This window comes from Streptomyces sp. NPDC031497, assembly GCF_055580905.1.
Map to the genome: position 1 here is coordinate 226,258 of NZ_JBVIKO010000006.1, position 55,355 is coordinate 281,612.

Annotated in this window: 54 protein-coding genes (2 of these 54 only partly in view); 27 read left to right on the forward strand and 27 right to left on the reverse strand. The window is 71.1% G+C overall.

Going from position 1 to position 55,355, the window contains the following annotated elements; genetic code table 11:
- Positions 1-305, reverse strand: the 5' portion of a protein-coding gene (locus ACZ5K7_RS14855) for a gamma-glutamylcyclotransferase family protein (protein WP_351693053.1). Its footprint begins 136 nt before the window's first position; 305 of the gene's 441 nt are visible here — the first part of the coding sequence; its start codon is at positions 303-305; its stop codon lies off the left edge, out of view.
- A 98-nt stretch (positions 306-403) separates the two neighbouring features.
- Between ACZ5K7_RS14855 and ACZ5K7_RS14860 the strand changes: the two genes are divergently transcribed.
- Together ACZ5K7_RS14860 and ACZ5K7_RS14865 are read left to right on the forward strand one after the other, a co-directional pair.
- Positions 404-1,852 (forward strand): NAD(P)H-quinone dehydrogenase, encoded by a 1,449-nt coding sequence (locus tag ACZ5K7_RS14860; protein WP_351693050.1) that lies wholly within the window; start codon positions 404-406, stop codon positions 1,850-1,852.
- A 202-nt stretch (positions 1,853-2,054) separates the two neighbouring features.
- On the forward strand, positions 2,055-2,987 hold the full coding sequence (locus tag ACZ5K7_RS14865; protein WP_382533308.1) for a DeoR/GlpR family DNA-binding transcription regulator: 933 nt from the start codon (positions 2,055-2,057) through the stop codon (positions 2,985-2,987).
- Between the two features lie 106 nt (positions 2,988-3,093).
- Here ACZ5K7_RS14865 and ACZ5K7_RS14870 read toward each other — a convergent pair whose 3' ends face one another.
- Both ACZ5K7_RS14870 and ACZ5K7_RS14875 read right to left on the reverse strand, forming a co-directional pair.
- The gene (locus tag ACZ5K7_RS14870; RefSeq protein ID WP_468913537.1) at positions 3,094-3,630 is read right to left on the reverse strand and encodes a TetR/AcrR family transcriptional regulator; all 537 of its coding nucleotides are present in this window, start codon (positions 3,628-3,630) and stop codon (positions 3,094-3,096) included.
- A 74-nt stretch (positions 3,631-3,704) separates the two neighbouring features.
- Positions 3,705-5,477 (reverse strand): acetyl/propionyl/methylcrotonyl-CoA carboxylase subunit alpha, encoded by a 1,773-nt coding sequence (locus ACZ5K7_RS14875; RefSeq protein ID WP_351693041.1) that lies wholly within the window; start codon positions 5,475-5,477, stop codon positions 3,705-3,707.
- A gap of 375 nt (positions 5,478-5,852) precedes the next feature.
- Here ACZ5K7_RS14875 and ACZ5K7_RS14880 point away from each other — a divergent pair, with 375 nt between their 5' ends.
- On the forward strand, positions 5,853-6,386 hold the full coding sequence (locus tag ACZ5K7_RS14880) for a hypothetical protein (protein WP_351693038.1): 534 nt from the start codon (positions 5,853-5,855) through the stop codon (positions 6,384-6,386).
- On the opposite strand, the gene ACZ5K7_RS14885 is transcribed toward ACZ5K7_RS14880, so the two are convergent.
- From ACZ5K7_RS14885 to ACZ5K7_RS14900, 4 genes are all read right to left on the reverse strand, one after another.
- The gene (locus ACZ5K7_RS14885; protein WP_351693035.1) at positions 6,358-6,960 is read right to left on the reverse strand and encodes a Maf family protein; all 603 of its coding nucleotides are present in this window, start codon (positions 6,958-6,960) and stop codon (positions 6,358-6,360) included. The two genes, ACZ5K7_RS14880 and ACZ5K7_RS14885, sit on opposite strands and share 29 nt — an antisense overlap.
- A 34-nt stretch (positions 6,961-6,994) precedes the next feature.
- The gene (gene mmpB / locus ACZ5K7_RS14890) at positions 6,995-7,123 is read right to left on the reverse strand and encodes a morphogenic membrane protein MmpB (RefSeq protein WP_351693019.1); all 129 of its coding nucleotides are present in this window, start codon (positions 7,121-7,123) and stop codon (positions 6,995-6,997) included.
- Between the two features lie 110 nt (positions 7,124-7,233).
- On the reverse strand, positions 7,234-7,443 hold the full coding sequence (locus tag ACZ5K7_RS14895; RefSeq protein ID WP_351693016.1) for an acyl-CoA carboxylase epsilon subunit: 210 nt from the start codon (positions 7,441-7,443) through the stop codon (positions 7,234-7,236).
- A gap of 9 nt (positions 7,444-7,452) precedes the next feature.
- A complete protein-coding gene (locus ACZ5K7_RS14900; RefSeq protein ID WP_468913543.1) occupies positions 7,453-9,048 on the reverse strand; it encodes an acyl-CoA carboxylase subunit beta in 1,596 nt (531 codons plus the stop codon).
- A 110-nt stretch (positions 9,049-9,158) separates the two neighbouring features.
- Here ACZ5K7_RS14900 and ACZ5K7_RS14905 point away from each other — a divergent pair, with 110 nt between their 5' ends.
- Together ACZ5K7_RS14905 and ACZ5K7_RS14910 are read left to right on the forward strand one after the other, a co-directional pair.
- Positions 9,159-10,034: a biotin--[acetyl-CoA-carboxylase] ligase gene (locus tag ACZ5K7_RS14905; protein ID WP_351693010.1), complete on the forward strand. Its 876-nt coding sequence runs from the start codon at positions 9,159-9,161 to the stop codon at positions 10,032-10,034.
- Between the two features lie 376 nt (positions 10,035-10,410).
- Positions 10,411-11,526, forward strand: coding sequence for an adenylate/guanylate cyclase domain-containing protein (locus ACZ5K7_RS14910; RefSeq protein ID WP_351693007.1), 1,116 nt, complete (start codon positions 10,411-10,413; stop codon positions 11,524-11,526).
- Positions 11,527-11,563: 37 nt separating this feature from the next.
- Here the strand turns inward: ACZ5K7_RS14910 and ACZ5K7_RS14915 are convergent, their stop codons facing one another.
- Positions 11,564-12,277, reverse strand: coding sequence for a hypothetical protein (locus ACZ5K7_RS14915; RefSeq protein WP_468913547.1), 714 nt, complete (start codon positions 12,275-12,277; stop codon positions 11,564-11,566).
- 216 nt (positions 12,278-12,493) lie between these two features.
- On the opposite strand from ACZ5K7_RS14915, the gene ACZ5K7_RS14920 reads away from it, so the two are divergent.
- From ACZ5K7_RS14920 to hutH, 3 genes are all read left to right on the forward strand, one after another.
- Entirely contained in the window at positions 12,494-13,288 is a 795-nt protein-coding gene (locus tag ACZ5K7_RS14920; RefSeq protein ID WP_468913549.1) for an enoyl-CoA hydratase/isomerase family protein, read from the forward strand.
- 96 nt (positions 13,289-13,384) lie between these two features.
- Positions 13,385-14,527 (forward strand): GGDEF domain-containing protein, encoded by a 1,143-nt coding sequence (locus ACZ5K7_RS14925; RefSeq protein WP_351692998.1) that lies wholly within the window; start codon positions 13,385-13,387, stop codon positions 14,525-14,527.
- 101 nt (positions 14,528-14,628) lie between these two features.
- Entirely contained in the window at positions 14,629-16,167 is a 1,539-nt protein-coding gene (hutH, locus tag ACZ5K7_RS14930; protein WP_450972232.1) for a histidine ammonia-lyase, read from the forward strand.
- 172 nt (positions 16,168-16,339) lie between these two features.
- On the opposite strand, the gene ACZ5K7_RS14935 is transcribed toward hutH, so the two are convergent.
- Positions 16,340-17,122, reverse strand: a complete 783-nt coding sequence (locus ACZ5K7_RS14935; RefSeq protein WP_468913552.1) for a hypothetical protein — start codon at positions 17,120-17,122, stop codon at positions 16,340-16,342.
- Positions 17,123-17,163: 41 nt separating this feature from the next.
- Positions 17,164-17,481, reverse strand: a complete 318-nt coding sequence (locus ACZ5K7_RS14940) for a hypothetical protein (RefSeq protein ID WP_351692992.1) — start codon at positions 17,479-17,481, stop codon at positions 17,164-17,166.
- 109 nt (positions 17,482-17,590) lie between these two features.
- Between ACZ5K7_RS14940 and ACZ5K7_RS14945 the strand changes: the two genes are divergently transcribed.
- The 5 genes from ACZ5K7_RS14945 to ACZ5K7_RS14965 all read left to right on the forward strand — a co-directional run bounded on the left by ACZ5K7_RS14945 (position 17,591) and on the right by ACZ5K7_RS14965 (position 25,548).
- On the forward strand, positions 17,591-17,935 hold the full coding sequence (locus ACZ5K7_RS14945; protein WP_351692990.1) for a hypothetical protein: 345 nt from the start codon (positions 17,591-17,593) through the stop codon (positions 17,933-17,935).
- Between the two features lie 223 nt (positions 17,936-18,158).
- Positions 18,159-19,403 carry a L,D-transpeptidase gene (locus tag ACZ5K7_RS14950; protein WP_468913557.1) on the forward strand — a complete coding sequence of 415 codons (1,245 nt, stop codon included), beginning with the start codon at positions 18,159-18,161 and terminating at the stop codon, positions 19,401-19,403.
- A gap of 135 nt (positions 19,404-19,538) precedes the next feature.
- Entirely contained in the window at positions 19,539-21,014 is a 1,476-nt protein-coding gene (locus ACZ5K7_RS14955) for an ABC transporter permease (protein ID WP_468913560.1), read from the forward strand.
- 286 nt (positions 21,015-21,300) lie between these two features.
- Complete coding sequence (locus tag ACZ5K7_RS14960) at positions 21,301-21,984, forward strand: ABC transporter ATP-binding protein (protein ID WP_351692981.1); 684 nt, start codon at positions 21,301-21,303, stop codon at positions 21,982-21,984.
- A 258-nt stretch (positions 21,985-22,242) separates the two neighbouring features.
- Complete coding sequence (locus ACZ5K7_RS14965) at positions 22,243-25,548, forward strand: S8 family peptidase (protein ID WP_468913563.1); 3,306 nt, start codon at positions 22,243-22,245, stop codon at positions 25,546-25,548.
- Between the two features lie 84 nt (positions 25,549-25,632).
- Here ACZ5K7_RS14965 and ACZ5K7_RS14970 read toward each other — a convergent pair whose 3' ends face one another.
- Positions 25,633-26,526 carry a helix-turn-helix domain-containing protein gene (locus ACZ5K7_RS14970; protein WP_351692975.1) on the reverse strand — a complete coding sequence of 298 codons (894 nt, stop codon included), beginning with the start codon at positions 26,524-26,526 and terminating at the stop codon, positions 25,633-25,635.
- A gap of 169 nt (positions 26,527-26,695) precedes the next feature.
- Between ACZ5K7_RS14970 and ACZ5K7_RS14975 the strand changes: the two genes are divergently transcribed.
- A complete protein-coding gene (locus tag ACZ5K7_RS14975; RefSeq protein WP_468913566.1) occupies positions 26,696-27,739 on the forward strand; it encodes an NAD(P)-dependent alcohol dehydrogenase in 1,044 nt (347 codons plus the stop codon).
- A gap of 10 nt (positions 27,740-27,749) precedes the next feature.
- Here the strand turns inward: ACZ5K7_RS14975 and ACZ5K7_RS14980 are convergent, their stop codons facing one another.
- The 3 genes from ACZ5K7_RS14980 to ACZ5K7_RS14990 all read right to left on the reverse strand — a co-directional run bounded on the left by ACZ5K7_RS14980 (position 27,750) and on the right by ACZ5K7_RS14990 (position 31,042).
- On the reverse strand, positions 27,750-28,790 hold the full coding sequence (locus tag ACZ5K7_RS14980) for a FecCD family ABC transporter permease (RefSeq protein ID WP_468913569.1): 1,041 nt from the start codon (positions 28,788-28,790) through the stop codon (positions 27,750-27,752).
- Positions 28,791-29,005: 215 nt separating this feature from the next.
- Positions 29,006-29,998: a FecCD family ABC transporter permease gene (locus ACZ5K7_RS14985; RefSeq protein WP_351692966.1), complete on the reverse strand. Its 993-nt coding sequence runs from the start codon at positions 29,996-29,998 to the stop codon at positions 29,006-29,008.
- A complete protein-coding gene (locus ACZ5K7_RS14990; RefSeq protein ID WP_468913909.1) occupies positions 29,999-31,042 on the reverse strand; it encodes an ABC transporter substrate-binding protein in 1,044 nt (347 codons plus the stop codon).
- Positions 31,043-31,139: 97 nt separating this feature from the next.
- On the opposite strand from ACZ5K7_RS14990, the gene ACZ5K7_RS14995 reads away from it, so the two are divergent.
- On the forward strand, positions 31,140-31,523 hold the full coding sequence (locus ACZ5K7_RS14995) for a VOC family protein (RefSeq protein WP_351692960.1): 384 nt from the start codon (positions 31,140-31,142) through the stop codon (positions 31,521-31,523).
- On the opposite strand, the gene ACZ5K7_RS15000 is transcribed toward ACZ5K7_RS14995, so the two are convergent.
- On the reverse strand, positions 31,505-32,290 hold the full coding sequence (locus tag ACZ5K7_RS15000; RefSeq protein WP_468913573.1) for a type 1 glutamine amidotransferase family protein: 786 nt from the start codon (positions 32,288-32,290) through the stop codon (positions 31,505-31,507). The genes ACZ5K7_RS14995 and ACZ5K7_RS15000 overlap by 19 nt on opposite strands.
- Entirely contained in the window at positions 32,287-33,393 is a 1,107-nt protein-coding gene (locus tag ACZ5K7_RS15005) for a serine hydrolase domain-containing protein (protein WP_468913576.1), read from the reverse strand. Before ACZ5K7_RS15005 ends, ACZ5K7_RS15000 begins: the two co-directional genes overlap by 4 nt.
- A 407-nt stretch (positions 33,394-33,800) precedes the next feature.
- On the opposite strand from ACZ5K7_RS15005, the gene msrA (ACZ5K7_RS15010) reads away from it, so the two are divergent.
- The 5 genes from msrA (ACZ5K7_RS15010) (at position 33,801) to ACZ5K7_RS15030 (ending at position 37,610) form a co-directional block, all read left to right on the forward strand.
- Positions 33,801-34,313: a peptide-methionine (S)-S-oxide reductase MsrA gene (gene msrA, locus ACZ5K7_RS15010; protein ID WP_351692951.1), complete on the forward strand. Its 513-nt coding sequence runs from the start codon at positions 33,801-33,803 to the stop codon at positions 34,311-34,313.
- 481 nt (positions 34,314-34,794) lie between these two features.
- Complete coding sequence (locus ACZ5K7_RS15015; RefSeq protein WP_468913579.1) at positions 34,795-35,349, forward strand: hypothetical protein; 555 nt, start codon at positions 34,795-34,797, stop codon at positions 35,347-35,349.
- Positions 35,350-35,685: 336 nt separating this feature from the next.
- Complete coding sequence (locus tag ACZ5K7_RS15020; RefSeq protein WP_351708383.1) at positions 35,686-36,483, forward strand: hypothetical protein; 798 nt, start codon at positions 35,686-35,688, stop codon at positions 36,481-36,483.
- Between the two features lie 177 nt (positions 36,484-36,660).
- Entirely contained in the window at positions 36,661-37,320 is a 660-nt protein-coding gene (locus tag ACZ5K7_RS15025; protein WP_468913581.1) for a hypothetical protein, read from the forward strand.
- A 41-nt stretch (positions 37,321-37,361) separates the two neighbouring features.
- Positions 37,362-37,610 carry a hypothetical protein gene (locus tag ACZ5K7_RS15030; RefSeq protein ID WP_351708389.1) on the forward strand — a complete coding sequence of 83 codons (249 nt, stop codon included), beginning with the start codon at positions 37,362-37,364 and terminating at the stop codon, positions 37,608-37,610.
- A gap of 325 nt (positions 37,611-37,935) precedes the next feature.
- On the opposite strand, the gene ACZ5K7_RS15035 is transcribed toward ACZ5K7_RS15030, so the two are convergent.
- Positions 37,936-39,219, reverse strand: a complete 1,284-nt coding sequence (locus ACZ5K7_RS15035; protein ID WP_450972192.1) for an ATP-binding protein — start codon at positions 39,217-39,219, stop codon at positions 37,936-37,938.
- 624 nt (positions 39,220-39,843) lie between these two features.
- Between ACZ5K7_RS15035 and ACZ5K7_RS15040 the strand changes: the two genes are divergently transcribed.
- A complete protein-coding gene (locus tag ACZ5K7_RS15040) occupies positions 39,844-40,128 on the forward strand; it encodes a hypothetical protein (protein ID WP_450972191.1) in 285 nt (94 codons plus the stop codon).
- 161 nt (positions 40,129-40,289) lie between these two features.
- Here the strand turns inward: ACZ5K7_RS15040 and msrA (ACZ5K7_RS15045) are convergent, their stop codons facing one another.
- The 4 genes from msrA (ACZ5K7_RS15045) to ACZ5K7_RS15060 all read right to left on the reverse strand — a co-directional run bounded on the left by msrA (ACZ5K7_RS15045) (position 40,290) and on the right by ACZ5K7_RS15060 (position 45,295).
- Positions 40,290-40,958, reverse strand: a complete 669-nt coding sequence (gene msrA / locus ACZ5K7_RS15045) for a peptide-methionine (S)-S-oxide reductase MsrA (protein WP_468913584.1) — start codon at positions 40,956-40,958, stop codon at positions 40,290-40,292.
- Positions 40,959-41,116: 158 nt separating this feature from the next.
- On the reverse strand, positions 41,117-42,247 hold the full coding sequence (locus ACZ5K7_RS15050; RefSeq protein ID WP_468913586.1) for a hypothetical protein: 1,131 nt from the start codon (positions 42,245-42,247) through the stop codon (positions 41,117-41,119).
- A gap of 18 nt (positions 42,248-42,265) precedes the next feature.
- Positions 42,266-43,900 (reverse strand): M48 family metallopeptidase, encoded by a 1,635-nt coding sequence (locus ACZ5K7_RS15055; RefSeq protein WP_468913588.1) that lies wholly within the window; start codon positions 43,898-43,900, stop codon positions 42,266-42,268.
- 276 nt (positions 43,901-44,176) lie between these two features.
- A complete protein-coding gene (locus tag ACZ5K7_RS15060; RefSeq protein ID WP_468913591.1) occupies positions 44,177-45,295 on the reverse strand; it encodes a hypothetical protein in 1,119 nt (372 codons plus the stop codon).
- Between the two features lie 216 nt (positions 45,296-45,511).
- Between ACZ5K7_RS15060 and ACZ5K7_RS15065 the strand changes: the two genes are divergently transcribed.
- Positions 45,512-46,666, forward strand: coding sequence for a cystathionine gamma-synthase (locus ACZ5K7_RS15065; RefSeq protein ID WP_351708407.1), 1,155 nt, complete (start codon positions 45,512-45,514; stop codon positions 46,664-46,666).
- A 7-nt stretch (positions 46,667-46,673) separates the two neighbouring features.
- Here the strand turns inward: ACZ5K7_RS15065 and ACZ5K7_RS15070 are convergent, their stop codons facing one another.
- The 3 genes from ACZ5K7_RS15070 to ACZ5K7_RS15080 form a co-directional block, all read right to left on the reverse strand.
- Entirely contained in the window at positions 46,674-46,922 is a 249-nt protein-coding gene (locus ACZ5K7_RS15070; RefSeq protein WP_468913593.1) for a hypothetical protein, read from the reverse strand.
- Positions 46,919-47,425, reverse strand: a complete 507-nt coding sequence (locus tag ACZ5K7_RS15075; protein WP_468913596.1) for a sigma factor-like helix-turn-helix DNA-binding protein — start codon at positions 47,423-47,425, stop codon at positions 46,919-46,921. Before ACZ5K7_RS15075 ends, ACZ5K7_RS15070 begins: the two co-directional genes overlap by 4 nt.
- A 333-nt stretch (positions 47,426-47,758) precedes the next feature.
- Positions 47,759-48,253, reverse strand: coding sequence for a MarR family winged helix-turn-helix transcriptional regulator (locus ACZ5K7_RS15080; RefSeq protein WP_351708758.1), 495 nt, complete (start codon positions 48,251-48,253; stop codon positions 47,759-47,761).
- A gap of 167 nt (positions 48,254-48,420) precedes the next feature.
- On the opposite strand from ACZ5K7_RS15080, the gene ilvA reads away from it, so the two are divergent.
- From ilvA to ACZ5K7_RS15095, 3 genes are all read left to right on the forward strand, one after another.
- Positions 48,421-49,650 carry a threonine ammonia-lyase gene (gene ilvA / locus ACZ5K7_RS15085; RefSeq protein WP_468913597.1) on the forward strand — a complete coding sequence of 410 codons (1,230 nt, stop codon included), beginning with the start codon at positions 48,421-48,423 and terminating at the stop codon, positions 49,648-49,650.
- Between the two features lie 213 nt (positions 49,651-49,863).
- On the forward strand, positions 49,864-50,889 hold the full coding sequence (locus tag ACZ5K7_RS15090; RefSeq protein ID WP_351708415.1) for an ATP-binding cassette domain-containing protein: 1,026 nt from the start codon (positions 49,864-49,866) through the stop codon (positions 50,887-50,889).
- A complete protein-coding gene (locus ACZ5K7_RS15095) occupies positions 50,886-51,737 on the forward strand; it encodes an ABC transporter permease (protein ID WP_450972189.1) in 852 nt (283 codons plus the stop codon). Before ACZ5K7_RS15090 ends, ACZ5K7_RS15095 begins: the two co-directional genes overlap by 4 nt.
- An 80-nt stretch (positions 51,738-51,817) precedes the next feature.
- On the opposite strand, the gene greA is transcribed toward ACZ5K7_RS15095, so the two are convergent.
- Positions 51,818-52,318 carry a transcription elongation factor GreA gene (greA, locus tag ACZ5K7_RS15100; RefSeq protein WP_351708421.1) on the reverse strand — a complete coding sequence of 167 codons (501 nt, stop codon included), beginning with the start codon at positions 52,316-52,318 and terminating at the stop codon, positions 51,818-51,820.
- A gap of 168 nt (positions 52,319-52,486) precedes the next feature.
- Positions 52,487-52,885: a DUF4307 domain-containing protein gene (locus ACZ5K7_RS15105; RefSeq protein ID WP_351708424.1), complete on the reverse strand. Its 399-nt coding sequence runs from the start codon at positions 52,883-52,885 to the stop codon at positions 52,487-52,489.
- Between the two features lie 137 nt (positions 52,886-53,022).
- On the opposite strand from ACZ5K7_RS15105, the gene mca reads away from it, so the two are divergent.
- Together mca and ACZ5K7_RS15115 are read left to right on the forward strand one after the other, a co-directional pair.
- On the forward strand, positions 53,023-53,904 hold the full coding sequence (gene mca, locus ACZ5K7_RS15110) for a mycothiol conjugate amidase Mca (RefSeq protein WP_351708427.1): 882 nt from the start codon (positions 53,023-53,025) through the stop codon (positions 53,902-53,904).
- A complete protein-coding gene (locus ACZ5K7_RS15115; RefSeq protein ID WP_351708430.1) occupies positions 53,897-54,136 on the forward strand; it encodes a hypothetical protein in 240 nt (79 codons plus the stop codon). Before mca ends, ACZ5K7_RS15115 begins: the two co-directional genes overlap by 8 nt.
- A 6-nt stretch (positions 54,137-54,142) precedes the next feature.
- Here ACZ5K7_RS15115 and ACZ5K7_RS15120 read toward each other — a convergent pair whose 3' ends face one another.
- A protein-coding gene (locus ACZ5K7_RS15120) for a tetratricopeptide repeat protein (RefSeq protein WP_468913603.1) crosses the window boundary here: on the reverse strand, positions 54,143-55,355 show its 3' end. The gene runs 1,988 nt beyond the window's last position; only the last 1,213 of its 3,201 coding nucleotides appear in the window; its start codon lies beyond the right edge, outside the window — the gene reads right to left on this strand; the stop codon is at positions 54,143-54,145.

Below are 55,355 nucleotides of genomic sequence, written 5' to 3' on the forward strand. Positions count from 1 at the left end.
GTCTCCTCGCCCTCCAGCGTGTGCACGCGCACGCGTGCCCGGCGGTAGATGCCCATGCCGACGCCCTCCCAGCGGTCCATGGACTCCTCGTCCATCGCGGCGAGGTCGTAGAGGCCGACGAAGACCTGGGAGAGGGGGTCCTCGACGATCGTCGCCAGCGCGCCCTCCCAGCCCAACTGCTCACCGCCGAAGGTCAGCCGCCATCCGTTCAGCCAGCCGGTGGCGCGGAGGGGGGAGTGCGGGGCGCGGCGGGACATCAGCCGTGCGTCGAGATTGCCGGCGTACGCGGCGTAGAGCGACGACATGGGGAGAGGGTACGGCAGCCGTCCCAGGTACCTCTCCAGCCCCAGGAAGCACCGGGTGGCGCCCCCCCGGGCAGTAGCACCTTGAGGGGTGCGGGACAATGGAGTACGTGACTCGGATCGTGATCATCGGTGGCGGACCCGGCGGCTATGAAGCTGCGCTGGTGGCAGCGCAGCTCGGCGCGGAGGTGACCGTCGTCGACTGCGACGGTCTGGGCGGAGCGTCGGTGCTGACCGACTGCGTGCCGTCGAAGACCCTTATCGCCACGGCCGAGGTGATGACCAACTTCGACTCCTCGTACGAGGAGCTGGGGATCATCGTCGCCGACGACACCCCGCCGCTGGAGCAGGCGGCGCGGGTGGTCGGGGTCGATCTGGGCAAGGTCAACCGGCGTGTCAAGCGGCTCGCGCTCGCTCAGTCGCACGACATCACCGCCTCGGTGACGCGTGCCGGAGCCCGCGTCATGCGGGGGCGGGGGCGGCTGGAGGGCATGCAGGCCCTGGACGGGTCGCGGAAGGTCGTGGTCGCGGCCGCGGACGGGAGCGAGGAGACCCTTACGGCGGATGCGGTGCTGATCGCGACCGGCGGTCATCCCCGGGAGCTGCCCGACGCCCAGCCCGACGGCGAGCGCATCCTGAACTGGACCCAGGTCTACGACCTCGACGAGCTGCCCGAGGAGCTCATCGTGGTCGGGTCGGGTGTGACCGGTGCCGAGTTCGCCGGCGCCTACCAGGCGCTGGGGTCGAGGGTCACGCTGGTGTCGTCGCGGGACCGGGTGCTGCCGGGTGAGGATCCGGACGCGGCCGCTGTTCTGGAGGACGTCTTCCGCCGCCGTGGCATGAACGTCATGGCCCGGTCGCGGGCCGCGGCCGCCAAGCGGGTCGGGGACCGGGTCGAGGTGACGCTCGCGGACGGCCGGGTCATCAGCGGTTCGCACTGTCTGATGGCCGTCGGCGCGATTCCGAACAGCGCCGGTCTCGGGCTGGAGGGGGCGGGCGTCAAGCTGCGCGACTCCGGGCACATCTGGACCGACAAGGTGTCGCGGACCACGGCTCCGGGGGTGTACGCCGCCGGTGACGTGACGGGTGTGTTCGCGCTGGCCTCGGTGGCCGCCATGCAGGGGCGGATCGCGATGTACCACTTCCTGGGCGACGCGGTGGCTCCGCTGAACCTGAAGACGGTGTCGTCGAATGTCTTCACCGATCCTGAGATCGCGACGGTGGGGTACACGCAGGCCGATGTGGACGCCGGCAAGATCGACGCCCGGGTCGTGAAGCTGCCCCTGCTGCGCAACCCGCGCGCGAAGATGCAGGGCATCCGGGACGGCTTCGTGAAGATGTTCTGCCGGCCGGGGACGGGGATCGTGGTGGGCGGTGTGGTGGTCTCGCCGCGGGCCTCGGAGCTGATCCATCCGATCTCGATCGCCGTCGACAACAATCTGACGGTCGAACAGATCGCGAACGCGTTCACCGTGTACCCGTCTCTTTCGGGGTCGATCGCGGAGGTCGCGCGGCAGCTGCACACCCGGAAGACCGGCAGCGAACTCTGACGGCCGGAACCGACTCCCCGCTGGTCACGGGGAGTTGTCGAGCATGCGTGCGGCATAGTCGGGTGGGGTAGCTCCTATACCACTTCCGACCCTGCTGTGCGAACAACTTCTGCTATTCGGCGCAAACTGCTGAAACCAGACGGTCGTTGGGGTTACTGTCAGTTTCGTGTTCGCTGCAGAACGTCGCCAATTGATCCTCGAAATGGTGCGCGCGAACGGGGCCGTATCGCTCCGTGAGCTCGCCCGCGTCGTCCAGACCTCAGAAGTGACCGTACGGCGGGACGTGCGCGCACTGGAGGCAGAAGGACTCCTCGACCGCCGGCATGGCGGTGCGGTACTGCCGGGCGGGCTCACGCGGGAGTCCGGCTTTCCGCAGAAGTCACATCTCGCGACCGCCGAGAAGACGGCCATCGCCGATCTCGCCGCGGGTCTCGTCGAAGAGGGCGAGGCCATCGTGGTAGGGGCGGGTACCACCACCCAGGAACTCGCCCGTCGGCTGGCGCGGGTGCCCGGACTCACCGTCGTCACCAACTCGTTGCTGGTGGCGCAGGCGTTGGCCCATGCCAACCGGGTCGAGGTCGTGATGACCGGCGGCACCCTGCGCGGCTCCAACTACGCCCTGGTCGGCTCCGGAGCGGAGCAGTCCCTGCAGGGGCTGCGGGTGTCGAAGGCCTTCCTGTCGGGCAGTGGCCTGACGGCCGAGCGGGGGCTGTCCACGTCCAACATGCTGTCGGCGTCCGTCGACCGGGCGCTGGTGCAGGCCGCCGCGGAGGTGGTCGTCCTCGCCGACCACACCAAGCTCGGTACGGACACCATGTTCCAGACCGTGCCGACGGACGTCATCACCCGGCTGGTCACGGACGAGCCGCCGGCTCACGACGACCGTGCCGCCACGGAGCTCCAGGCCCTCGCCGATCAGGGGGTGCAGATCGCTGTGGCCGGAGCGTCGGGAAACCCGGGGGGTGATCAGGTCCCGGCGCGCCAGCAACAGCATCAGCAGCGTCGGGACGTATCCCTTCCGGGGCCGCGGCGGAGTCAGGTGCCCGGGTCGGGCCTGCGGTCGGCTTCGATGCTGAACGGAGAGCAGCCGACGGGGACCGAGCGGGGGCGGGTCGCCGATATGCGGCGGCGGTGAGGCTGCCTGGTCGCCGTAGGGGTGCAGGTGCCTGGGCGGGTGCGGGCCGGATGTGGTTGCCCGCGCCCCCGCGGCGGCAGCCGCATCCCGATACCGGCCCGCGCCCCTAGGTGAGTCCGCGCAACGTCAGTTCCAGCAATCTGTCCGCCAGATCCGGGTCCCCCGGTGACTCCTCCGCCGCCAGGGCGATGGCGTGGGTGAGCTGGAGCAGGTCGGTGATCTGTACGTCGGCCCGTACCGTGCCCGCTTCCTGAGCCCGGGCCAGCAGGGCCGCGCCCGCCTCCCGCATCGGAGTGCCGCAGCGGGACAGGGCCGAGGCCGATGAGGCTGACATCAAGGCTCTCGACAGGCCCCGGTACGCCGCCGCATGGCCGACCACCTCGTGGAGCCAGGTAAGCAGAGCCCGGCACGGGTCGGGGGCAGACCGCAACTCGGCGGCCCTGGCGAGGAGTTCGTTCACCGCGTCCTCGAAGACCGCGCTCATCAGGGCGTGCCGGTTCGGGAAGTGCCGGTACAGGGTGCCGATGCCCACGCCCGCCCGCCGGGCCACGTCCTCCAGCGAGGCGTCGGTGCCGTGCTCGGCGAACACGGCGCGGGCCTCGGCGAGCAGCCGGTCGTGGTTGCGGCGGGCGTCGGCGCGCATGGGCCGTTCCAGAAAGTCGGGTGCCCGGCGAACGGGCGGGTGCCGTTCGCCGGGCGACGCGGTTCGGGGTCTCGTCAGTCCTTGATCTCGCAGATCACGGCGCCGGAGGTGAGGGACGCGCCGACCTCGGCGGCGAGGCCCTTGATGGTGCCGGACTTGTGGGCGTTCAGCGGCTGCTCCATCTTCATGGCCTCCAGGACGACGATCAGATCGCCCTCCTTGACCTCCTGGCCCTCCTCGACCGCGATCTTGACGATCGTGCCCTGCATCGGTGAGGCGAGGGTGTCACCGGAGGCGACCGGGCCGGACTTCTTGGCGGCCCGGCGCTTCGGCTTGGCGCCGGCGGCGAGGCCGGTGCGGGCCAGGGTCATGCCCAGGGACGCCGGGAGGGAGACCTCCAGACGCTTGCCGCCGACCTCGACGACGACCGTCTCGCGGCCGGCGTCCTCCTCCGCCTCGGCGTCGGCCGGGGCGGCGAAGGGCTTGATCTCGTTGACGAACTCGGTCTCGATCCAGCGGGTGTGGACCGTGAACGGGTCCGCGGAGCCGGTGAGCTCGGGAGCGAACGCCGGGTCGCGGACGACGACACGGTGGAAGGGAATGGCCGTGGCCATGCCCTCGACCTGGAACTCGTCCAGGGCGCGGGCGGCCCGCTGGAGGGCCTCCGCGCGGGTCCGGCCGGTGACGATCAGCTTGGCCAGCAGGGAGTCCCACGCCGGGCCGATGACCGAGCCGGCCTCCACGCCCGCGTCCAGGCGGACACCGGGGCCCGAGGGCGCGTCGAAGGTGGTGACCGTGCCGGGGGCGGGCAGGAACCCGCGGCCCGGGTCCTCGCCGTTGATCCGGAACTCGAAGGAATGGCCGCGCAGCTCCGGGTCGTCGTAGCCGAGCTCCTCGCCGTCGGCGATCCGGAACATCTCGCGGACCAGGTCGATGCCGGCGACCTCCTCGGTCACCGGGTGCTCGACCTGGAGCCGGGTGTTGACCTCCAGGAAGGAGATCGTGCCGTCCTGGCCGACCAGGAACTCACAGGTGCCGGCGCCTTCGTAGGCGGCCTCCTTGAGGATGGCCTTGGAGGCGCGGTACAGCTCGGCGACCTGCGCGTCGGACAGGAAGGGGGCCGGGGCCTCCTCCACCAGCTTCTGGTGCCGGCGCTGGAGCGAGCAGTCACGGGTCGACACGACGACCACGTTGCCGTGCTTGTCGGCCAGGCACTGGGTCTCCACGTGCCGCGGCCGGTCCAGGTAGCGCTCCACGAAGCACTCCCCGCGGCCGAAGGCGGCCACCGCCTCACGGACGGCGGAGTCGTACAGCTCCGGGACCTCCTCGAGGGTGCGGGCGACCTTCAGGCCGCGTCCGCCACCGCCGAAGGCGGCCTTGATGGCGATCGGCAGGCCGTGTTCCTCCGCGAAGGCCACGACCTCGTCGGCGCCCGAGACCGGGTCCGGGGTGCCGGCGACCAGGGGGGCGCCGGCCCGCTGGGCGATGTGCCGGGCGGCCACCTTGTCGCCGAGGTCGCGGATGGCCTGCGGCGGCGGGCCGATCCAGGTCAGACCCGCGTCCAGGACCGCCTGGGCGAACTCCGCGTTCTCGGAGAGGAAGCCGTAGCCCGGATGGACGGCGTCGGCCCCCGCCTCGCGTGCCGCGTTCAGGACCTTGTCGATGTCCAGGTAGCTGGTGGCCGGGGTGTCACCGCCCAGGGCGAACGCCTCATCCGCGGCGCGGACATGCAGAGCGTCCCGGTCCGGGTCCGCGTAGACGGCCACGCTCGCGATCCCTGCGTCCCGGCAGGCCCGGGCCACGCGGACAGCGATTTCGCCACGGTTGGCGATGAGCACCTTGCGCACGATTGAGGCTCCCTCCTTGAAACAAGCCGAGTTTAGGGAAGGCCGACACGGCACTTCGACCCGTCCCCAATGGTGAGCTTGCCCACACGGAGCGTGATGCGAGGCTCGCCCGACCCGCGAAAGCCCTTGTCGCACCAAGGTACGCAGGACTCCTTCGGAAAACCCTAGCCCCGCGATGTGCTCAAGGTCTCTGTGAGAGCGTGCCGCGCCCCACAACGTTTCTTTGTGGAGTCCCTACGAATGGCCCAACGAATCTTTGCCGATGCCCGGCCCCTTGTCCCCGGGTTTACCCGTTAGTAGCGTTCGCGATGTCTTGAACGTACTTCAAGTAACAGCGGCTCCTGGCGGGCCGCGACCGAAAGTGGGTGGGGGCCGGTGGTGCGCAGACCGGTGGCTTGGATCGTGACGGTCGTACTCCTCGCGGAGGCACTCGGCATCGCCGCGCTCAACTGGTTCATGGGAGTGGTCGTCGACCGACAGGACATGTCCCTGGCCGGCCTCGACCCCGACAACATGTCGATGACCGCGAAGATCGGCGCCGTGGTCTTCGGCCTCTACTTCGCCCTGTGCGCCCTGGTGGCCCTGCTGGTGGCGATACGCAACCGGGCGCCCGCCGGCCTCGGCCGCATCCTGCTGATCAGCGTCGCGGTCGTACACGGTCTGCTGGGCGCCGTGGCGTGGAGCCTGATCGGCACGACCGCGTTCCTGGCCATGGTGGTCGTCCTCGCCCTCATCGTGCTGCTGTTGATGACGTACGACCGTGTGGAGAGTGCCGGCGCCGGGGCGGACGCCGACGGCGGCGCGGACGATTCCGGTCCCGGTTCGGCGGGCGGTGACCCGGAACCGGAACCCAGGAAGGACGCGCCGGTCGCCGGGCCGGTCACTCCGCCGGCGCCCACAACTCCGTGATGCCGATGCCCAGCTCCGCGAGCAGCCGGCGGACCAGGGGCAGGCTGATCCCGATCACGTTGCCGTGGTCGCCCTCGATGCCGTCGATGAACGGCGCGCTGCGGCCGTCCAGGGTGAACGCGCCCGCCACGTAGAGGGGTTCGCCGGAGGCGACGTACGCGGCGACCTCCGTGTCGGTGGGCTCGCCGAACCGGACGACGGTGGACGCGGTCGCCGACACGTGCCGGTTGCCCGCCGTGTCCCAGACGCAGTGCCCGGTCTGGAGGGTGCCGGCCCGGCCGCGCATCGACTTCCAGCGGGCGGTCGCCTCCTCGGCGTCCGCCGGCTTGCCGAGTGCCTGGCCGTCGAGGTCCAGCACCGAGTCGCAGCCGATCACGATCGCGCCCTGTACGTCGGGGCGGGCGGCGACGACGGAAGCCTTGGCCTCCGCGAGGGCGAGGGCCAGCTCGGCCGGGGTGGGGGCGGTGACGGCGTCCTCGTCGACGCCGCTGACGATCACCTCGGGGGCGAGACCCGCCTGGCGCAGGAGGTTCAGCCGGGCGGGGGACTGGGAGGCGAGGACGAGTCTGCGCATGGCGCCAGCGTATCGGTGGGCGCCGGCCGGTGGCTCATCTCACGCCGAGAACGATCATCAGCAGGATCATGACCAGGGCCAGGAGGATGCCGAGCCGCCGGAGGGCTTTCTGCACGTCTTGCAGGTCCTTCGGCGGCTCGTCGTCAGGGTCCGACCACAGCATGGCACCAGCGTGCGGCTCGGCCGGGTTGGGGCGCCTGAGTAGCCGTACTCAAATCGGCGCCGTGCGTGTCCCTTGGGTGCGCGGTTCCCCGCGCCCCTGGCCGTCTGGCCCTAGCTCGGCCAGTACGTGCGGGTCCATGCCGTCGGGCTCGGGGTGGGGACGTGGTGCTGGGCGATGCGGGACGGGTCGGACCAGGCGGCCCTTGCCGTCGGGGTGCCGGACGGGGCGGCTGCCATGGCCGCCGCTCTCGCCCTCATCACCGCCAGTGCGGCGGCCAGTTCCTCCGGGGTCGGGTTGCCCCGTATGACCTTGATCGTCACAGCGGCTCCTTACAGGGGGATGTTGCCGTGCTTCTTCGGCGGCAGGGACTCGCGCTTGGTACGGAGCTGGCGCAGGCCTCGGACGACATGCCGGCGGGTGTCCGAGGGCATGATCACCGCGTCGATGTAGCCGCGTTCGGCGGCGGTGTAGGGGTTGAGGAGGTGGTCCTCGTACTCCTGGATCAGGCGGGCGCGGACGGCCTCGACGTCCGCGCCGCCGGCCTCCGCCTCGGCGATCGTGCGGCGGTGCAGGATGTTGACGGCTCCCTGGGCGCCCATGACGGCGATCTGGGCGGTCGGCCAGGCGAGGTTGAGGTCGGCACCCAGGTGCTTGGAGCCCATGACGTCGTAGGCGCCGCCGAAGGCCTTGCGGGTGATGACGGTGATCAGGGGGACCGTCGCCTCGGCGTAGGCGTAGATCAGCTTGGCGCCGCGGCGGATGATGCCGTCGTGCTCCTGGTCGACGCCGGGCAGGAAGCCCGGGACGTCGACGAAGGTGAGGACCGGGACGTTGAAGGCGTCGCAGGTGCGGACGAAGCGGGCCGCCTTCTCGCTCGCCTTGATGTCCAGACAGCCGGCGAACTGCATCGGCTGGTTGGCGACGATGCCGACCGGGTGGCCCTCGACCCGGCCGAAGCCGGTGACGATGTTCGGCGCGAACAGGGCCTGCGTCTCGAAGAACTCGCCGTCGTCCAGGACGTGTTCGAGCACCGTGTGGATGTCGTACGGCTGGTTCGCGCTGTCCGGGACCAGGGTGTCCAGCTCGCGGTCCTCGTCGGTGACGGCCAGGTCGGCCTCCTCCGGGAAGACCGGGGCCTCGGAGAGGTTGTTGGACGGCAGGTACGACAGCAGCTGCTTGATGTACTCGATGGCGTCCTTCTCGTCGCCGGCCATGTGGTGGGCCACGCCGGAGACCGAGTTGTGGGTGCGGGCGCCGCCCAGCTCCTCGAAGCCGACGTCCTCGCCGGTGACCGTCTTGATGACGTCCGGGCCGGTGATGAACATGTGGGACGTCTGGTCGACCATGACCGTGAAGTCGGTGATGGCCGGGGAGTACACGGCGCCACCTGCGCAGGGCCCGACGACCAGGCTGATCTGCGGGATCACCCCGCTCGCGTGCGTGTTGCGGCGGAAGATCTCGCCGTAGGCGCCGAGGGAGGCGACCCCCTCCTGGATCCGCGCGCCGCCGGAGTCGTTGATGCCGATGACCGGGCAGCCGGTCTTCAGGGCGAAGTCCATCACCTTGACGATCTTCTGGCCGTAGACCTCGCCGAGAGCGCCGCCGAAGACGGTGAAGTCCTGGGAGAAGACGGCGATCGGGCGGCCGTCCACCGTGCCGTACCCGGTGACGACGCCGTCGCCGTACGGGCGGTTGTGCTCCAGGCCGAAGTCGGTGGAGCGGTGGCGGGTGAACTCGTCCAGTTCGACGAAGGAGCCCTCGTCGAGGAGCAGCTCGATCCGCTCACGGGCCGTCAACTTGCCCTTGGCGTGCTGCTTTTCGACCGCGCGCTCCGAACCGGCGTGTGTCGCTTCGTGGACACGGCGCTGGAGATCCGCGAGCTTCCCCACGGTCGTGTGAATGTCGATCTCTTCCGGCTCGGACATCGGGATGCGGCTCCCTGCCTGCTCAAAAGGGGGGACGGTTACTCATCCGTAGCGTAGTGGGGCACCTACCAAACGGCAGTGCGGCGTACACCACATCTAGGGTGGCTTGCATGACGCCGCGAGATGCAGCAGACGAGAACAACAATCGCTGGTCCGACCTGGACCGTCCACCGCTCGGGGCGGCGGGACTGCGCAGGGCGCTGGTGCGGGACGGCGGTCATGGCGGCCTCTACTGCGACATCGAGGTCGTGCAGCGCACCGGCTCCACCAATGCGGACCTGGTGGCGCGGGCCCTCGCGGGGGGCGCGGACGAGGGTGCCGTGCTCGTCGCCGAGGAGCAGACGGCCGGGCGGGGCCGCCTGGACCGCCAGTGGACGGCGCCGGCCCGCTCGGGCCTGTTCTTCTCGGTGCTGCTGAAGCCGGCCGAGGTGCCGGTGGCCCGCTGGGGCTGGCTGCCGCTGCTCACCGGGGTGGCGATGGCGACGGGGCTGGCGCGGGTGGCCGGTGTCGATACGGCACTGAAGTGGCCGAACGACCTGCTGGTCACCGTCGGTGACGAGGAGCGCAAGGCCGGCGGCATCCTGGCGGAGCGGGCCGGCGAGGACGGTGTCGTGGTCGGCGTCGGCATCAACGTCACGCTCCGTGCGGAGGAGCTGCCGGTGCCGCAGGCCGGGTCGCTGGCGCTGGCCGGCGCGGTGACCACGGACCGCGATCCGCTGCTGCGGGCGGTGCTGCGGTCCCTGGAGGACTGGTACGGGCGCTGGCGCGCTGCTGAGGGCGATCCGGCGCTCAGTGGGCTCCAGGAGGCGTATGCGGCGGGGTGCGCGACGTTGGGGCGGACGGTCCGGGCCGAACTGCCGGGAGACCGGTCGCTGGTGGGGGAGGCGGTGGCCGTGGACGGGGACGGACGACTGGTGATCGCCACGGAGGCGGGCGTGCAGGAGCCGGTGGGAGCGGGCGACATCGTGCACCTGCGACCGGCGTGAGGGCGGGTGCGGGGGCGGTGTGAGCCGGTGGGGGCGTGTCGGGGCCGGGGCGGGGTGTCGGTTACCGGCGCCGGCAGGATGCCTCCCCCATCGCCCCGGCGGCACGACGGCCCGCAGCCACGACGTGCCCCGTAAGGGGCGGGGCTCTGGTCGATTTGCGGCTACCGCCGCGTGGGCGCGATCGGCCCCCACCGGCCGCCGGGGTGGGATCCGGGCCGTCCGTCCCCTGGCGCAGGAGTCCGGGGCGCAGCCCCCGGAGAACGTCGGCCGGGGGGTACCCGACATCGGCCCACCTCACGAAGTGAGCTACCGCACAGCTGCCGTAGAGTTGAGGCCGGTCAGTATGCGACCGCGGCAGATCGGAAGGGCAGCAGGCGTGACCGTCGACGACACGGGCTCCGGCGAGGGCGCGGACGCCGCCGACTCCGGCGAGGACCCGCTCGCGCTGCGCCTCGAAGGCCTGATCCTCGGTGCCGAGCGCCGCTACACCCCGTTCCAGGCGGCCCGCAGCGCCGGCGTCTCCATGGAACTGGCGTCGAGGTTCTGGCGGGCCATGGGCTTCGCGGACATCGGGCAGGCCAAGGCGCTCACCGAGGCCGACGTGCTGGCCCTGCGCCGGCTCGCCGGTCTCGTCGAGGCGGGCCTGCTCAGCGAGGCCATGGCCGTGCAGGTGGCCCGGTCGACCGGGCAGACCACCGCCCGTCTGGCCGAATGGCAGATGGATTCCTTCCTGGAGGGCCTGACCGAGCCCCCCGAGCCGGGCATGACCCGCACCGAGGTCACGTACCCGATCGTCGAGCTGCTCCTGCCGGAACTGGAGGAGTTCCTGGTCTACGTCTGGCGCCGCCAGCTCGCCGCCTCGGCCGGCCGGGTCGTGCAGTCGGCCGACGACGAGGAGATGGTCGACCGGCGGCTGGCCGTCGGCTTCGCCGACCTCGTCGGGTTCACCCGGCTGACCCGCCGGATGGAGGAGGAGGAACTCGGCGAGCTGGTCGAGGCCTTCGAGACCACCGCCGCCGACCTGGTGGCGGCCCGCGGCGGCCGGCTCATCAAGACGCTCGGCGACGAGGTCCTGTACGCCGCCGACGACGCCGGCACGGCCGCCGACATCGCCCTGCGCCTGGTCGAGACCATGGCGCACGACGAGACGATGCCGGAGCTGCGGGTCGGCATGGCCTTCGGCACCGTGACCACCCGCATGGGCGATGTCTTCGGTACGACCGTGAACCTGGCCTCCCGGCTGACCTCCATAGCCCCCCGGGACGCCGTGCTCGTCGACTCGGCGTTCGCCGAGGAACTGATCCGCTCCGGCGAGGCCCCCGCCTCGGAGGCGGAGGCCGCCGAGGCCGCGGCCACCGCCGAGAAGGAGGGCGAGGAGCCCCCGACGTACCGCTTCGCCCTCCAGCCGATGTGGCAGCGCCCGGTACGTGGCCTGGGCGTCGTGGAGCCGTGGCTGCTCACGCGCCGGGAGGCTCCCCCGGCCGCTCCGTGACGTCCGCGTGGTCGTGCGGGTGAGGGAGGGGCGAGGGCTAGCCGACGGGCGTTCCCGGCAGGTCGACGCACAGGCCGATGAGCGGGGCGCAGAGGCCGGGGTGGGCGGGGGTGGACGGCTGGGGCGTGGCGGGGGGTGCGGTTCGGGGTGGTGGCGAGGTCGGCCGTGGGGTGGTCGAGGGGGCCGGTGTGTTGGGGGACTCGGGGATGGTGGTCGTACCCGGGGTGGCTGGTGCGGTGGACGGGGGCGTGACCGGCAGGGGTACGCGGGTGGAGACCGTCGTCGGTGTCGTGCTCACCCCACCCGCCACCGAGGTCGACGAGGGGCTCACCAGGGGAACGGTGGCGGCGGTGGCGACCGTCACGGCGGCGGGGGCCGACCGGCCCGTCCCGGTGCCCGGATCCAGCCGGGGTTCGGCCTCGGCGGCGCTGGGGCCGCCCGCGCCCGGACCGACGCTCACGCGGACGAGACTCAGGGCCCCGGCGGCCAGCGCGATACCGCCTGCGACGAGGAGCCCCCTGCGGGGGCGGGGGCGGCGGTGCCGGCCTCGGGGGTGAGGGGTGAAGCGGCGCGGGCCGGCCGGGTCGGTGTGCGCCGGGGGCCGGGCCGCCGTGGGCGCCGGTCCGGTCCGTGCCGTCGGCTGCTGCCCGGTGCGCGTGGCCGACGTCGGCTGTGGCGGCGGTGTCGGCTGTGTCGGCTCTTCGGCCGTGAGGTCGGTGTCTGGCGTCGGCTGCGTCGACGTCTCGGTCATCACGATCCCTCCCCGATGCGCTCGCGCCCCCGATGCGCCGTGGCGTGCGCACGGTATGCGCTCCCCTGGGGGGTCCGGGGGGACTTGGGCGGGATGTCACTCGAACGGGTTGCCGGGGCGTCGGTGCGGGAACCGGACGGCTGCCCTTTCCCGTTCACGACTCGACTGCGATGATCGGGTCCAGGCTGTTAACCCACGTTAACCGGAGGGCGTGTCGTGAGCGAGGAGCGGTTCGGGGAGTTCGTGCTGGTACGACGGCACGGCCAGGTCGCGGAGCTGGTACTGGACCGGCCCAAGGCCATGAACGCGGTGTCGGCGGAGATGGCGCGTTCGATCGTGGCCGCGTGCGCCGCGCTGGGCGCCGACCGGGAGGCCCGGGTGGTGGTGCTGACCTCCTCGCACGAACGGGCGTTCTGTGTCGGCGCCGACCTCAAGGAGCGCAACTCCATGAGCGACGCGGAGCTGGTCCGGGCGCGGCCGCTGTCGCGCGGGGCGTACACCGGCGTACTGGAGCTGCCGATGCCGACGATCGCCGCCGTGCACGGCTACGCGCTCGGCGGGGGCTTCGAGCTGGCGCTGTCCTGCGATGTGATCGTGGCCGACGGCACGGCCGTGGTGGGGTTGCCGGAGGTGTCGGTGGGGGTGATTCCGGGCGGCGGCGGTACGCAGCTGCTGCCCCGCCGGGTCGGGGCGGCCCGCGCGGCCGAGCTGATCTTCACCGCGCGCCGGGTGGAGGCGGCGGAGGCGCATGAGCTGGGCCTCGTCGACCAGCTGGTGGAGACGGGGCAGGACCGGGACGCGGCGCTGGCGCTGGCGGCGCGGATGGCGGGGAACTCGCCGGTGGGGCTGCGGGCGGCGAAGCGGGCGCTGCGGCTCGGACACGGGCTGGACCTGCGGGCGGGGCTGGAGGTCGAGGACGCGGCATGGCGGACGGTGGCCTTCTCGGGAGACCGTGCGGAGGGGGTCGCGGCCTTCAACGAGAAGCGGAAGCCGGAGTGGCCGGGGGAGTGAGGTGCGGGTGGCCGGCCCGCGGCGAAACAGGTCGTCACAACACCTGTTCGCCGCACTCATGTCCCGAATGCGCCCAATCCTCCCTAATCTGGAGTAATGGGTGAGGACAACCGGCTCGCCGCCGTCGTGACGCTGGCGCAGGGCATGGCCGCGGCCCACACACCGCACGAGTGCTGGCACGCCGCCGCGGTCGGCGCCTGCCGTGCCCTGGACGGCAGCTTCGGCGCGCTCTCCGTCTGGGAGCGCGACCTCGGCCGGCTGCGGGTCCTCGTGAACGTCGGGGAGCGCGCACCGGACGAGGAGGAGTTCCCGGAGGCCGAGGCCTACCCGGTGCACCAGTTCCCGGAGATCACCGAGTTCCTGCACGAACGCTGGGCGGGCGGCGGCGGCCCCAACGCCTGGGTGGAGACGGCGGAGGGTCCCGCGGCCGGCCGACCCGGCTACTCGCACCAGCGGGTCGACGCCCTGCGCCGCAGGGGCCGCGGCTGCTGTCTGGTGGCACCGATCCTGCTGCACGGCAGGGCCTGGGGCGAGCTGTATGTCGCCCGCGCCGTCCATGCCCCCGTCTTCGGCCGCGGCGACGCCGACTTCGCCACCGTCCTGGCCTCCGTCGTCGCCGCCGGGATAGCCCAGACCGAGCGGCTCGAGGAGGCCCGCCGACTGGCGTACACCGACGCGCTCACCGGGCTCGCCAACCGCCGTGCCGTCGACGTACGCCTGGACGAGGCGATCGACCTGCACCGCGCGGACGACGCCGTGGTCAGCCTCGTCGTCTGCGACCTCAACGGGCTCAAGCGGGTCAACGACAGCCAGGGGCATGCCGTCGGCGACCGTCTCCTCGAACGTTTCGGCTCGGTCCTCTCCCTGTGCGGGGCGATGCTCCCGGGCGCCCTGGCCGCGCGGCTCGGCGGGGACGAGTTCTGCCTGCTCGCGGTCGGGCCGCCGGCCGACGACGTGGTCAAGGCCGCCGAGGAACTCTGCCGCCGGGCCGGGGAGTTGGAGCTGGGGGAGGGGGTCGCGTGCGGGGTGGCCTCGACCGCGGACCCGATCGGGCCGGTGCGCTCGGCCCGCCGACTGTTCCGGCTCGCCGACGCGGCGCAGTACCGTGCCAAGGCGCTGCGCGCGGACCGGCCGGTGGTGGCCGGGCGGGAGGGGCCGGACGATCCCGTCGTACGTCTGGCCGACGCGCCCCCGCCGGAGCGGGCCGAGCGGCGCAGTTTCCGGGGCCGGCGGTCATGACCGTACGGCTGTGACGCAGAACCTACGGAGAAGTAAGGGGCAACCCGGTACCCCACTAGTGACAGCAGCCGCATTCACTGCGTACGCTCCTGAATATGGATATGCACACTGTGGTGGTGGGGACGTCCGGTGTCACCGCGTCCGACGTCCTCGCCGTGGCGCGCGGCGGCGCCCGCGTCGAACTGTCGGCGGAGGCGGTCGCGGCGCTCGCGGCGGCCCGGGAGATCGTGGACGCGCTGGCGGCCAAGCCGGAGCCGGTCTACGGCGTCAGCACCGGATTCGGCGCCCTCGCGACCCGGCACATCAGCCCGGAACTGCGGGCCCAGTTGCAGCGCAACATCGTGCGCTCGCACGCGGCCGGCATGGGGCCCCGGGTGGAGCGCGAGGTCGTACGGGCCCTGATGTTCCTGCGGCTGAAGACCGTCTGCTCCGGACACACCGGTGTGCGTCCCGAGGTCGCCCAGACCATGGCCGACGTGCTGAACGCCGGTATCACCCCGGTCGTGCACGAGTACGGCTCCCTCGGCTGCTCCGGCGACCTGGCCCCGCTCTCCCACTGTGCCCTCACGCTGATGGGCGAGGGGGACGCGGAGGGCCCGGACGGCGTCGTCCGCCCCGCCGGTGAGCTGCTCGCCGAGCACGGGATCGCGCCCGTCGAACTCCGCGAGAAGGAGGGGCTCGCGCTTCTCAACGGCACCGACGGCATGCTCGGCATGCTGGTGATGGCCCTCGCCGACCTGGACATGCTCTACAAGTCCGCCGATGTCACGGCCGCGTTGAGCCTGGAGGCGCTGCTCGGTACGGACAGGGTGCTGGCGCCCGAGCTGCACGCGATCCGCCCGCATCCCGGGCAGGGCGACAGCGCCGCCAACATGCTCGCCGTGCTCAAGGGCTCCCAGCTCACCGGGCACCACCAGGACGACGCGCCGCGCGTCCAGGACGCGTACTCGGTGCGGTGTGCTCCGCAGGTCGCCGGGGCCGGGCGGGACACGCTCGCGCACGCGCGCCTGGTCGCCGAGCGGGAGCTGGCGTCGGCCGTCGACAACCCGGTCGTCCTGCCCGACGGACGGGTGGAGTCCAACGGCAACTTCCATGGCGCGCCGGTCGCCTACGTCCTCGACTTCCTCGCCATCGCGGTCGCCGACCTCGGGTCCATCGCCGAGCGGCGGACGGACCGGCTGCTGGACAAGAACCGCAGCCACGGGCTGCCGCCGTTCCTGGCGGACGACGCGGGCGTCGACTCGGGCCTGATGATCGCCCAGTACACGCAGGCGGCGCTGGTCAGTGAGCTGAAGCGGCTCGCCGTCCCGGCGTCGGCCGACTCCATCCCGTCCTCGGCGATGCAGGAGGACCATGTGTCCATGGGGTGGTCGGCGGCGCGCAAGTTGCGGACGGCCGTGGGGAATCTGGCGCGGATCATCGCCGTCGAGCTGTACGCGGCGACCCGGGCGATCGAGCTGCGGGAGGGCCTGACGGCGGCGCCGGCCTCGCTGGCGGTGATCGAGGCGGCGCGCTCCGCGGGGGTGCGGGGGGTTGGTCCTGACCGGTACCTCGCGCCGGATCTGGCGGCCGCGGAGGAGTTCGTGCGGACCGGCGCGGTTGTGGAGGCCGCGGAGAAGGTGACCGGGGCGCTGCGGTAGGTCGTCGGGTGCGGGTGCGTGGGGGCCGGTCGCGCAGTTCCCCGCGCCCCCAAGACGCGCAGTTCCCCGCGCCCCCGGATGCGGAGTTCTCCGCGCCCCCGGATGCGGAGTTTCCCGCGCCCCCAAGACGTGCAGTTCCCCGCGCCCTCAAAGGGGCGCGGGGAACTGGGTGTTACTTCAGCTTCGTCGACTGGGCCTTGATCACCGGGGTCGGTACCGTGTACGTCTTTCCGGACATCATCGCGCCGATGTTCATCGTGTAGTACGTCGCGAGCGTGTTGCCGTGGCGTACCACCTCCGCGTGCAGCGGGCCCTTGTCGCCGTCCATCTCCGTGACCGCCGTGAACGCCACCGACTCGTCGCCGGTGCCCGAGGGCTTGGTCGCCGTGACCTGCGTGACCTTCTGTTCGTCGCCGGCCGTGCCGCCCGTGAAGCCGCTCGCGCACTCCTTGACCGCCGCCGAGAGGGCCTTCAGCGCCTGCTGTGCGCCGTTCCCGTCGTACGACGACAGGTCGAGGGACGTGACGTTCAGGTTGAGGGAGTCCTTGAGCGCGGCCTCGAACTTTCCGTCGGCCATGTCGTCGAGGGAGGTCGCGTCGTCGGTCGGGTCCTTCTTGTCCTCGCGGACCGTGCGGCCGATCTCCGCGGGCGCGTCGGCCGGTGCGAGGCCGGTGAGGACGTAGGCCAGCGGGCGGCACTTCTCGTCGCTCGTCTTGATCTTGCTCCGGACCGGTGCGGCCGCGCCGATCGCGTTGACCTTGTAGCCGTCCACCTCGCCCTGCGCGAGGATCCGCTGCTTCAACTGCGCGGTGCTCAGCGCCTTGACCGTGGAGGCGGAGTCCGCGGTGGCGGCCGTGTCCTTCGAACCCCCGTCGGAGCAGCCCGTGATGAGGGCGAGGGACAGTGCGCCGCCGGCGGCGAGGGTGCACATCCGCACGCCCGATGATCTCTTCATGAGAGGACTGTGAGTCCTCGGTCAAGGATCGGTCAAGTTGTTTAAAATTCCAGCCGTTCCCGGCGCACCGAATACACCACGAACCCCGCGCCGACGGCGAGGAAGAGGGTGCCGCCGATGACGTACGGCGTGGTGTCCGGGCTGCCGGTGTCGGCGAGTTGGCCGGCGTCCCCGGTCGCCTCGGTGGTGGCCTCGGACAGCGCCCTGGCCTGCTGGGTGACCCGCGTCGCCGTACTCTCCGACGTGCCGGTTCTCGCCGGGGTGTCCTGCGACGCGTGGGCGGACGGGACGAACCACAGCGCACACAGGAGCGTGCCTGCGGCGGTGGCGGTCAGCAGCGGGCGGCGAACGGATGACACGGAATATCGATCCCCTTGTGACGCTGGCGAATTGGCCGTGTGGGGCGATGTTAGTGAAAATCGCGGGTCACGGGAAAGTCACGGGAGGTTTCGGTCGTACGCTCCGGGCATGAGCACTCCAGAGACATCACGTTTTGTGCGGCTTCGGGTGGAGCTGGTCCTCGAAGTCGAGGACGCCGACGAGGTCACCAAGGCCGCGCTGCAGCGGATCGCCGAGGACCCCGAACTGCCCGGCGAGGAGCGTGCGCACGCCGAGACCGCTGTGACGGAAGACACCGCCGAGGCCCTCGCCTACCTGGTCGACCCGTTCGACCTGGTCAGCGAGGTGCCCGGAGTCGAACTCCAGCAGGCCTCCTGGTCCAGCGAGCACGTTTCCTACGATCCGGATTCGCCGGACTGGGACCTCGACGAGGATGATGGCGAGGGCGACGAAGAAGAGGACGACATCGGCTGAACGATCCGGGGAACCAGTGACCCCGGACGGCAACCGCCGTCCGGGGTTTCGTCGTCTCGGACAGCGCACGGACCGACCCCTGCCGCACCGGCCGCCCCGGCGGACGTGGTGTGCCCCACACCTCCCTGGAATGTGGAACGGGACGCAGCGGCCGTAGCGTTGAAGGTTCTTGACGGGGACTCTCGGTTTGTTCGCGGACTCGGCAACGATGGAGAAGCGTGTGATGACGGACAGTAAGCGGCGCAAGGGCCTGGTGGCCGCGTCCGCACTGCTCGGCGGTGTGCTGGTGCTCACGGCGTGTTCCGGAAGCGACGACAAGGCGTCCGGCAGCGGTGAGAGCTCGCAGGCCCAGTCGGACCAGGCGGCGGCGAAGAAGTCGTCCAAGGCCGACATCGCGATCACGCCCAAGGACGGCTCCAGCAACGCGTCCATCAACAACTCCGCCGCCGTCACCGTCAGCAAGGGCACGCTCACCAGCGTGACCATGACCACCGCCGACGGCACCGCGGTCACCGGCGCCCTGTCCGCCGACAAGACGACCTGGAAGCCCTCCGCCCAGCTGGAGCGGTCCACCACCTACAAGGTCGCCGCCGAGGCCAAGGACTCCGCCGGCCTGGTCGCCCACGAGAACGCGTCCTTCACCACGGTCTCCCCGACCAACAGCTTCATAGGCACCTTCACGCCGGAGGACGGCTCGACCGTCGGCGTCGGCATGCCCGTGTCGATCAACTTCGACAAGCAGATCACCGACAAGGCCGCCGTCCAGAAGGGCATCACGGTCACCTCCAGCAGCGGGCAGGAGGTCGCCTGCCACTGGTTCTCCACCCAGCGCATGGACTGCCGTCCCGAGGACTACTGGAAGGAGAACTCCACCGTCACGCTGAAGCTGGCGCTCGACGGTGTGCAGGGCGCCTCCGGTGTCTACGGCGTCCAGCAGAAGACGGTCACCTTCCACATCGGCCGCAACCAGGTCTCCTACGTCGACGCCAAGACCAAGGAGATGAAGATCACCCAGGACGGCAAGACCGTCAAGACCATCCCGATCTCGGCGGGTTCGCCCGAGAACAAGACGTACAACGGCATCATGGTGATGTCCGAGAAGTTCAAGGAGACGCGCATGAACGGCGCGACCGTGGGCTTCACCGACAGCGACGGCAAGGGCGAGTACGACATCAAGGACGTGCCGCACGCCATCCGCCTCACCAGCTCCGGCACCTTCCTGCACGGCAACTACTGGGGCGCCAAGTCCATCTTCGGTGCCGTGAACACCAGCCACGGCTGCGTCGGTCTGTCCGACACCAAGGGCGCCAACGACACCAGCACGCCCGCCTACTGGATGTACAGCCACTCCATCGTCGGTGACGTGGTGGTCATCTCCAACACCGGCGACAAGACCGTGGCCCCCGACAACGGCCTCAACGGCTGGAACCTGAACTGGGCCGCCTGGAAGGCCGGTTCGGCCGTCTGACACACAGTCGCCACACAGCTCGCCGATGCCGCCCCCAGGGGCGGCATCGGTATTTCCGGGGCCCGGCACAGCCTTCTCATGCTTCTCTTATTTCGGCCTTATCGAGCCATCACGGTGTGTCCCTACCTTGCGGTCATGTTCTTCACCTACCTGAGGCGCGAACTGCGCCGCCGCAGAAAGGCGGCTCTCGTCGTCGCCTCCGGCCTCGCGCTGGGTATCGCACTGGTCATCGTGGTCAACTCCGTGTCCAACGGCATGGGGAAGGCGCAGGACAAGGTCCTCCAGTCGCTGTACGGCCTGGGTACGGACATGACCGTCACCAAGGCCGCGTCGGCGACCACGAGCGCCTCCCAGCGGCCCCGCTTCAACTTCGACGCGCAGAACAACGGCTCGTCGAGCACGCAGAGCAGTGACCGCGTCATGGTGCAGGGTTTCACCACCCTCGCCTCCACCACCGTCACCAAGGTCGGCGGCCAGAAGGGCGTCGCGACCGCGGTCGGCGGACTGAACCTCAACGTGGTCAAGATCAGCGGCCAGTTCACCCGGGGTCAGTTCCAGCAGGACCAGGGCTCCGGCGGCACCGGAGGCAGCCGCGGCGGGGGCGGCACCGGTCAGCCGCAGGGTGAGGTCCAGGGCGGCGGAGCCAACTTCGACGTCAACTCGTACTCGGTCTACGGCACCGACGTCACCCAGACCGGGATCGGCCCGCTGACCTCGTCGAAGATCACCAGCGGCCGTACCTTCAAGACGACCGAGACGAACGCCAAGGTGCTGGTCGCCGACTCGGCGTACGCCAAGGAGAAGAAGTACAAGGTCGGTTCGACCGTCACCATCAACAAGGTCAAGTACACGATCATCGGCATCGCGACGGCCGACAGCGGTGACGCGGCGGCCAACCTGTACATGCCGCTGAAGCAGGCGCAGACGCTCGCCGACGAGAAGAACAAGGTCACCACGATCTACGTCAAGGCGACCGACTCCAAGCAGATCTCGGCCGTCAAGTCGACCATCCAGAAGAACGTCTCGGGTACGACGGTCACCACCTCCGCCGATCTCGCGGACACCGTCTCCGGCTCCCTCTCCACGGCGTCCTCGCTCGCCACCAACGTCGGCAAGTGGCTGTCCATCGCGGTGCTCGTGGCCGCGTTCCTGGTCGCCGGACTGCTGACCTCCTCGGCGGTCTCCCGCCGGGTCCGCGAGTTCGGCACGCTGAAGGCGCTGGGCTGGAAGTCCCGCCGGGTCACCGGGCAGGTCATCGGTGAGGCCATGGTCAACGGCCTGGTCGGCGGCGCGCTCGGCATCGCGCTCGGTCTGGCGGGCGCGTATGTCGTCACCGAGATCAGCCCGACCCTGGACGCCTCCCTCGGCAGCGGTGGCGGTGGCGGCAACGCCGGCGGCGGGGGCGGCTTCGGCGGTGGCGGTGGCGGTGGCTTCGGCGGCGGGCGGCAGGCCGCGAAGACGCTGGAGGTCGCCCTGACGGCACCGGTCAGCGTGACGACGATCGCGGTGGCAGTGGGGCTGGCGGTGGCCGGCGGCCTGATCGCGGGCGCGTTCGGCGGCTGGCGGGCGTCGAGGCTGCGGCCTGCGGACGCGCTGCGGCGCGTGGAGTAGCCGGCGCCGGTTGTGGCTGGGGCGGGGGGTGTCGCTTACCGGCGCTTGCAGGGTGCCTCCCCCAGAGGGGGTACCCCCAGCGCCCACCCTCCCCCACTCTCGGCTTCGCTCGAGCGGGGGGGGGACCCCCATCGCCCAAGCGGCACGACTGCCCGCAGCTGAGTGAGCTGACAGGACGCCCGCAACTGCAGCGCCCCGTAAGGGGCGCGGGGAACTGCGCGATCAGCCCCCACCCACCCGCAGCCGACGACGAAACCGCCCCACCCCGAACCCTCCAGGAGCCACCATGTACGAACTCAGAAGCGTCACCAAGCTCTACTCCCGCGGCAAGGACACCGTCCGTGCCCTCGACGGCATCGACCTCACCATCTCCGACGGCGACCGCCTGGTCATCCAGGGCCCGACCGGCGGTGGCAAGTCCACCCTCCTGCAGATGCTCGGCGGCCTGGACCGGCCGACCTCCGGCGAAATCGTCCTGGACGGCACCGACCTGGCCAAGCTCTCCGAGACCAAGCTGACCCGGGTCCGCAGCGAGAACATCGGTTTCGTCTTCCAGTCCTTCAACCTGATCCCGACGCTCACCGCCCAGGAGAACGTCGAGACCGCCCTCGTCCCGCTCGGCGTCAAGGCCAAGGAGCGGCGGGAACGCGCCGCCGAGGCGCTGACGTCGGTGGGTCTCGGCGAGCGCCTCGGCCACCTGCCCGGCGAGATGTCGGGCGGTCAGCAGCAGCGCGTCGCGATCGCCCGGGCCCTCGTCAAGCAGCCCAAGGTGCTGCTCGCCGACGAGCCCACCGGCAACCTCGACGAGAGCATGCGCGATGAGATCATGGACGTACTGGAGCGCATGTGGAAGGAGCACGGGCTGACCTTCATCATGGTCACCCACGACTCCGCGATCGCGAAGAAGGCCCCCCGGCTGGCGACCATCCGCAAGGGCAAGATCACCGTCAAGGAGAACGCGGGCGCGTGAGGTGCGTCACGGGCTGACGGCGCCTAGCACCGAACTCCCGCGCACAACCGCGCAGTTGGGTAACAGTGTCCGCCCCGGCGCGTAACAGTTCTCCTGCACATCTCTTACCGGTCTCTCATCTCTTGAGACCGCTGATCGCCCCCCGGCATACTCCGTATTCCGGGGGGTTGACGTATATGCGTACGGGACTGCCTCCGGCCGGGTGAATGGGGATTTCGCCCGGTACACCGTCTCCCAGGGGGAGTCTTGCGCAGACAAGTGAAAAGAGCTGCCGCGGCCACGGTGGCCACGGCGGCAGCCGTCGCCCTCGCCGCAGGCATGACCAGCCCGGCGTCGGCGAAGCCGGAGCAGCGCGCCGCCACGGCCGCCGCAGCCGCCTCATCGATCGCCGGCCGGCACCACGTCACCCTGATCACCGGTGACCGGGTCGCCCTCGACGCCAAGGGCCGGGTCGTCGGCCTGGAACGGGCCGAGGGACGCGAGCACATACCCTTCCAGATCCGCAAGGCCGACGGGCACACCCTCGTCGTCCCCGGTGACGCCGTCCAGCTGGTCTCCTCCGGCAAGCTGGACCAACGGCTCTTCGACGTCACCGAGTTGAACAAGGCCGCGACCCGCAAGGCCCAGAAGAACGGCCTGAAGGTCATCGTCGGGTACCAGGGCGCCGCCGGCGCCGCCAAGGCCGACGTCCGCGACGCGGGCACCCTGCGGCACACCCTCAAGACGCTCAACGCCGACGCCGTGCAGACCCCGGTCAAGGACACGCCGGAGCTGTGGGACGCGGTCACCAACGGGGACAAGGCCGCCGCCGGCATCGCGCACGTCTGGCTCGACGGCGTCCGCAAGGCCAGCCTCGACAAGTCCGTGCCGCAGATCGGCGCCCCCAAGGCGTGGGCGGCCGGCTACAACGGCAAGGGCGTCAAGATCGCCGTCCTGGACACCGGTGTGGACACGACCCACCCGGACCTCAAGGACCAGGTGATCGAGTCCAAGAACTTCACCGCGGCCGCCGACGCCTTGGACCACTTCGGCCACGGCACGCACGTCGCGTCCATCGCGGCGGGCACCGGCGCCAAGTCGCACGGCAAGTACACCGGCGTCGCGCCCGGTGCGAAGATCCTCAACGGCAAGGTCCTGGACGACACCGGCTCCGGTGACGACTCCGGCATCCTGGCCGGCATGGAGTGGGCGGCGGCCGAGGGCGCCGATGTCGTCAACCTCAGCCTGGGCGGCTACGACACCCCGGAGATCGACCCGCTCGAAGCCGAGGTGAACAAGCTCTCCAACGAGAAGGGCATCCTGTTCGCGATCGCCGCGGGCAACGAGGGCCCCGAGTCCATCGGTTCGCCGGGCAGCGCGGACGCCGCGCTCACCGTCGGCGCCGTCGACGGCAACGACAAGCTCGCCGACTTCTCCTCCACCGGCCCCAGCGCCGAGGGCACCATCAAGCCGGACGTCACCGCGCCCGGCGTCGACATCACCGCGGCCGCGGCCAAGGGCAGTCTCATCGACCAGGAGGTCGGCGAGAACCCGCCCGGCTACTTGACCATCTCGGGTACGTCGATGGCGACCCCGCATGTCGCCGGCGCCGCCGCGATCCTGAAGCAGGAGCACCCCGACTGGGGCTACCAGCAGCTGAAGGCCGCGCTGACCGGCTCCGCCAAGGGCGGCAAGTACACGCCGTTCGAGCAGGGTTCGGGCCGTATCGCCGTCGACAAGGCCATCAAGCAGACCGTGGTCGCCGACCCGGTGTCGGTCAGTTTCGGTGTGCAGCAGTGGCCGCACACCGACGACACCCCGGTCACCAAGCAGCTCACTTACCGCAACCTCGGCACCAAGGACGTCACCCTCAGCCTCTCGGCGAGCGGCACCGACCCCAAGGGCGCGGCGGCCCCGGCCGGCTTCTTCAAGCTGGGCGCGACCAAGGTGACCGTCCCGGCGGGCGGCACGGCCGCCGTCGACGTCACCGTGAACACCAAGCTGGGCGGCACCCTGGACGGCGCCTACTCGGCGTACGTCACGGCGACCGGCGACGGCCAGACCGTCCGTACGGCGGCCGCGGTGCAGCGTGAGGTGCAGTCGTACAGCGTCACCGTCAAGCACATCGGGCGCGACGGCAATCCGACCGGTGTCTATGACACCGCGCTGCTGGCTTACTCGGGCCTCGGCGACGGTCGCGCCTACACGGTGCCGACCGCGGATTCCGGGACCACCACGATCCGGGTGCCGAAGGGCACGTACCTGCTCGACGCCTGGATCGCGAAGGACTTCACCACCTTCGACGGCGGTCTCGACTGGCTGGTCCAGCCCAAACTGAGCGTCACCCATGACCTCACGGTCACCGTCGACGCCCGCACCACCAAGGCGGCCGACATCACCGTGGCGGACGCGCAGGCGAAGCCGAGCTTCGCGACCATCGACTACATGTACGACCCGGCGGGCATCGGGTTCGGGGTCGGCTTCGACACCTTCGACAAGATCCGGATGGCCCCGCTGGGCGGCGAGGTCGCGAGCGGTCTGACCCAGACCTGGAGCGGCCAGTTCACCAAGGGCGCGAGCGAGGAGTACGACGTCGCCACCAGCGCCCAGGTCAAGAAGATCCAGGGCGACAAGGTCCGGCACTTCAAGACCGGCGAGTTCGCCACGGTCAAGAACAGCCTCGGCGGCTCCGCTCCCGGCAAGACCGGCTCGGTCAGCCCGTGGGGCATCATCGGCGAGGACATGGTGATGGGCGGTGAGGTGGAGCAGAAGCTGCCCAGCTCCCGCACCGTCCACGTCTCCACCGTCGACGGGGCCCTGTGGGGCTTCGACTTCACCCAGTTCAGCGGCCACGACGCCCAGGGCCTGCCGATCGCGGACGCCTTCTACACGAGCGACCCGCAGCCGTACAAGGCAGGCAAGAGCTATCAGAACACCTTCAACAGGGCGATCTTCGGCCCGCATCTGACCAGCGACTTCGGTCTGTACCGCGAGGCCAACCAGATCTCCGGCTTCGTCCCGCTGTTCTCCGACAGCGCCAAGCACGCCGGGTCCTCCGACTTCCTGTCGGTGAACACCACCCTGTACCGCAACGGCACCAAGGTGGGCTCCAACAAGGACCCGCTGTTCGGCGGCGACGCCTTCACCGTGCCGTCCGCCGACGCCGAGTACAAGCTGACCACCTCGGTCATCCGCTCGGTCAAGGTCGCCGCCGCCTCCACGCGGATCGACGCGAGCTGGACCTTCCGCTCGAAGAAGCCGACCGGCGGCGTCCCGGCCAAGCTCCCGGCCTCCACCGTCCACTTCGGCGCCAACACCGGGTCGGACAGCCGCGTCGAGGCGGGCAAGAAGGTCACCTTCCCGGTCACCGTCGAGGGCTCGGCCGCCGGCCGCAACCTGAAGTCCCTCTCGGTCTACGTGTCGTACGACTACGGCAAGACCTGGAAGAAGCTGACGGTCAGCCACGGCAAGATCACCGTCAAGAACCCGGCCAAGGGCAAGGCCATCTCGTTCCACGCCAAGATCGCCGACAAGAAGGGCAACAAGTCGACGATCTCGATCTACAACGCGTACTACGCCAAGTGAGCCGTAGCCGCTGAGTGGATCCACAGCGAGCGGCCCGTCGGAAGCGCGGCTTCCGGCGGGCCGTTCCCCATGCCCGGGGTCAGGTCAGGGGGCGGCGACCCGGGTCGCGTCCGTGCCCCAGCTGGCCAGCAGCCGCAGCGCCTGAGCCGACGCCGAGCCCGGCTCCGCGTGGTACGTGACCAGGGACTGGTCCGGGTCGTCCGGCATCCGGAACGACTCGTAGCTGAGGTACAGCTCGCCCACCAGGGGGTGGTGCAGCCGCTTCACCCCGTGGCTCTTCTCCTTGACGTCGTGCGTCGCCCACAACCGGCGGAACTCCTCGCTCTTCACCGAGAGCTCGCCGACCAGCGCGGACAGCCGGGTGTCGTCGGGAAAGCAGCCCGCGTCCATGCGCAGCAGACAGACGATGTCGATCGCCTTCTGCTCCCACTCGACGAACAGATCGCGGTACTCGGGCCGCAGGAACACCAGCCGCGCCCAGTTGCGCTCCGTGACCGGCAGCTCCGACCAGTCACCGAAGACCGCCGCCGCCATGCCGTTCCACGCCAGGATGTCCGAGCGGCGCCCCCCGACGTACGCGGGCACGCCGTCCATCGCCTCCAGCAGCTGACCCAGCGCCGGACGCACCTGCTGCGGCCGTGACGACGTCTTCTTCTTGTGCTGCTTGCCCTTGGCGAGGTGCATGAGATGCGCGTGCTCGGCATCGGAGAGCCGCAGCGCACGGGCGATCGCGTCCAGCACCTCCGCCGACACGTTCCGCCCGTTGCCCTGTTCGAGGCGGGTGTAGTACGCCACCGACACCCCGGCCAGCTGGGCCAGCTCCTCGCGCCGCAGCCCCGGCACCCTGCGGTGCCGCCCGAAGTCCGGCAGCCCCACGTCGCCGGGGCGCAGCCGGGCCCGCCGGGTGCGCAGGAACTCGCTGAGTTCGGCACGCCGGTCCAGGGGCGAGGAGGGGGAGGTCGGGGGCTGCTCTTCCATACCTCCAGTATTCACGGTCGTACGCACGGAAAGCTGACCCCGCCAGTGGTAGGCACGCCAGACGTACGCAGAGGCGAGGGCTGGGTGGCGGACGTAGCGTGGAGGAGCCTGGACGGGTGCCCGGGAGAAGGCGACCGGGTACGCCTACACCCCTAGGAGAACCCCCCTCATGACCACTGTTGCTGCTTACGCCGCGCCCGCCGCGAAGGCCCCGCTGGAGCGGACCACGATCGAGCGGCGCGCGGTCGGTGAATTCGACGTCCTGATCGACATCGAGTTCGCCGGTATCTGTCACTCCGACATCCACCAGGCCCGCGAGGGCTGGGGTACGGCGATCTTCCCGATGGTGCCCGGTCACGAGATCGCGGGCGTCGTCTCCGAGGTCGGCCCGGGTGTCACGAAGTACGCGGTGGGGGACCGGGTGGGCGTCGGCTGCATGGTCGACTCCTGCCGCGAGTGCGACAACTGCAAGGCCGGTCTCCAGCAGTACTGCACCGGTGGCGGTCCGACCTGGACGTACAACGCCGTCGGCAAGGACGGGCAGCCGACCTACGGCGGCTACTCGCAGAAGATCGTCGTCGACGAGAACTACGTCGTCCGCATCCCCGACGGCCTCTCCCTCGACGTCGCCGCCCCGCTGCTGTGCGCCGGCATCACCACGTACTCCCCGCTGAAGCACTGGAACGCGGGTCCCGGCAAGAAGGTCGCGGTCGTCGGCCTCGGCGGCCTGGGCCACATGGGTGTCAAGATCGCCGCCGCCCTCGGCGCGGAGGTCACCGTCCTGTCCCAGTCGCTCCGCAAGAAGGACGACGGCCTGAAGCTGGGCGCCACGGACTACCGGGCGACCAGCGACCCGAAGACCTTCGATGACCTCAAGGGCACGTTCGACATCATCCTCAACACGGTGTCGGCGCCGCTCGACTTCGACGCGTACCTGTCGCTGCTGCGCACCGACGGCGCGATGGTGAACGTCGGCATCCCGGAGGAGCCGGTGCACATCCTGCTCTCCTCCGTCTTCGGCAACCGTCGCGTCCTGAGCAGCTCCGGCATCGGCGGTATCCAGGAGACCCAGGAGATGCTGGACTTCTGCGCCGAGCACAGCCTGGGCGCCGAGATCGAACTGATCAACGCGGACCAGGTCAACGAGGCCTACGAGCGGGTCGTCAACAGCGACGTCCGCTACCGCTTCGTGATCGACACGGCGACGATCTGACTCCTGCGGATCACTTCCGTCTGCCGAGGAGATAGAGCAGGTAGGGACCGCCGACCAGGGAGGTGAGCGCACCCACCGGGATCTCCAGCGGAGGTACCAGGGTGCGGGCCACCAGGTCGGCGGTCACCAGCACCAGGCCGCCCGTCAACGCCGAGCAGACCAGCGGCAGCTGAGGCGTGCGGGTGAGCCGCCGGGCCAGCTGCGGCGCGGTCAGCGCGACGAACCCGATCGGCCCGGCGGCCCCGGTGGCGGTGGCGGCGAGCACCACGCCGAGGAGCGTGAGGCCGAGGCGGGCCCGGTCGACGGGGAGGCCGAGGGCGGCGGCGGTGTCGGGGTCGAGACCGAGGGGCCGCGCGGCCCGCGCCGCCCACACCAGCCCCGGCAGGGCGAGGACGAGTACGACGGCGAGTGGGCCGGCCTGTTCCCAGCCGCGGCCGTTCAGACTGCCGGTCAGCCAGAGCTTGACCTGCTCGGCCGCGTCCAGCTCGCTGTCGGTGAGATACAGCTGGACGACGGCGGACAGCGCGACGCCGATACCGACCCCGGTGAGCACGAAGCGGCTGGGCTGCATGCCGTGCCGCCAGGCGAGGGCGTACACGAGAGCGGCGGCGGCCAGTCCGCCGCCGACGGCCACGAGCGGCATCGCGCCGGGCGCGGCGACGGCTCCGGTGGCCAGCGCGAGCACGGTCGCGGCGGCGGCGCCGTGCCCGACGCCGATGACGTCGGGGCTGGCGAGCGGGTTCCGGGTGACGGTCTGTACGAGCGCCCCGGCGAGCCCGAGGCAGACACCGACGAGGGCGCCGAGCACGATCCGGGGCACCCGCAGCTCGTTGACGACCAGGTCGTAGGGGGTCTGGTCACCGCGGAGGGTGTGCCAGACGTCGGCCGGGGGGATGTAGGTCCGGCCCAGGGAGGCGGAGGCGGCCATGGCGAGGAGGAGGCCGAGGAGCAGCGCGAGGGCGACGGTCATCGACCGTCGGTGGAGGAGGAGGGAGAAACGGGGGTGGGGGCGCAGCACGAACGTCCCTGCGGGCCGGTGGGGGCGCAGCACGAGTACCCCTGCGGGCCGGTGGGGGCTGGTCGCGCCCCGCGGCGGAGCCGCAGATCGGTACAGCCCCGCGCCCCTGAAGGGGCGCTGCCCAGCCGCCTCCTCTTCAGCCACCCAGCTGCGGGCAGGTGTGCCGCAGGGCGGCACGGGTGGGCGCGGCGGCACCCGGCCGGCGCCGGTGGGCGTCCCCACCCCCTCGCCCCCACCCCGGGTACGCCTCACGCCACGGCTCCTTTCCTCCGTACCAGCCCCACCAGCACCGGCACCCCCACCAGCGCCGTCATCACCCCGGCCGGCACCTCCGCCGGAGCCCGTACCACCCGGCCCAGTACATCCGCGGCGAGCAACAGCCCCGCCCCCAGCAGCGCCGACAGCGGCAGCACGCGCGCATACCCCCCGCCCCGCACCACCCGCCGCGCCAGATGCGGCACCACCAGCCCCACGAACGCGATCGGCCCGGCCGCCGCCACCGCGGAAGCGGTCAGCAGCGTGGCCCCCAGCGCCGCGCATCCCCGTACGACATGCACCCGATGCCCCAGCGCCCGAGCCGTCTCGTCGCCCAGTGCCAACGCGTCGAGCCCCCTGGCACAGGCCAGCACCAGCCCCGCCCCCACCGCCAGAAACGGCAGCATCCGCACGACCGACCCGGGGTCCCGCCCGCTGAGCGCCCCCACCTGCCAGAACCGGAACTCGTCCAGCGTGGCGGAGCTGGAGGTGAGGACGACCGTCGTCGCCCCCGCGGTCATCGCGGACAGGGCCGTACCGGCCAGCGCCAGCTTCACCGGCGACGCCCCGCCCCGCCCGCGCGAGGCGATCCCGTACACCAGGCAGGCGGCGAGAACGGCGCCGGTGAAGGCGTACCAGACGTAGGCCCCGAAGCCGTACGCGGAGCCGCCGAGGACGATGGCGAGCACGACCCCCGCCGCCGCGCCCTGGCTCAGCCCGAGGATCCCGGGGTCGGCGAGCGGGTTGCGGGTGACCGCCTGGAGCGCGGCACCGGCCAGCCCGAGCGCGGCGCCCGCGGTGAGGCCGATCTCGGTGCGGGGCAGCCGCAGGGAGCGCACCACGAGCGCGTCGGGTGAGTTCCCGCCGTGCAGCAGGGCGTCGAACACCGTCGCCGGCGGTACGGCTCGGGTGCCGACGGCGAGGCTGAGTACGGCGACGACGGCCACCACGAGGGCGGCCGTCGGCCAGACGAGGGCGCGGCGCACTTACCGGAGGCGCTCGGCGAGCTGTCGTACGACCAGACGCGCGGCCGTGGGACCGGCGTTGAGGTACCAGGGGTCGTCGTCGACCTGCACGGTGTGACCGGCCTTGACCGCCTTCATGGACTTCCACAGCGGCCCGGCCAGGGTGCTCGCCGCGTCGGTCTTGGCGGCGTCGCCCTGCACGGAGTAGAAGATCCAGTCACCGTCGGCGACATCGACCTTCTCGGCGCTGATGTCCTGCGAAATGGCGTTGAACTGCTGGGACTTGGGGCGGGAGAGCCCCATGTCGACGGCTATCGAGCCGGTGAAGGAGGAGACGCCGAACATCCGGGTGCGGTCGGGCGTGAAGCGGACCATGGACACGGTGGTGGACGGGTCGAGGGCGGTGCCGCTCTTCTTCGCGTTGTCGACGATGTCGTCGAGGAGTTCCTGCGCCTCCTGTCCCTTGCCGACGGCGTCCCCGACCAGCAGCAGGTCGCGCTTCCAGTTGATGCCCTGGCCGGCGGTGACCACGGTGGGCGCGATCTTCGACAGCTGGGGGTAGAAGTCGCCGAGCGAGTCGTTGATCAGGATCAGGTCGGGCTTGGCGGCCGCCAGCGACTCCAGGTTGGGCGCGTTGCGGGTGCCCACGTCGGTCATCGCGGCGAGCTTCTTCTTGTCCTGCGGGAAGGCGTCGGCCAGGTAGTCGGGGACGAGCCCGGCGTTCTCGGCGCGGGTGCCGGCGGTCGGGACGATGCCGAGGGTGAGCAGGTCGTCGAGCTGCCCGGTGGAGAGCACCGCGATCCGCTTCGGCTGCGCCTTGATGGTGGTCCTGCCCTCGAAGTGGGTGACCGTGCGCGGGAAGAGGCCGTCGGTCTCGGTGTCCGAGCCCATGCCGTCGGCGACGGCGCTCGGCGCGGCGGAGGGGCCTTCGGAGGCGCCGGCGACCTTGTTGACGGTCCCGTCGGCATGCGACGCACCGGCATCGTCGTCAGCGGCGGAGGAACCGCAGCCGGCCAGCAGGCCGCCCACCACGGACACGGCGGACACGGCCAGGACGGCCTTCATTCTCGACGCACGCACAACCAGGTCTCCCGATCAATGGCTAAGGCAAGCCTTACCTTAACCGGTGCCGGGAGTACGTTGGACAGGAGGAGGTCCCACGATGACCGTGAACCTGAACCACACCATCGTCGCCGCGCACGACAAGCACGCGTCGGCGAGGTTCCTGGCCGACATCCTCGGTCTCGAAGTCAGCCCGGAATACGGCCCGTTCGTCCCGGTCGCCCTGCCGAACGGCGTCACCCTCGACTACATGGAGAGCCCCGGGAACATTCCGCCGCAGCACTACGCCTTCCTGGTCTCCGAGGACGAATTCGACGAGATCTTCACCCGCGTCCGGGACACCGGCCTCACCTACTGGGCCGACCCGCACCACAGCCGCCCCGGCGAGATCAACACCAACGACGGCGGCCGCGGCACCTACTTCGACGACCCCAACGGCCACCGCCTGGAAATCCTCACCCGGCCCTACGGCAGCGGCGGCTGACCCAGCGACACGGACTCCCCGGGCGCGTACGACCGTACGACCGCACCCGCTCCGTCACCACCGGACGGCCGTACGACATGCACGCGCCCACGCCCGCCGACCAGGCCCCGCTCGTCCGCCACCGTCAGCACGGTGTTCTCGTCGATCGCGACGCCGTACGGCACCCAGCCGCGTGACACGGCCGCGACCAGCCGGCCCAGCGTGCCCCACTGCGCCGCGTGCACCTCCACCGCGAAGGGCACCAGGCCGAGGCCCGGCCGGACCTCGACCTCGTCCAGGTCCTCCGCGGTGTCCGGCGGACAGACCGGCGCGCCGTCCACCAGCCAGCCGCCGACCACGGCCCGCCGGGCGGCGAGAACGGCACCGGCGGAGAACCCGGCGTAGGGGATGCCGTGCTCGGCGAGCACCTCGGGCAGCAGCTCCAGACAGCCCGCGAACGCGTCCTGATAAGCGGGCGTGAGCCCACCGCACACCAGCACCCCGTCCAGCCCGTCCTTCAACGACCCGGGCTCGAACCGCCCTCCGACCGGCACGAGCAGCGGCACCGGAACGCACTGCCCGGCGGCCCGCAACGCCCCCGCATACCGCGCGAACTGCTCCGCCCCGTCCCCCTCGTCGACGATCAGGCATCCGATACGACGGCTGCCCCCACCCGCGGCCCGCAGCAGCGGCTCGTACACCTCGGGCGCGTCCCAGCCTCCCCCGACGAGAAAGACCCCGCTGGTCAGGGTCCGGGGTTCGCCGTGGCGGCGGTGCGGCGCGGTCACCCGCGCAGGCCCTTCAGCCCGTCCTGCGCGGCCATGACCAGCTCGATGGCCCGGTTGTCGGCCGCCGGTTCACGCATCTGGTTCGTCACGTAGGCGATCGCCATCCGCTCGTCCGGGTCGACCCAGACCAGCGCGCCGCCCCAGCCGCCCCAGCCGAGGGCGCTCCCGAAGAGGCCGTAGCCCAGGCCGTACCGGGAGGGCATGCCCAGGACCCGGTCGTCACCGTCGAACTGCACCTCCCGGGCCCGTTCGCACCCCGCCGGCGACAGCACCCGCACCCCGCCGACGGTTCCGCCGCAGGCGAGCAGGGACTGCACGAGGGCGATGGCCCGGGCGTTGCCGAAGCCGCTGGCCGCGGGGATCTGGGCGCGCCGCCAGGCGATGCTGTTGCCGTCCCGGACGCGCAGGGTGGCGACGCCGGCGCGTTTCGTGTCGCTGTCCCGTGCGGCGGCCGCGTAGTCCTCGTCCTTGCCCGGCGGCGGCACGGTGAGCGCCACCCGCCGGTCGTGCTCGGCACCCAGCCCGATGTGGAAGTCGGCGCCCAGCGGCCCGGCCACCTCGGCGGCGAAGAACTCGCCCAGGCTCCGACCGGTGATCCGGCGCACCACCTCACCCACGAGGAACCCCTGGGTGAGCGAGTGATACCCGGCCGCCGTCCCCGGCTCCCACTGCGGAGCCTGCCCGGCGAGCCGGGCCGTGGCCGACGTCCAGTCGTACAACTCCTCCGTCGGCCCCTCCCAGTCGGGCAGCCCGGCGGTGTGCGAGAGCAGATGCCGCACCAGCACGCCCTCCTTCCCCGCCGCGGCGAACTCGGGCCAGTACCGGGCGACCGGCGCGTCGGGATCCAGCTCACCCCGGTCGATCAGGACGAGCGCGCACAGCGCGGTCATCGTCTTGGTCACGGAGAACACGTTGACGATCGTGTCCCGCTCCCACGGCACACTCCGGCCCGCGTCGGCGAACCCGCCCCACACGTCGACCACGGCCTTCCCGTCCACGAAGACGGCGACGGCACCTCCCACATCCCCCTCGTCCAGCAGTCCGGAGAGCATGGTGGGCACAGCGGCGAACAGCTCGTCGTAGGAGCCGTGAATGTCGGCCATACGGGCCATTCAGCCCGCCGGCAGACGGCGACGCAACCCAATTCCCGGCGCGGATCCCAGGCGACCTCGACCGCCCCGGTGCCGTCGGAGAGCGGAACCGGCTCCCGGCGGCGTCCACGCGGCGCGGACCGTCCGGCCGGGACCGTTGCGGAGGTCGCCGACGTCGATGCCCGTACTGGCGAGTCGACGAGCCGGTCGGCCGGACGCGCCACTTCCGCCGCCACGTGGGCGGGGATGCCGCCTGCCACAGGGGCGTGGTGCGTTACCCGGACGGAGGCCGTGAGGTCGGTCGGGCGGGTGCGGAATCGCTCGGGGTCCTCGCGCGTTGTGCGAGTGGGCGCGGGACGCCGGTGATGTGCGAGCCGAACAGCCCGAGTGACCGAGCTACAGAAATTGGAGGGTCCGTAATGGCTGCGCAGACGCAGAGGGCCGTGCTGGCGGGCGGATGCTTCTGGGGGATGCAGGACCTGATCCGCCGGCTCCCGGGCGTGACGGGGACCCGGGTCGGATACACCGGGGGTGACGTGCCGAACGCGACATACCGCAACCACGGCACGCACGCGGAGGCCATAGAGATCCTCTTCGACCCCGAGAAGACCGATTACCGCGCGATCCTGGAGTTCTTCTTCCAGATCCACGACCCGAGCACCAAGAACCGCCAGGGCAACGACATCGGCCTCAGCTACCGCTCCGCGATCTACTACGTGGACGACGAGCAGAAGCGGATCGCCGAGGACACCATCGCGGACGTGGACGCCTCCGGACTCTGGCCCGGCAAGGTCGTCACCGAGGTGGAGCCGGTCGGCCCCTTCTGGGAGGCCGAGCCCGAGCACCAGGATTACCTGGAGCGCTACCCGGACGGCTACACCTGCCACTTCCCGCGCCCGGGCTGGCGACTCCCGGCCCGCGCGGAGGGCTGACCAAGAGACGGCACGCCGCCCTTCGGGGCGAAGGCGCCTGGCCCAGGCAGGTCGCTTCGAGGCGGAGGTGCGCGGCTCAGGCACGTCGCTTCGGGGCGGAGGTGCGCGGCTCAGGCACGTCGCTTCGGGGCGGAGGTGCGCGGCTAAAGCAGGTCGGTTCGGGGCGGAGGTGCCCGGCCCAGCGTGGCCGCTAGGCCGGATGCCGTGTCCGGGATGCGTGACGGGGCCATCCCGCCACAGGATCCTGGTCATGCGGACATCTACTGTCATACGGTCCTGTCCTCCGCCGGCGCGGCGCGGCGGCGCGCGTCACGCCATATCCGCGGCTCTTGCCTGCGGTGTCCTGCTGGCCGGCACCGCGGCGTGCGCCGGAGCCGACGAGCACAGCAGCCGAGTCGGTGCCCCGGGCGTCAACAACCCGGCTGCGCCCGGCTCCCCCGGCCCGGAAGCGGGCCCACGCGTTCCGGGTGTCGGAAGCCGTATGTGGCAGCGCGTACCGGCCGACGCCCGCCAGGCCGTGGTCGTCTACGGCGACGGCCCGGACTCCGCCGAGAGCACCGTCGTGCTCTACGAGAGGCAGGGCACCGCCTGGAAGAGCAAGGGCAGTTGGCCCGCGCACAACGGCAGGCTGGGCTGGACGACCGACCATCGCATGGACGACGAGCGCAGTCCCGTCGGCGCGTTCTCCCTGACGGACGCGGGAGGGTCTCTCGAGGACCCGGGCAGCCGCTTGCGCTACTGGTACGACGACAACGCCTTCGCGTCCATGATCGAGGACGGCGAAGACCACGCCCATGACTTCGACTACGTCATCGCCATCGACTACAACCGGCTCAGGGGTGCCCCGCCGTTCGACTGGAACCGTCCCCAGGGAGTGGAGAGGGGCGGCGGCATATGGCTGCACCTGGACCACGGCGACGGCACGTCTGCCTGTGTCACCGTCCCCGAGTCCGGCATGAAGACCCTGCTGCACACCCTCGATCCCCGCCTTCACCCCGTCGTGGTGATGGGGGACCGGGAGCGGCTGAGAGCCTGACGACCGGCCTGCACCCCGGGTCCGCGTGAGCCGTCCGGCGTCATCGCCGGGCCCCGCCCGGGCCCCAGGGACGCAGGCCCACCGGCACCCGGTGACCGTCTTCGCGTCGTCCGGCGAAGATCCACGTCGGCGGCAGTCCGCGAGGGCCGTTTCCCTGGGGCGTGGAAGCGGGGCCGCATGACGTGGGTCATCAAGCCGCGTTGACAGACCCTTGCCCGTCGCCGTCGCCGTCGCCGTCGCCGTCGCCGTCGCCGTCGACGAGGACCGGAGGCGTGCGGACGGGCCCTGCCATGCTGCCCGGTAGCTGCCTCCGACCGTGCGTTAGCCTCTCGATCCATGTCTGACCTGCCGGATCACACCAGTGCGACCATCGACGCGATAGTCGATCACGTCGGCCGCTCGACGATTCCCTTCCAGCGAGCTCACCGGGAGGAACAACACGCGACGGCCTTCTGGTTCAACGAACTCGTGGAGACGACCTCCGAAGGCGAGGTCATCCGGCAGTACCTCGTGACCGCGAGTGAGCCGGCACGAGTCGAGTTGGCCGAGTTCACCCTGCGCCCTGCACTGTGCGCACCCGTGATGAGTGCCGAGAAGCTGATGATGCTCGATTTCGCCGAGGGGTGGACTCATCTCGGCGACCTGGGGGTGGCGGTCATGCCCTCCACCGGGCTGCACGCGCACGGCGCCCGCAAGGGCTGGCACTGGACGACCGACGAGATCACCGACGGCATCGCGGCCACCGAGCAGGACATCGCCGGCCTCGGTGAGTCGCCGGTCCCGGCCTATCTGCTGGGACACGTCAACGACGGGGACGGTTCCCGGGAGCAGGCTGTCGTGATCGGCCGGATCACCCGCTCAGGCGACGGCGGCATCCGGTGGATCGGAGACCTGCCACAAGGGTGCGCGGGCGCACCGGTGTTCATGGGCGCGCCCCTCGGCGAGGACAGTTTCAAGCTGGTCTGCGTCGGAGTAGCACTCCCCGCCGACGACCATCACACCATTGCCCCCTTCGACCGTATCCGCGCCGCTTTGAGGTCCTTCTCGCCGGGCGGCACGTCAGCCCCTGATGGGGCCGGAACCGGTCCACGGACAGCCGGGCAGAAGCAGCGCTGGTGGCGGCGACGCGGCTGACGCCGCACAGCACGCCGGGCCACGACCAGCCTGAACACCGACGGAGGGAAAGGGTTGTGAACACGGCTTGATCTGGGTCGTCAAGCAGCGTTCACAGCCGACAAGAACCTGTGCCTACGCGCTGGACCGGGGTCGCCTTCGGGGCCGGCCTTTCGAGGCGAGGATCATGGTCCCGTGATGAAGTGGACGAAGGAGACGCCCCCGGAAGGGCGGTCCGAGCATGAGCCCGAACTCTCGCCGTACCAGAGGGCGATGCGGAACCGGCTTCTCGCGGCCCCGGTGATGCCCGCACCCGAACCCTGGCGGCCCGTCTTCGAGTACGAGTACGGCGTCCCCGTCGGCGGACTGCTCGGGATCGGCTTCGCGACGGACCCCGACACCAGCCGCGATCTGGTGATGGTCGTCTCCTCCGGCGGGCACGGTCTCTTCGACGCCGTGACCGGCGAGAAGATCGCAAGGGACCGCGACCCCGCTCCCGAGGACAGCACCCCCGACGCCGTCGCCGACCTGTCCTGCCCGGGGCTGGGACCGATCACCGGAAGCCGCGTACGCATCGCCGGGCTCTTCGGCGGCGGCCTGCACACCACCACCGAAGACGGCTGGACCCTGGAAGTCGTCACCCCGGCCTGGCCGAACGAACGGGTTCTGCTGTCCGGCGACGGCGGGCTCCCCCACGCGGGTCCGCACGGAGAGGAGTGGTGGCACATCTTCCACTCGCACTACTCCACATTCCGTGCAGCCGGCTTTTCCCCCTCCGGCCGAACGATCGCCGTAGCGACGAGCAGCGACCTCTCCCTGTGGACCCGCGGTACGGACGACCGTCATACCGGCGGCTGAGACATGCCCGAGTCGGGGTGGAAGAGCAGAAGGAGGCGGAGTTGAGCGTCACAGGTGTGTGGATCGTCGGCGCGGTCCCCGAACAGGAGGTACGGAACGTGCTGAGCGCTTCGGTTCAGAACTCGGGGCAGGCACCGGTGCACTGTGACGTGTCCGGGGAGCTGGCGTGGTGGCGAAGCAAGGCGCAGGCGTCCATGTTCACTCCGTCGACGAGCTCTCCCGGCGATGGAAGCGCCCACGAGGACGCCCTCCGGCTGAGCGCGTTCTTCGACGCCTGCAACGTCAGCTGAAGCGCGCGCCCACTCGGCTGCAGTGGGACCCCGAGCGGGACCTGCGCTCGTGACTGGGGCTCCGCGACCCGGCTGCTGCCCCAGGAACGCCCTTGTCCCGCTGACGACGCGTCGCTCGCCCACCTCCTGGCGTGACGGGCCGGCCCACCGGACGGTGAACCACGGCCGATCGGCCCCGTCCGCCAGGGGCAACGCCGATCGGGCCGGAGATGGCGGTACCGCCGAGCCGGCGCTGCCATGTGGCCCGTCGGCCCGGTACGCGGATGGAGGGCAGCCCGGAGCGGAGGACCACCGCTGCTGACGTGGGGCGGGCGTGGAGTCCGTGTCAGAGCCGGCGGTACTTGTCGATGTCCTCCGCGAACTCCCGGATGGCCTGTGCGGTGAGCGTCGGCCGCGTGTCGGTGATGGCGGTCATGTAGTCCTCGGTCGTGGCCGGTCGGCCTTGACGATGGGTGACTTCGCGCTCGAATGCCGCCTGTGCGCCCTTGCGGGCGGCGAATTCGATGTCGGCCGGGGTGAACAGCTCGCTCGCCCGGACGAGTTGGGCGACATCCACCGAGTCGGCGGAGGCCCTGAGATAACGGCTCCAGATCGCCGCGCGGGCGGTTGCGTCCGGCGGGCCGATGGGGATGACGTAGTCGAAGCGGCCCGGCCGCAGGAACGCCGCGTCGAGAGAGCGAACCGAGTTGGTGGCACAGGCCAGCAGCCGCGCGTCGTGCTCGCGGAAGATGGGGATGAGCTTGAGCAGCTCGTTCGTCACGCCGTGCCCGGGATCGACCGCCTTTCCGGAGCGCGCACCGGCGATCTCCTCGACCTCGTCGATGAAGAGGAGGACCGAGTCCAGTTCCGCCAGGTCCGCGAAGACCTCCCGCAGTGCCACGGCCAGACCCTCGCTCGTGTCGGCCGCGAGACGTGAGGGGAAGAGTTCCACGAACGGCCAGCCGAGCCGTGAGGCGACCGCTTTGGCGAAACTGGTCTTTCCGGTACCCGGCGGGCCGAACAGGATGATCGCCTTGGGCGGGACGACGCCGTAACGGTCCGCCAGCGCCGGTTCGGTCAGCGGGAGCACGACCCGGCGTTCGACGACCTGTTTCTCCTGCTCCATGCCGGCCATGGCGTTCCAGAGACCCTCGGGCAGCATGCGCCCGCCCAGCGCTGCCAGGACCTCCGCGTTGGCGGTCTCGACTGGTTCGAGTTTCTCGTAGAAGGTGAGCCCGTCGCGGGATCGGTAACCGGAGTTCTCCAGAGCCTTCGTCCCTGCCGCGTCGGCGGGCAGCAGCGCGCTGATGTGGCGCACGCCCAGTGCCCGCAGGCGCCGCTCGAGATCGGAGAGCAGGGCGCTCCCGATCCCGCGTTCGCGCCAGCGGGAGGCGAGCGCCACCAGGAGGATCCACCCCCGCTTTTCGTACGCCTGTGCTACGGCCATGCCGACCAGTTCATCGCCGACGACGGCGACGACCGCCGGCTGCCCGGCCTTGGCCGCCGTCATGACCTCGGAAACCGCGAACACCTGGTCCTCGTCGGCCCGGCGGCTCTGATCCCAGATGTCGATGGCCTGGTCAAGATCGTCTTCGTGATATTCGCGCAGGTGCCAAGCAGGCATCACCATCACCTCACACGGCGCGGGGGTCCCATTGTTCTCTCCGCAGCGCCGCGTGACGAACCCAGGCGGGCCCCAGGCAGACCGTGGGATCCCCAGGGGCGGGCATGGGTGTGACAGGAACGAGGGCCGGGAAGAGCGCTGTCGCTGTCGCCTGACCTCGCCCGGCGATCGGCCGGGCTTCCCGAGGGGCCCGACGCCCGCGGTGCGTCCTCCGGACGGCAGCCGGAACGGCACCCTCCCTCGCCGCGCCGGTCCGCCGCCCTCGTCGTGAGCGACGCGATTCCCGGTGGCGAGACGGCCTACCTGTCCCCACCCACCGGAGCGGGCGCGACACCGCTCGGGCAGGACACCCCGGTCCCGCCGAGTCCGCAGTACCCGCCCGGGTTCCTGTCGAGGTACTGCTGGTGCCATGGACTCCTGAGCAAGGTCTGCTCCTTGACGAGAATTCGTGGAACGGGCTCCGGCCGGAGTTCCGCGACGCCCCGCTTCGCCCACCCGCAGCAGATGCGCGGTTCGGATGACCCATGCGCGTATCCGGGCGTCTTCCAGGCGTGCCGCGAAGGGGAGACATCCGCTGCGGGGTATGCCGTTGCGAGCAAGGTGGCCTTGGGATACGCGAGGAGATCAGCCATGTACGCAGTGGTTCGGCGGTACGAAGGGGTGACGGATCCTGCCGAGGCGGGACGCCGGGTGGACGAGGGATTCGTCCCCCTCCTCCGTCAGGTCCCCGGCTTCGTGGCCTACTACTGGATTGACGCCGGGGGTGGAGTGATGGTCTCTACCAGCATCTATGAAGACCAGGCCGGGGCCGACGAGTCGGTCAGGAGGGCAGCGGACTTCGTACGGGACAGCCTCGCGTCGCTGCTTCCCCACCCTCCTCAGGTCACGGCCGGCCAGGTCGTGGCAGCTGGGTAGCGAACCCTGCTAGTGGGGCTGGATCCCACGTATCCCCGCGCTGGTAGGTCACGTACGACTGGTAGGTGCCGTCCAGGCAGTAGGCGCCCGACGGCGCTGGATGTCGTTGAGCAACGCCGGAAGGTTGAGTGGCGCAGGTGCGTCACTCGAATGGGGGTTCGTCACGCCTCGGTGACCTTCGCGACGCCGACCGGGCAGGACACCCCGGTCCCGCCCAACCCGCAGTACCCGCCCGGGTTCTTGTCGAGGTACTGCTGGTGATATGCCTCGGCCGGGTAGAAGGGGCGGCCTTCGGCGGGGAGGATCTCTGTGGTGATCGTGCGGTAGCCGGAGCGGGTGAGGACCTTCTGGTAGGCCTCGCGGCTCGCCTCGGCCGTCGCCGCCTGCTCGGGCGTGTGGGGGTAGATCGCCGAGCGGTACTGCGTGCCGACGTCGTTGCCCTGGCGGAAGCCCTGCGTGGGGTCGTGGGACTCCCAGAAGGTCTTCAGCAGGCGGTCGTACGAGATCAGCTCCGGGTCGTAGACCACACGCACCGCCTCGGTGTGGCCGGTGAGGCCCGAGCAGACCTCCTCGTACACGGGGTTCTCGGTGTGGCCGCCCTGATAGCCGACGAGCGTGGTCCACACGCCCGCCGGGAGCTGCCAGAACCTGCGCTCGGCGCCCCAGAAGCAGCCGAGCCCGAAGTCGGCGACCTCCAAGCCTTCGGGGTAGGGGCCGAGGAGAGGGTTGCCCAGGACGGTGTGGCGGTCGGGGACCAGGAACTCGGGCGTGGGCCGGCCCTTGAGCGCCTGTTCGGCGGTGGGCAGCTGCGGAGTGCGGCCGAAGAACATGGGATCTCCCTGTGGTCTGGGGGACGGGGCCGTCGGTCCCGGGGGTCCGGGCGGTCCCGGCGGTTCCGTCCGTCCCGTCGGTCCGGGGCCGTATTGTCCACGCGTCCGCCCCGCGACGGCACCCCTCACAACATGCCGGGGTGCCGTCCGGATTCCGCTCACGCCGGCGTCGCGGCCGCCTCCGCCACCAGCTTCGCCGTCGTGTTCCGGACCCGGCAGTAGTACGCCGCCGGGTCGCCCCGATAGCGCCACGGCAACGCGTTCACATATCCGTCGACCAGCCTGAACTGCTCAAGCGCCGCCTCGTCCCGGTCCTGGAGGTGGAGGTAGAAGGCGAGGAGATGGCGCAGCTCCGGCAGGCGCGGGTGCGCCGGGTCGGCCGCCGCCGCGTCGGCGAGGCCCGCGTCCACCCTCGCCACCATCTCCGGGGTGTTGTCGGCCGCGGTGTCCTCGGACTCGTCGTGCTCGAAGTGGGCTATCAGCGGCAGGGCCGTCAGCAGGCTGCCCAACGGTGCCCCGGCCGCCGCCCGCTCGGCGAAGCCGGCGGCCAGCCGCTGCGAGCCACGCCACTTCGCGCACCAGAACTGCAGCGCCGAGAAGTGCGCCTCGAAGTGGTACGGCGCCCGCGCGGTGATCTCCGTCCATAGCTTGTCCATCTCGGAGTGCGGGTAGCCCAGGCCGAGCGCGACCCATATCTCGGTGATGTACGGCGTCGGGTCGTCGGGGTTGAGGGCAGCGGCGCGCGCGATCTCCTCACGAGCCGACCGCAGCGTGCGGTGGAACGCCTCGAACTGTTCCTCCGTCGTGTGCCGCGCCCGCTTCGCACCCCGCAACTCCCAGGCGAGGATCACCGTGCTGCGCGCCCGCACCACCGCCGCGTCCGGGTCCTCGGGGCGCTCCTTCTCCCAGGCCAGCAGCCAGTCGTCGGCCTCGGCGGCGCGCTCGGCCAGCAGGTAGGCGACGGCCGACCGGCGGTCCCAGTCCCGGCCGATGGCCTCCAGCAGGGCGGCGGCGGCCCGCCAGTCACCACCGGGCACCGCCGTCAGCGCCGCCGCCCACTCGGCGGGCAGCGGCCCGGAGAGCTCCGTGTTCTGCCGCTCGGCGGGCAGCAGGCCGGCCTTCTCGGCGGCCTGGGCGGCCAGGCCCTCCTCGCTGTCGGACCCGGTATCGGACCCGGAATCGGACGGGCTCGGGGAGAAGAACTCCTTGAGGAACACTCCGGCCAGCCACAGCACGAAGAGCAGCGTCGGGACGGCGAGGATGCCCAGGATCCACAGCAGAACGGTCATGGCAGGTCGCTTTCGGGGTCAGGCCGGCTGGGGAGCCGGGGGGAGCAGGGCACGCAGCGGGGCGGTGTCGGGGTGGTCGGCCAGCGCGGCGTCCACGGCGGCGGCCAGCGCGGCGTCCGTGCCCGCCTCCCCGTCGAGGTCGGACGCCGAACCGGGCAGCCGCACCGACGCAGGCCGCGACCAGGAGAACTCCCAGTGCAGCAGCGACCTCGCGCTGAACTCCGCCAGCACCATGCTCTGCAACGAGTCCCGCAGCACCGGCCGTACGAACTCCCGGAACGCCCGGCCCTTCGCGGCTGCCGCCTGCTCGGACAGCGGCAGCCGCTGGGCCAGCTGCCACAGCTGACCGTCGTCGATCACCGTGAGCAGCGCGGGCAGCGTCGGCCGGTCCTTGGTGTAGAAGGCGAGCGCCCGGTGCAGCGGGGTGTCGAGCGAGGCCAGCCCCGCGGCCATCGAGGAGCCCAGCAGCTGTTCCCACTCCCCGGCGCGCTCGAACTGCCGTACCTCGTCGGTCAGTACCGCGTCCTCCAGCGCGGCCAGGGTCCGGGCCGGGTCGGCGAGCAGCGCGAGCGCCGGGCCGCCGTCCTCGCCGCCGCGCCCGTCGGCGGGCAGCTCCTCGATCCGCAGCACCCGGTCGGCGATCGGCGGATGCGAGTCGTACGGAGACGCCGGCTCCGTCGGCAGCTTCTCCCGCAGCCTCGTCAGTTCCGCCTCGCGCGCCGTCAGCATCCGGCCGAAGCCGCCGAAGAACTGGCCGTGCGGCGGCAGTCGGCGGGCCGTGACGCCGAGCGTGGCGTACGACTCCAGGTAGAAGTCGTGCGCCGCGGCCAGGACCGGGATCTCGCGCAGCGCCGATGCGGTCGCGTCCCGGCCGGCGATCCGCGCGGCGGCCAGGTCGGCGGCGTACTCCTGCGCGCGGGCCGTCGACAACGTGGCCCGCATGTAGAGCTTCGCGTACGCCGTGTAGATCGCCGCCATCAGCCGGTAGGTGACCCCGGCGCCGGCGGTGTCGATCTCCTTGGCCTTCTTGCCCTTCGCGGTCCGTTCGGCGGCGGCCCGCTGCTGCCGGGCGCGCTCGGCGGCCTCCTTGCCGTCGGCCTTCGCGTGGAAGTGCCCGACGGTCCGCCCGATCTGTACCCGGCCGCGTACCACGAGGGCCGACAGCCGGGTGTCGCCGCCGGTGAAGTGGCCGTACTCATGGGCGAGTACGGCCTTGAGCTGGGCCTCGGTCAGCCCGGTCAGCAGCGGTAGGCCCAGGTAGAGGCTGCGCGGTCCGGGGCGCAGGCCGAGCAGCCGGGGGTCCTCGCTGACCGCCGCGTTGACGTCACCGGTGAGTACGAGGGTGTCCGGCGCGCGCGTGCCCGTCGCCGCCGCGAGCTCCCTCACCAGTGCCCACAGCCGGGGTTCGGCGGCCTCCGTGACCGTGAGGCCGACCGGGCCGTCCCCCTTGGGCGTGCGGAGCATGAACATGCCGCGGACGACCGGGATCGCCAGCACCACCGAGACCAGCACGATCTTTCCGGCGACGGGCCCGTGCGCCCAGGTGACCGCGGCCACGTCGAGCGCGGCCAGCGCCGCCAGCAGAACGAGGCCCAGCAGATAGAAACCGCAGAGCAGGACAAGGGCGCGCAGCGCCCGCAGAGTTGCGCCCATCGGGCAGATCCCCCCACAGGACCCCAGAAAAGGGAACCGACAACGACATGAAAAACGAACGGGACCGCACAGAAGCGGACGGAACTGGCTAGCTGCTTCGTGCGGGTGGTGCGGGCGTGGGGGGATGCCGGAGTATGCCGTACCGCAGGTCAGGACGGCAATTCAAGCGCCCCGGAAGGGGCGGTGAGCCCCGTCCGGCTGCGGCTCGCCGCCTGGGCACCCCCAGCCCGCACTCGCCCACAGCCGGAAACACGACGTGTCTCTCGGCCGGTGCCCTCAGCTGAGCAGGGACGCCGGGCTGCCGCCGTTCGCCTCGTAGCCCGCCACCGCCAGCGCGCGGTAGAGGGCGAACTCGGCGGCCGGGTTCGCGGACAGCGTCCACGGCAGAGCCCCCACATGCCCGTCGACGCGTATCAGCTCACCCATGGCCTCCGCCCAGCGCTCGGAGCGGACCAGGAAGAAGACCAGCAGGTGCCGGACGTGCGCGAGCATCGGGTCGTCCTGGCGGGCCGAGTGCACCGCGTGCAGGGCGCCGTGGACCGCCTTGGTGACGACCTCGCTCTGGTAGAAGCTCGCCACCAGGTTCACCTCGGGGAGGTGCTCGAAGACCGCGAACAGCGGCATCGCGGCCAGCAGCGAGCCCTGCGGGGCGCGTGCGGCGGCGGCCTCGGCGAAGGAGTACGCCAGCTCGCGCGAGCCGTGCCACTTCTCGCACCAGTAGTGCAGGGCCGCGAGATGCGCCCCCATGTGCGTGGGCGCCCGGTCCAGGATCTTCAGCCACAGCTTCTCGAACTCCGGCTGCGAGTAGTTCAGCCCGCGCGCCACCGACAGCTCGACGATGTACGGCACCGGGTCCCCCGGGGACAGCAGCGCCGCCTGTCCGCAGGCGTCCCTGGCCTCCTCCATGATGATCCGGAAGTCGTCCGTGCCCGGCGTCGACGTCCGCCACGCCTGCTGGACCAGGAACTCGGCGTGCACGGCCGCGCCGCCCGCGTCCTTGGGCTGCTCGGCGCGCCACACCCGCAGCCACTGCCCGCCCGGCGTCTCGCTGACCCCGCCCGGCCGCTGCTGGAGCTCCAGCGCCGCCGCGCCGGCGAAGGCCTGCACACGCTGCCAGCGCGTCTCGCCCGTGATCTCCGTGCCCGCGAGCAGCTGCGAGGCCGCGCGGTAGTCCTGGGTGCGCTGCACGACGTCGAGGACGTCGAGCAGGTCCTCGTCGGGACCGGGCATCCGGATGTCCAGGTCCTCCTCGCGCACGAAGCCGTAGTCCGCCGGGTCGGCGGCGTCCGGGTGGCCCGGGTGCACCTGCTCGATCATGCCGCGCCGCCGCCGCAGGACGGGGAGCAGCACGAAGCTCAGCAGGAGCAGCGCCATCAGGGCCCAGAGAATCGCCATGCGTCAAGCGAACCAGACGGCGCCGACAATTGGCCAACCGGTGGTCGCGGCCTGTGGACAACTCGGGGCCGGAGCGCGGCTGCGGGCCGGTGGGGGCCTGTCGCGCCCATGCGACGGAGCCACACACCGGCCCCGCGCCCATGCGGCGGAGCCACACACCGGCCCCGCGCCCCTTGGGGCGCGTGGGCGGGCACGTGAGCACTAGGCTCATGACCCATGAGCGACAGGCACATCAGTCAGCACTTCGAGACGCTCGCCATCCACGCGGGCAACACGGCGGACCCCCTCACCGGTGCGGTCGTACCGCCGATCTACCAGGTCTCGACCTACAAGCAGGACGGCGTCGGAGGCCTGCGCGGCGGCTACGAGTACAGCCGTAGCGCCAACCCGACCAGGACCGCCCTGGAAGAGAACCTCGCCGCGCTGGAGGGCGGGCGCCGCGGGCTCGCGTTCGCGTCCGGGCTGGCGGCCGAGGACGCCCTGCTGCGCACCCTGCTCAGCCCCGGCGACCACGTGGTCATCCCGAACGACGCCTACGGCGGCACGTTCCGGCTGTTCGCGAAGGTCGTCTCCCGGTGGGGAGTGGAGTGGTCCGTCGCCGACACCAGCGACCCGTCGGCCGTGCGTGCCGCGATCACCCCGAAGACCAAGGCGGTCTGGGTGGAGACCCCCTCCAACCCGCTGCTCGGCATCACCGACATCGCGGCCCTCGCGCAGGTCGCCCACGAGGCGGGCGCCCGGCTCGTCGTCGACAACACCTTCGCCACGCCGTACCTCCAGCAGCCGCTCTCGCTCGGCGCGGACGTCGTCGTGCACTCGCTGACGAAGTACATGGGCGGTCACTCGGACGTGGTCGGCGGCGCGCTGATCGTGTCGGACCAGGCCCTGGGCGAGGAGCTCGCGTACCACCAGAACGCGATGGGCGCGGTCGCCGGGCCGTTCGACTCGTGGCTGGTGCTGCGCGGCACCAAGACGCTCGCGGTGCGCATGGACCGGCACAGCGAGAACGCCACCAGGGTCGCCGACATGCTGAGCCGTCACGCGCGCGTCACGCGGGTCCTCTACCCGGGCCTGCCCGAGCACCCCGGGCACGAGACCGCCGCCAAGCAGATGAAGGCCTTCGGCGGCATGGTCTCCTTCCAGGTCACGGGCGGCGAGGAGGCCGCGGTGGAGGTCTGCAACCGCGCCAAGGTGTTCACTCTCGGCGAGTCCCTGGGCGGTGTCGAGTCGCTGATCGAGCACCCGGGCCGGATGACCCACGCCTCGGCGGCCGGTTCCGCGCTGGAGGTGCCCGCCGACCTGGTGCGCCTGTCCGTGGGCATCGAGAACGTCGACGACCTGCTGGAGGACCTCCAGCAGGCGCTCGGTTAGGTCCGGCTCACCAGCCGACGATGGGCGGGGTCGTCGTGGACGGCGGCTGCGCCCATGGCCGGACCAGTGCCGCCCAGACGGTGAAGGCCACCGCCGCGGCGCACAGCAGCAGCCACAGCAGGCGGCGGGCCGCGCGTCTGCGGCGCAGCAGGCGGCCGCCCCGGCGCAGCACGTCGCCGTAGAGGTCGGGCGGTACCCGTGGCAGCCCCTGCTCCATGAGCCGCCGGGCGGCGGCCTCGCCTTCGGTGCGGTTCACGACGGTGCCACCTTCGCCCCCATCACCGTGGGCGACGCCTTCGGCGCCGGGTGCAGCAGGGTGGTGGTCGCCCGGTCGCAGATGATGCGCACACGCTCCGGGGACAGGCCGAGCAGCGCCGCGGTCTGCTCCTCGGCGACCCCCTCGTACAGCCGCAGCACCAGGATCAGGCGTTCCTGGGGGGTCAGGACGGCGAGGACGCTGTGCGGGTGCGGGCGGGTGCGGCTCAGCGGGCCGCCGTACTGGTGCCAGGCGGAGTTCGCGAAGCGCAGGGCGAGGTGCTGGCGGGCGCGGTCGTACGGGTCCTCGCCGCGCAACCGGCCCCAGCACGCGTACGTGTGCGCGAGCGCGAGGGTCAGCAGGCGCCGCGCGCGCGGGTTGGCGTCCGGGACCTCGGCGGTCAGCAAGGTCGCGGCATGCAGCAGCCGGCCTGCCGCGCCCGCGACGAACGCCTCGAACTCCCGGGCCCGGCGGGCGTCTTGGAACGCCTGCCGATCGCGCACCGTGCCTCCCCGTCTGCGGGGCCCCACCGCGTCCGGACCCGGACGCGGATACGACGGGGCCCGGTCTCATATGAGGCCAGGGGTGCCCCCACGGTCAAGAGCCGGGCGGCACGCACGCGTGCCGGATGTTCCACGGGCCGGTGTCGGCCGGGCGTTCAGCACGCCGGAGGGTGCCGACCGGAGGCTCGGGAACGCCGGTGGTGGCGACCGGAGGCACAGGACGGCGGTGCGGGCCGGCCGGCAGTCAATGGACGCCGGCGGGTGCCGGTCGTCAGTTCACGGACATCGGTGGATGCCGACCGGGGGCAGGACGCCGGTGTGTGCCGACCGGGGTCAGGACGTCGGTGATGTGTCCGAGCCCGGCTGGACGGTCATCCGCGCGGACAGGGCGCTGTTGAATCGCGTGAGCAGCGCGCAGAACGTCTCACGCTCCTCCGGCTCCCAGTCCTGGGTCAGCTCCGCCATCAACTGCCGCCGCGACGAACGCACTTCGTCCAGCCGTGACAGCCCGCGCGGGGACAGCTGGAGCACCACGGCCCGCCCGTCCTCGGGGTGCGAGGTGCGCTTGACGAGACCGGTGTCGACCAGCGGAGCCACCTGCCGGGTGACCGTCGAGGAGTCGATCCCCATGCTCGCGGCGAGCGCCTTGACCCCCATGGGACCTTCCTTGTCGAGGCGGTTGAGCAGCAGATACGCGGCGCGGTCCATGGAGTTGCGCACCTGCCCGACGCCGCCGAGCCGGGTCTGTTCGGCACGGCGGGCGAACACCGCCACCTCGTGCTGCAGCGTGTCGAGGAGACCGGTGTCACCGAGGGTCGTCATGTCCATCGACATTTCAGGTGTTGTGGGCATGGCCGGGGGCTCACTTCATGAAGAGTGCTGGTGTGGGGGACAGAGTACGCGGACGGGGGGCGAGCCGTACCGGCGCTGCGCAAACCGGTCTCGGAGCTTGGTCACACCCGAGCCTTTGGCCTGTGAACTGCGAGACTTGAGTCATGAGCTACAGCACGGCTGACTCCTTGCGCCCTGTCACCCTCGACGACGTACGCGGCGCTCAGAAGATGCTCACGGGCGTGGCGCGGGTGACCGCGATGGAGGGCAGCAGGCACCTGTCCCAGCTGGCCGGCGCGCCGGTGCACCTCAAGTGCGAGAACCTCCAGCGGACCGGTTCGTTCAAGCTGCGCGGCGCCTATGTGCGGATCGCCGGGCTGCTGCCCGAGGAGCGCGCCGCCGGAGTCGTGGCGGCCAGCGCCGGGAACCACGCCCAGGGCGTGGCCCTGGCCTCGGCGCTGCTCGGTGTGCACGCCACGGTGTTCATGCCCAAGGGCGCCCCGCTGCCCAAGATCAGCGCGACCCGCGAGTACGGCGCGGAGGTACGGCTGCACGGCCAGGTGGTCGACGAGACGCTGGCCGCCGCCCAGGAGTACGCGGCCGAGACCGGCGCGGTGTTCATCCACCCCTTCGACCACCCCGACATCATCGCCGGTCAGGGCACGGTCGGCCTGGAGATCCTGGACCAGTGCCCGGAGGTCGGCACGATCCTCGTCGGTGTCGGCGGCGGCGGGCTCGCGGCCGGGATCGCGGTCGCGGTGAAGGCGATCAGGCCGGACGTGCGGATCGTCGGCGTCCAGGCGGAGGGCGCGGCCGCGTATCCGCCCTCGCTGGCGGCCGGGCGCCCGGTCTCCGTGCGGAACCCGGTGACGATGGCCGACGGCATCAAGGTCGGACGGCCCGGCGACGTGCCGTTCGCGCTGATCGAGGAGTTGGTCGACGAGGTCCGCACGGTCGGCGAGGACCAGCTCTCCGCCGCCCTGCTGCTCTGCCTGGAGCGGGCCAAGCTGGTGGTGGAACCGGCCGGCGCCGCCCCGGTCGCCGCCCTGCTCGCGGAGCCCGGCGCCTTCGCCGGGCCGGTGGTCGCCGTGCTGTCCGGCGGCAACGTCGATCCGGTGCTGATGCAGCGGGTGCTGCGGCACGGCATGTCCGCGCAGGGCCGCTACCTGGCCGTACGGCTGCGGCTGACCGACCGGCCGGGCGCCCTCGCGACGCTCCTCGGGGTGCTGTCGGCGGCCGACGCCAACGTCCTGGACGTGAGCCACGTCAGGACCGACCCCCGGCTCGGATTGTCGGAGGCGGAGGTCGAACTGCACCTGGAGACCAAGGGGCCGGTGCACTGCACCGAGGTCGAGCAGGCGCTGCGCGAGGCCGGTTACACGGTCATCGACTGAGCGGGGCGGCCGCTCCCGGCGGGAAACGGCCAGGTCAGGAACGATTCATTCACTCGTTCGGGAAAATCTGTCGACGAACGCGATACATCGCGTTATGGTGTGTCGCGTGGCCATGCCGCGCCCGCCTGCCGTCGCGCCGGCGAAAACCATAGGCGGATCGAAGCGCGCATCCCTAGCCTTTTTCGAAGAATCCTCGATGACGTGGAGACTCATATGCCAGGCGCCATCTATGCCGAAGGCCTGGTGAAGACCTTCGGTGACGTAAGAGCCTTGGACGGCGTCGACCTCGATGTCCCCGAAGGCACGGTCCTCGGACTGCTCGGGCCGAACGGCGCGGGCAAGACGACGACCGTCCGCTGCCTGACGACCCTGCTCCGCCCCGACAGCGGCAAGGCGGTCGTCGCGGGCCTGGACGTGACCAGGCAACCGGACGCCGTACGCCGCTCCATCGGCCTGTCCGGACAGTTCGCGGCGGTCGACGAATACCTCACCGGCCGCGAGAACCTGCAGATGGTCGGCCGTCTCTACCAGATGCGGGCGAAGCAGGCGAAGGCCCGCGCGGTCGAGCTGCTGGAGCAGTTCAACCTCACCGACGCCGCCGACCGCCCCACCAAGACCTACTCCGGAGGCATGCGCCGCCGCCTCGACCTCGCGGCCGCCCTGGTCGTCTCGCCGCCCGTGATGTTCATGGACGAACCGACGACCGGCCTCGACCCCCGCAACCGCCAGCAGCTGTGGGAGGTCATCAAGCAGCTCGTCTCCGGCGGTACGACGCTGCTGCTCACCACCCAGTACCTGGAGGAGGCCGACCACCTCGCCCATGACATCGCCGTCGTCGACCAGGGCCGGGTCATCGCCCAGGGCACCTCCGACCAGCTCAAGGCCCGCACCGGCGGCGAGCGCGTCGAGGTCGTGGTGCACGAACGCGACCACATACGGACCGCCGCCGAGGTGCTGCACGGCTTCGGCAAGGGCGAGACCACCGTCGAGGAACACACCCGCAAGCTCACCGTCCCCGTGACCGGCGGCGCCAAGCTGCTCGCCGAGGTCATCCGTGAGCTGGACACCCGTGGCATCGAGATCGACGACATCGCGCTGCGCCGCCCCACCCTCGACGACGTCTTCCTGTCCCTGACCGGACACACGGCCGAGGAGAAGACCGAGGACAGCGGCGAACAGGACCAGAAGGACACCGGCAAGGACACCGGCAAGGACAGCCGCAAGGAGACCGTGAAGTGAGTGCCGCCACCGACACCGTGCGGGTAGCCGCTCCCGGCAACGCCGTCAGCCAGTCCTTCCGCGACTCGATGGTGATCGCCAGACGCAACCTGATCCGGATGTCCCGGATCCCCGAGATGCTGATCTTCGGGCTCATCCAGCCCATCATGTTCGTGGTGCTGTTCACCTACGTGTTCGGCGGCTCGATCCAGGTCGGCTCGTCCACCTCCACCCAGGCCTACCGCGAGTTCCTGATGGCCGGCATCTTCGCGCAGACGGTGACCTTCGCCACCGCGGGTGCGGGTGCGGGCATCGCCGACGACATGCACAAGGGCCTCATCGACCGCTTCCGGTCGTTGCCCATGGCGCGCGGTGCGGTGCTGACCGGCCGGACCATCGCCGACCTCGTGCAGACCGCGCTCACCCTGGTCGTGCTGGCGGTCGTCGCCCTGATAGTCGGCTGGCGTACCCACGAGAACCTCGGCAAGGTGCTCGCCGGCTTCGGCCTGCTCCTGCTGCTCGGGTACGCGTTCTCATGGATCGGCGCGCTGATCGGCCTGTCCGTACGCACCCCCGAGGCGGCGACCTCGGGCGGTCTGATCTGGCTGTTCCCGCTGACCTTCATCTCGAACGCGTTCGTGGACGCGAACCACCTCCCGACGTTCCTGCGTCACATCGCGGAGTGGAACCCGTTCAGCGCCACCGTCCAGGCCGCCCGCGAGCTGTTCGGCAACCTGCCGCCGGGCTTCAACGCGTCCGACGCCTGGCCCATGCAGCACCCGGTCTGGGCCTCGCTGATCTGGTCGGTCGTCATCATCCTGGCCTTCCGGACGCTCGCGGTCCGCAAGTACCGCTCGGCCACGGCGTGACACGGACCATGACCGCGTGACGCGGACCACGACAAGGCCCCCGGTGTCCCACGGACGCCGGGGGCAGGTGTCTGTTCTCGTCAGCCGGAGTAGGGCTCGGCCTTGAGGATCTTCACCGAGGCCTTCTTGCCGTTCGGCAGCTCGTACTCCGCGTCCTCGCCCACCTTGTGTCCGATGACACCGGTGCCGAGCGGGGACTGCGGCGAGTAGGTCTCGACGTCGGAGCTGGCGTATTCGCGCGAGGCGAGGAGGAACGTCATGGTGTCGTCCTCGTCACCGTCGAAGGCGATGGTCACCACCATGCCGGGCGCGACGGCGCCGTCCGCGGAGGTCGGAGCCTCGCCGACCTTGGCGTTCTCCAGAAGCTGGGTCAGCTGGCGCACACGGAGCTCCTGCTTGCCCTGCTCCTCCTTGGCCGCGTGGTACCCGCCGTTCTCGCGCAGGTCGCCCTCCTCGCGCGCGGCCGCGATCTTGGCGGCGATCTCCGTGCGCGCAGGACCAGACAGGTACTCCAGCTCGGCCTTGAGCTGGTTGTACGCCTCCTGGGTCAGCCAGGTGACGTTCTCGCTGGTCTGGGTCACAGGTGCTCCTCGTAGGTACTGGGAATACAAAGCATCGCCCTACCCAGAAGCATGTTCCTCCATGGAAGGGCGAAACCACGAGCCTAACAATTCAACGGCGGAAGGGGGAGGACATAAGCCATTAGAATCATGACAACGCAGGTGAGGGCCTACGTATACGTGGCTGCGTCAGTCGGCGTGGCAGCCGAGCAGCTCCGCCGTGGTGCCCCGGGCCGTCGTACGGAGCGTGACCACCCGGTCGATCTCGGTGGCGGAACCGGTGAAGCGGAAGTCCGCCCGGCCCACCTCGGAGCCGTTCGCCGCCTGGGAACGCAGTGTGCAGTAGCCGGAGGCGCCGGAGTCCTTGTGGACCTCCAGATGCACCTGGACCGCGCTGTCCGAGGCGTCGAAGGCGACGACCTGTGCGCTGATCTCGCTCTTCACGACATAGTGGTAGGCGAAATAGCCGACCAGGGCGAGCAGCAGGGCACCGAGGACGGCACCGGTGATCTTGAGCCTGCGGTCGGCGACCTCGTCCGAGGAGCGGCCGTAGCGGCCCTCGGGCAGCCGCGTGGTCGCGGTACTCATGATCGTCCTCCCGGCAAGAACCACTCCGGACCCGGCCAGAGCCGGACCCCGGAATTATTCGTCCCCTGATTCGGTCACTATAGAAGCGCCGATCGCACCCGAAGACACCGGGGCGCCGACTTACTGAGGATTGAGTCTTGACTGACCAGCTGCGACTGATGGCCGTCCACGCCCACCCCGACGACGAGTCGAGCAAGGGCGCGGCCACCATGGCGAAGTACGTGTCCGAGGGGGTGGACGTGCTGGTCGTGACCTGCACGGGCGGGGAGCGCGGCTCCATCCTCAACCCCAAGCTGCAGGGCGACAAGTACATCGAGGAGCACATCCACGAGGTACGCAAGAAGGAGATGGACGAGGCCCGCGAGATCCTCGGCGTCAAGCAGGAGTGGCTGGGCTTCGTCGACTCCGGCCTGCCCGAGGGCGACCCGCTGCCGCCGCTCCCCGAGGGCTGCTTCGCCCTGGAGGACGTCGACAAGGCGGCCGGCGAGCTCGTCCGCAAGATCCGCGCGTTCCGCCCGCAGGTGATCACCACCTACGACGAGAACGGCGGGTACCCGCACCCCGACCACATCATGACCCACAAGATCTCGATGGTGGCCTTCGAGGGCGCGGCCGACCCCGAGAAGTACCCCGAGAGCGAGTTCGGCCCCGTCCACCAGGCGCGGAAGCTCTACTACAACCAGGGCTTCAACCGTCCCCGCACCGAGGCGCTGCACAAGGCGCTGCTGGAGCGCGGCATGGAGTCGCCGTACGGGGACTGGCTGAAGCGGTGGAACGAGTTCGAGCGCGTCGAGCGCACCCTGACCACGCACATCCCGTGCGCGGACTTCTTCGAGATCCGCGACAAGGCACTGATCGCCCACGCCACGCAGATCGACCCGGACGGCGGCTGGTTCAAGGTCCCGATGGACCTCCAGAAGGAGGTCTGGCCGACCGAGGAGTACGAGCTCGCGAAGTCGCTCGTCGATACTTCCCTCCCCGAGGACGATCTCTTTGCGGGCATCCGCGACAATGCCTGACATGAGCGCAAGCGCAAGTCTGGCACTGACGCACCTCGTCCCCCTCGCCAAGGAGGTCGACGAGAACAAGGTCACCCCCGGCGTCCTCGGTTTCATCGTCTTCGCGGTGATGGCCGTGGCCGTCTGGGGCCTGATGAAGTCCATGAACAAGCACATGCAGAAGGTCGACTTCAAGGAGTCCCCGAACGCCAAGGCGGACCCGGGGACTCCCACGGCCGACCCCAAGGGCTGACCGGCGTCACGCCTCGGCCGGTACCGGCACCCCCATCACCTCACGGGCGTGCCGGCTGGGCACCATGCCCAGCCGCCAGGCCTGCCAGCCGGATTCCAGGGTCACCCCGCGGTCCAGCAGCAGGCCGTACGCCGTGAGGTACTCGGTCAGCTTCTCGTCGCGCAGCGGGTGAGCCGCCCGGGAGAGCTGGGCCAGGTCCTCCTGGGCGACCGCCGTACCCACCTCCACGCCGCCCGGTGCGGCGTAGGGGAGCAGGGTGCAGCGCAGGAAACGCGCCCAGTCCTCGCCGCGGTGGTCGCCGTACGACGAGAACAGGGTGACCGCCTCGTCGCACAGGGCCAGGGCCTGCTGGGTGCGGTTGTTGCCGGCGTCCACGACGGCCAGCTCCAGACAGGTCCAGGCCTCGCCGTGGACGACACCGATGCGCTGGAAATCGGCGCGGGCGTCGACCAGGAGCTGACGGGCGAACCCCGAGTTGCGCAGTGAGCCGGTCTGGGCCGCCCGCTGGTCGCGGGTCACCCGGGCCGAGTGGTGGCGGGCGCAGGCCAGGCCGTAGACGTCCCGCATCCGGGAGAACATCGTCCGCGAGCGCTCCAGCTCACGGACCGCCAGGTCCAGCGTGCCGGTCTCCTCCAGGGCCTGGCCCAGGTAGTAGACGGTCCAGGCCTCGCCGCGCGCGTCCTCGTTCTCCCGGTGCCGGACGGCCGCCTGGCGCAGTGCGTCGACCGCCGGGGACGCGTCACCGTCCACCAGCCGGGCCCGCGCCAGCTGGGTCAGCGCCCACGCCTCGCCACGGGCGTCGCGGGTACGGCCGTAACGCTCCAGCGCCGCGCCCAACTCCCGCTCCGCACGCGGTACGTCACCCATCCGCAGCGCCAGCTGGCCGAGCTGGAAATGCGCCCAGGCCTCGCCGTGCACCGAACCGCCCTCCCGGTGCAGCACGAGCGAGCGGGTGAGCAGGTCCAACGCCTCCGGCAGCCGGGCGCGGTCGCGCTGCACCGCCGCCAGCGCATGCATCGTCCAGGCCCGGTCGGTCGCCAGCTGGGGGGCCGCCTGGAGATCCAGCGCCTCCTGGAGCTTGGCCGCCGCCTCGGTGAGTTGGCCCTGGTGGTGCAGGGTGATCCCGAGGGAACACAGGGCACGGGCCGCACCGGCGTCGTGATGCGCCTCCATGTAGAGGTCCACGACGGAGGTGAGGGTGGTGCGCGCCTTGTCCAGC

Excerpts from the sequence above, each read along its gene's own strand:
- ACZ5K7_RS14860 (WP_351693050.1), top strand. The coding sequence starts at position 404 with ATGGAGTACGTGACTCGGATCGTGATCATCGGTGGCGGACCCGGCGGC.
- ACZ5K7_RS14865 (WP_382533308.1), top strand. The coding sequence starts at position 2,055 with ATGGTGCGCGCGAACGGGGCCGTATCGCTCCGTGAGCTCGCCCGCGTC.
- ACZ5K7_RS14870 (WP_468913537.1), bottom strand. The coding sequence starts at position 3,630 with ATGCGCGCCGACGCCCGCCGCAACCACGACCGGCTGCTCGCCGAGGCC.
- ACZ5K7_RS14885 (WP_351693035.1), bottom strand. The coding sequence starts at position 6,960 with ATGCGCAGACTCGTCCTCGCCTCCCAGTCCCCCGCCCGGCTGAACCTC.
- mmpB (WP_351693019.1), bottom strand. The coding sequence starts at position 7,123 with ATGCTGTGGTCGGACCCTGACGACGAGCCGCCGAAGGACCTGCAAGAC.
- ACZ5K7_RS14900 (WP_468913543.1), bottom strand. The coding sequence starts at position 9,048 with ATGTCCGAGCCGGAAGAGATCGACATTCACACGACCGTGGGGAAGCTC.
- ACZ5K7_RS14905 (WP_351693010.1), top strand. The coding sequence starts at position 9,159 with ATGACGCCGCGAGATGCAGCAGACGAGAACAACAATCGCTGGTCCGAC.
- ACZ5K7_RS14915 (WP_468913547.1), bottom strand. The coding sequence starts at position 12,277 with ATGACCGAGACGTCGACGCAGCCGACGCCAGACACCGACCTCACGGCC.
- ACZ5K7_RS14925 (WP_351692998.1), top strand. The coding sequence starts at position 13,385 with ATGGGTGAGGACAACCGGCTCGCCGCCGTCGTGACGCTGGCGCAGGGC.
- hutH (WP_450972232.1), top strand. The coding sequence starts at position 14,629 with ATGCACACTGTGGTGGTGGGGACGTCCGGTGTCACCGCGTCCGACGTC.
- ACZ5K7_RS14935 (WP_468913552.1), bottom strand. The coding sequence starts at position 17,122 with ATGAAGAGATCATCGGGCGTGCGGATGTGCACCCTCGCCGCCGGCGGC.
- ACZ5K7_RS14945 (WP_351692990.1), top strand. The coding sequence starts at position 17,591 with ATGAGCACTCCAGAGACATCACGTTTTGTGCGGCTTCGGGTGGAGCTG.
- ACZ5K7_RS14950 (WP_468913557.1), top strand. The coding sequence starts at position 18,159 with ATGACGGACAGTAAGCGGCGCAAGGGCCTGGTGGCCGCGTCCGCACTG.
- ACZ5K7_RS14955 (WP_468913560.1), top strand. The coding sequence starts at position 19,539 with ATGTTCTTCACCTACCTGAGGCGCGAACTGCGCCGCCGCAGAAAGGCG.
- ACZ5K7_RS14960 (WP_351692981.1), top strand. The coding sequence starts at position 21,301 with ATGTACGAACTCAGAAGCGTCACCAAGCTCTACTCCCGCGGCAAGGAC.
- ACZ5K7_RS14970 (WP_351692975.1), bottom strand. The coding sequence starts at position 26,526 with ATGGAAGAGCAGCCCCCGACCTCCCCCTCCTCGCCCCTGGACCGGCGT.
- ACZ5K7_RS14975 (WP_468913566.1), top strand. The coding sequence starts at position 26,696 with ATGACCACTGTTGCTGCTTACGCCGCGCCCGCCGCGAAGGCCCCGCTG.
- ACZ5K7_RS14990 (WP_468913909.1), bottom strand. The coding sequence starts at position 31,042 with ATGAAGGCCGTCCTGGCCGTGTCCGCCGTGTCCGTGGTGGGCGGCCTG.
- ACZ5K7_RS14995 (WP_351692960.1), top strand. The coding sequence starts at position 31,140 with ATGACCGTGAACCTGAACCACACCATCGTCGCCGCGCACGACAAGCAC.
- ACZ5K7_RS15005 (WP_468913576.1), bottom strand. The coding sequence starts at position 33,393 with ATGGCCGACATTCACGGCTCCTACGACGAGCTGTTCGCCGCTGTGCCC.
- msrA (WP_351692951.1), top strand. The coding sequence starts at position 33,801 with ATGGCTGCGCAGACGCAGAGGGCCGTGCTGGCGGGCGGATGCTTCTGG.
- ACZ5K7_RS15015 (WP_468913579.1), top strand. The coding sequence starts at position 34,795 with ATGTGGCAGCGCGTACCGGCCGACGCCCGCCAGGCCGTGGTCGTCTAC.
- ACZ5K7_RS15020 (WP_351708383.1), top strand. The coding sequence starts at position 35,686 with ATGTCTGACCTGCCGGATCACACCAGTGCGACCATCGACGCGATAGTC.
- ACZ5K7_RS15025 (WP_468913581.1), top strand. The coding sequence starts at position 36,661 with ATGAAGTGGACGAAGGAGACGCCCCCGGAAGGGCGGTCCGAGCATGAG.
- ACZ5K7_RS15035 (WP_450972192.1), bottom strand. The coding sequence starts at position 39,219 with ATGGTGATGCCTGCTTGGCACCTGCGCGAATATCACGAAGACGATCTT.
- ACZ5K7_RS15040 (WP_450972191.1), top strand. The coding sequence starts at position 39,844 with ATGTACGCAGTGGTTCGGCGGTACGAAGGGGTGACGGATCCTGCCGAG.
- msrA (WP_468913584.1), bottom strand. The coding sequence starts at position 40,958 with ATGTTCTTCGGCCGCACTCCGCAGCTGCCCACCGCCGAACAGGCGCTC.
- ACZ5K7_RS15050 (WP_468913586.1), bottom strand. The coding sequence starts at position 42,247 with ATGACCGTTCTGCTGTGGATCCTGGGCATCCTCGCCGTCCCGACGCTG.
- ACZ5K7_RS15055 (WP_468913588.1), bottom strand. The coding sequence starts at position 43,900 with ATGGGCGCAACTCTGCGGGCGCTGCGCGCCCTTGTCCTGCTCTGCGGT.
- ACZ5K7_RS15060 (WP_468913591.1), bottom strand. The coding sequence starts at position 45,295 with ATGGCGATTCTCTGGGCCCTGATGGCGCTGCTCCTGCTGAGCTTCGTG.
- ACZ5K7_RS15065 (WP_351708407.1), top strand. The coding sequence starts at position 45,512 with ATGAGCGACAGGCACATCAGTCAGCACTTCGAGACGCTCGCCATCCAC.
- ACZ5K7_RS15080 (WP_351708758.1), bottom strand. The coding sequence starts at position 48,253 with ATGGACATGACGACCCTCGGTGACACCGGTCTCCTCGACACGCTGCAG.
- ilvA (WP_468913597.1), top strand. The coding sequence starts at position 48,421 with ATGAGCTACAGCACGGCTGACTCCTTGCGCCCTGTCACCCTCGACGAC.
- ACZ5K7_RS15090 (WP_351708415.1), top strand. The coding sequence starts at position 49,864 with ATGCCAGGCGCCATCTATGCCGAAGGCCTGGTGAAGACCTTCGGTGAC.
- ACZ5K7_RS15105 (WP_351708424.1), bottom strand. The coding sequence starts at position 52,885 with ATGAGTACCGCGACCACGCGGCTGCCCGAGGGCCGCTACGGCCGCTCC.
- ACZ5K7_RS15115 (WP_351708430.1), top strand. The coding sequence starts at position 53,897 with ATGCCTGACATGAGCGCAAGCGCAAGTCTGGCACTGACGCACCTCGTC.